Annotated in this window: 57 protein-coding genes and 1 riboswitch (2 of these 58 running past the window's edge); of the genes, 15 read left to right on the top strand and 42 right to left on the bottom strand. The window is 65.8% G+C overall.

All coding sequences use genetic code 11. The features are described from left to right. From panC to dacB, 13 genes are all read right to left on the bottom strand, one after another. Positions 1–389 carry the 5' end (the start) of a pantoate--beta-alanine ligase gene (gene panC / locus QM588_RS21475; RefSeq protein ID WP_283316405.1) on the bottom strand. 514 nt of this gene lie to the left of the window's left edge, so the window shows 389 of its 903 coding nt (coding positions 1–389); its start codon is at positions 387–389; its stop codon lies beyond the left edge, outside the window. After that, positions 386–1,300, bottom strand: coding sequence for a Rossmann-like and DUF2520 domain-containing protein (locus QM588_RS21470; protein WP_283316402.1), 915 nt, complete (start codon positions 1,298–1,300; stop codon positions 386–388). Before QM588_RS21470 ends, panC begins: the two co-directional genes overlap by 4 nt. Before the next feature lie 114 nt (positions 1,301–1,414). Further along, positions 1,415–2,665, bottom strand: a complete 1,251-nt coding sequence (locus tag QM588_RS21465) for a DUF6779 domain-containing protein (protein WP_283316400.1) — start codon at positions 2,663–2,665, stop codon at positions 1,415–1,417. Positions 2,666–2,755: 90 nt separating this feature from the next. Then, complete coding sequence (locus tag QM588_RS21460) at positions 2,756–3,226, bottom strand: DUF3180 domain-containing protein (RefSeq protein ID WP_032369421.1); 471 nt, start codon at positions 3,224–3,226, stop codon at positions 2,756–2,758. Then, on the bottom strand, positions 3,223–3,732 hold the full coding sequence (gene folK, locus QM588_RS21455; RefSeq protein ID WP_283316398.1) for a 2-amino-4-hydroxy-6-hydroxymethyldihydropteridine diphosphokinase: 510 nt from the start codon (positions 3,730–3,732) through the stop codon (positions 3,223–3,225). The genes QM588_RS21460 and folK overlap by 4 nt, the downstream gene beginning before the upstream one ends. After that, positions 3,729–4,130, bottom strand: a complete 402-nt coding sequence (gene folB / locus QM588_RS21450) for a dihydroneopterin aldolase (RefSeq protein WP_204846996.1) — start codon at positions 4,128–4,130, stop codon at positions 3,729–3,731. The genes folK and folB overlap by 4 nt, the downstream gene beginning before the upstream one ends. Continuing rightward, entirely contained in the window at positions 4,127–4,975 is an 849-nt protein-coding gene (gene folP / locus QM588_RS21445) for a dihydropteroate synthase (RefSeq protein ID WP_283316395.1), read from the bottom strand. Before folP ends, folB begins: the two co-directional genes overlap by 4 nt. Positions 4,976–4,994: 19 nt before the next feature. Next, positions 4,995–5,621 carry a GTP cyclohydrolase I FolE gene (gene folE / locus QM588_RS21440; RefSeq protein ID WP_371832575.1) on the bottom strand — a complete coding sequence of 209 codons (627 nt, stop codon included), beginning with the start codon at positions 5,619–5,621 and terminating at the stop codon, positions 4,995–4,997. Positions 5,622–5,825: 204 nt separating this feature from the next. Further along, positions 5,826–8,663: an ATP-dependent zinc metalloprotease FtsH gene (ftsH, locus tag QM588_RS21435; RefSeq protein WP_283316394.1), complete on the bottom strand. Its 2,838-nt coding sequence runs from the start codon at positions 8,661–8,663 to the stop codon at positions 5,826–5,828. A 307-nt stretch (positions 8,664–8,970) separates the two neighbouring features. After that, a complete protein-coding gene (gene hpt / locus QM588_RS21430) occupies positions 8,971–9,522 on the bottom strand; it encodes a hypoxanthine phosphoribosyltransferase (RefSeq protein ID WP_027494374.1) in 552 nt (183 codons plus the stop codon). Positions 9,523–9,533: 11 nt separating this feature from the next. Continuing rightward, positions 9,534–10,532, bottom strand: a complete 999-nt coding sequence (tilS, locus tag QM588_RS21425; RefSeq protein WP_442972958.1) for a tRNA lysidine(34) synthetase TilS — start codon at positions 10,530–10,532, stop codon at positions 9,534–9,536. Then, positions 10,504–11,580 carry a zinc-dependent metalloprotease gene (locus QM588_RS21420; RefSeq protein ID WP_283316391.1) on the bottom strand — a complete coding sequence of 359 codons (1,077 nt, stop codon included), beginning with the start codon at positions 11,578–11,580 and terminating at the stop codon, positions 10,504–10,506. The genes tilS and QM588_RS21420 overlap by 29 nt, the downstream gene beginning before the upstream one ends. Next, positions 11,577–12,947: a D-alanyl-D-alanine carboxypeptidase/D-alanyl-D-alanine endopeptidase gene (dacB, locus tag QM588_RS21415; RefSeq protein WP_283316417.1), complete on the bottom strand. Its 1,371-nt coding sequence runs from the start codon at positions 12,945–12,947 to the stop codon at positions 11,577–11,579. The genes QM588_RS21420 and dacB overlap by 4 nt, the downstream gene beginning before the upstream one ends. Positions 12,948–13,125: 178 nt before the next feature. Here dacB and QM588_RS21410 point away from each other — a divergent pair, with 178 nt between their 5' ends. Further along, positions 13,126–13,617, top strand: a complete 492-nt coding sequence (locus QM588_RS21410) for an inorganic diphosphatase (RefSeq protein ID WP_027494378.1) — start codon at positions 13,126–13,128, stop codon at positions 13,615–13,617. Between the two features lie 64 nt (positions 13,618–13,681). After that, positions 13,682–14,140 carry a PAS domain-containing protein gene (locus QM588_RS21405; RefSeq protein WP_027494379.1) on the top strand — a complete coding sequence of 153 codons (459 nt, stop codon included), beginning with the start codon at positions 13,682–13,684 and terminating at the stop codon, positions 14,138–14,140. 61 nt (positions 14,141–14,201) lie between these two features. Here the strand turns inward: QM588_RS21405 and QM588_RS21400 are convergent, their stop codons facing one another. From QM588_RS21400 to QM588_RS21390, 3 genes are read right to left on the bottom strand one after another with little or no spacing between them, the layout of a single operon-like run. After that, positions 14,202–15,278 (bottom strand): GGDEF domain-containing protein, encoded by a 1,077-nt coding sequence (locus tag QM588_RS21400; RefSeq protein WP_283316390.1) that lies wholly within the window; start codon positions 15,276–15,278, stop codon positions 14,202–14,204. Positions 15,279–15,313: 35 nt separating this feature from the next. Then, positions 15,314–15,778: a MarR family winged helix-turn-helix transcriptional regulator gene (locus tag QM588_RS21395; protein WP_283316389.1), complete on the bottom strand. Its 465-nt coding sequence runs from the start codon at positions 15,776–15,778 to the stop codon at positions 15,314–15,316. Between the two features lies 1 nt (position 15,779). After that, entirely contained in the window at positions 15,780–16,607 is an 828-nt protein-coding gene (locus QM588_RS21390; RefSeq protein ID WP_283316388.1) for a crotonase/enoyl-CoA hydratase family protein, read from the bottom strand. Positions 16,608–16,727: 120 nt separating this feature from the next. Between QM588_RS21390 and QM588_RS21385 the strand changes: the two genes are divergently transcribed. Further along, positions 16,728–17,225 (top strand): 2-oxo-4-hydroxy-4-carboxy-5-ureidoimidazoline decarboxylase, encoded by a 498-nt coding sequence (locus QM588_RS21385; protein WP_283316387.1) that lies wholly within the window; start codon positions 16,728–16,730, stop codon positions 17,223–17,225. Positions 17,226–17,237: 12 nt separating this feature from the next. Here the strand turns inward: QM588_RS21385 and QM588_RS21380 are convergent, their stop codons facing one another. Together QM588_RS21380 and QM588_RS21375 are read right to left on the bottom strand one after the other, a co-directional pair. Continuing rightward, a complete protein-coding gene (locus QM588_RS21380; protein WP_283316386.1) occupies positions 17,238–17,462 on the bottom strand; it encodes a DUF6480 family protein in 225 nt (74 codons plus the stop codon). 28 nt (positions 17,463–17,490) lie between these two features. Then, the gene (locus tag QM588_RS21375; RefSeq protein ID WP_442972957.1) at positions 17,491–18,135 is read right to left on the bottom strand and encodes a TetR/AcrR family transcriptional regulator; all 645 of its coding nucleotides are present in this window, start codon (positions 18,133–18,135) and stop codon (positions 17,491–17,493) included. 71 nt (positions 18,136–18,206) lie between these two features. Between QM588_RS21375 and QM588_RS21370 the strand changes: the two genes are divergently transcribed. From QM588_RS21370 to QM588_RS21360, 3 genes are all read left to right on the top strand, one after another. Continuing rightward, positions 18,207–19,202: a hypothetical protein gene (locus tag QM588_RS21370; protein WP_032373856.1), complete on the top strand. Its 996-nt coding sequence runs from the start codon at positions 18,207–18,209 to the stop codon at positions 19,200–19,202. 11 nt (positions 19,203–19,213) lie between these two features. Then, entirely contained in the window at positions 19,214–20,185 is a 972-nt protein-coding gene (gene alc, locus QM588_RS21365) for an allantoicase (protein WP_283316383.1), read from the top strand. A 152-nt stretch (positions 20,186–20,337) separates the two neighbouring features. Then, on the top strand, positions 20,338–20,811 hold the full coding sequence (locus QM588_RS21360; protein ID WP_032369378.1) for a YbaK/EbsC family protein: 474 nt from the start codon (positions 20,338–20,340) through the stop codon (positions 20,809–20,811). An 11-nt stretch (positions 20,812–20,822) separates the two neighbouring features. Here QM588_RS21360 and QM588_RS21355 read toward each other — a convergent pair whose 3' ends face one another. Then, positions 20,823–21,326 (bottom strand): hypothetical protein, encoded by a 504-nt coding sequence (locus tag QM588_RS21355; RefSeq protein ID WP_283316382.1) that lies wholly within the window; start codon positions 21,324–21,326, stop codon positions 20,823–20,825. Between the two features lie 154 nt (positions 21,327–21,480). After that, positions 21,481–22,812: an aminotransferase class V-fold PLP-dependent enzyme gene (locus QM588_RS21350; RefSeq protein ID WP_283316379.1), complete on the bottom strand. Its 1,332-nt coding sequence runs from the start codon at positions 22,810–22,812 to the stop codon at positions 21,481–21,483. A gap of 54 nt (positions 22,813–22,866) precedes the next feature. Next, positions 22,867–22,982: riboswitch (SAM riboswitch) on the bottom strand. A gap of 154 nt (positions 22,983–23,136) precedes the next feature. On the opposite strand from QM588_RS21350, the gene QM588_RS21345 reads away from it, so the two are divergent. Both QM588_RS21345 and QM588_RS21340 read left to right on the top strand, forming a co-directional pair. Then, positions 23,137–27,123, top strand: coding sequence for a Pls/PosA family non-ribosomal peptide synthetase (locus QM588_RS21345; RefSeq protein WP_283316378.1), 3,987 nt, complete (start codon positions 23,137–23,139; stop codon positions 27,121–27,123). A gap of 6 nt (positions 27,124–27,129) precedes the next feature. Further along, complete coding sequence (locus QM588_RS21340) at positions 27,130–28,467, top strand: M1 family metallopeptidase (protein ID WP_283316376.1); 1,338 nt, start codon at positions 27,130–27,132, stop codon at positions 28,465–28,467. A gap of 85 nt (positions 28,468–28,552) precedes the next feature. Here the strand turns inward: QM588_RS21340 and QM588_RS21335 are convergent, their stop codons facing one another. From QM588_RS21335 to QM588_RS21280, 12 genes are all read right to left on the bottom strand, one after another. Then, positions 28,553–29,173, bottom strand: a complete 621-nt coding sequence (locus tag QM588_RS21335) for a hypothetical protein (protein ID WP_283316374.1) — start codon at positions 29,171–29,173, stop codon at positions 28,553–28,555. Between the two features lie 70 nt (positions 29,174–29,243). After that, a complete protein-coding gene (locus QM588_RS21330) occupies positions 29,244–30,494 on the bottom strand; it encodes an MFS transporter (RefSeq protein ID WP_283316371.1) in 1,251 nt (416 codons plus the stop codon). Next, positions 30,491–31,147 carry a GntR family transcriptional regulator gene (locus QM588_RS21325; RefSeq protein ID WP_283316369.1) on the bottom strand — a complete coding sequence of 219 codons (657 nt, stop codon included), beginning with the start codon at positions 31,145–31,147 and terminating at the stop codon, positions 30,491–30,493. The genes QM588_RS21330 and QM588_RS21325 overlap by 4 nt, the downstream gene beginning before the upstream one ends. A 138-nt stretch (positions 31,148–31,285) precedes the next feature. Further along, a complete protein-coding gene (locus tag QM588_RS21320) occupies positions 31,286–31,483 on the bottom strand; it encodes a hypothetical protein (RefSeq protein ID WP_027494394.1) in 198 nt (65 codons plus the stop codon). Positions 31,484–31,596: 113 nt separating this feature from the next. After that, positions 31,597–32,001, bottom strand: a complete 405-nt coding sequence (locus QM588_RS21315; RefSeq protein WP_167328568.1) for a DUF2752 domain-containing protein — start codon at positions 31,999–32,001, stop codon at positions 31,597–31,599. Between the two features lie 13 nt (positions 32,002–32,014). Beyond that, positions 32,015–32,362: a cupredoxin domain-containing protein gene (locus QM588_RS21310; RefSeq protein WP_027494396.1), complete on the bottom strand. Its 348-nt coding sequence runs from the start codon at positions 32,360–32,362 to the stop codon at positions 32,015–32,017. Beyond that, positions 32,359–33,360: a HEAT repeat domain-containing protein gene (locus QM588_RS21305; RefSeq protein ID WP_283316365.1), complete on the bottom strand. Its 1,002-nt coding sequence runs from the start codon at positions 33,358–33,360 to the stop codon at positions 32,359–32,361. The genes QM588_RS21310 and QM588_RS21305 overlap by 4 nt, the downstream gene beginning before the upstream one ends. 9 nt (positions 33,361–33,369) lie before the next feature. After that, positions 33,370–34,020: a HEAT repeat domain-containing protein gene (locus tag QM588_RS21300; protein ID WP_283316363.1), complete on the bottom strand. Its 651-nt coding sequence runs from the start codon at positions 34,018–34,020 to the stop codon at positions 33,370–33,372. Positions 34,021–34,030: 10 nt separating this feature from the next. Continuing rightward, the gene (locus tag QM588_RS21295; protein ID WP_283316360.1) at positions 34,031–36,088 is read right to left on the bottom strand and encodes an FUSC family protein; all 2,058 of its coding nucleotides are present in this window, start codon (positions 36,086–36,088) and stop codon (positions 34,031–34,033) included. Positions 36,089–36,109: 21 nt separating this feature from the next. Beyond that, positions 36,110–37,438: a GAF domain-containing protein gene (locus QM588_RS21290; protein WP_283316358.1), complete on the bottom strand. Its 1,329-nt coding sequence runs from the start codon at positions 37,436–37,438 to the stop codon at positions 36,110–36,112. Positions 37,439–37,482: 44 nt separating this feature from the next. Then, on the bottom strand, positions 37,483–38,250 hold the full coding sequence (locus tag QM588_RS21285) for an acetoin reductase (protein ID WP_283316356.1): 768 nt from the start codon (positions 38,248–38,250) through the stop codon (positions 37,483–37,485). Next, positions 38,247–39,305 (bottom strand): 2,3-butanediol dehydrogenase, encoded by a 1,059-nt coding sequence (locus tag QM588_RS21280; protein ID WP_032364498.1) that lies wholly within the window; start codon positions 39,303–39,305, stop codon positions 38,247–38,249. The genes QM588_RS21285 and QM588_RS21280 overlap by 4 nt, the downstream gene beginning before the upstream one ends. 179 nt (positions 39,306–39,484) lie before the next feature. Between QM588_RS21280 and QM588_RS21275 the strand changes: the two genes are divergently transcribed. Next, on the top strand, positions 39,485–40,624 hold the full coding sequence (locus tag QM588_RS21275) for a hypothetical protein (protein WP_283316355.1): 1,140 nt from the start codon (positions 39,485–39,487) through the stop codon (positions 40,622–40,624). Here QM588_RS21275 and QM588_RS21270 read toward each other — a convergent pair. After that, positions 40,600–41,388: a hypothetical protein gene (locus tag QM588_RS21270; RefSeq protein WP_283316354.1), complete on the bottom strand. Its 789-nt coding sequence runs from the start codon at positions 41,386–41,388 to the stop codon at positions 40,600–40,602. The genes QM588_RS21275 and QM588_RS21270 overlap by 25 nt on opposite strands. A gap of 132 nt (positions 41,389–41,520) precedes the next feature. On the opposite strand from QM588_RS21270, the gene QM588_RS21265 reads away from it, so the two are divergent. Beyond that, positions 41,521–43,362 (top strand): flavin-containing monooxygenase, encoded by a 1,842-nt coding sequence (locus QM588_RS21265; RefSeq protein WP_032382166.1) that lies wholly within the window; start codon positions 41,521–41,523, stop codon positions 43,360–43,362. Between the two features lie 53 nt (positions 43,363–43,415). Here QM588_RS21265 and QM588_RS21260 read toward each other — a convergent pair whose 3' ends face one another. The 5 genes from QM588_RS21260 to QM588_RS21240 all read right to left on the bottom strand — a co-directional run bounded on the left by QM588_RS21260 (position 43,416) and on the right by QM588_RS21240 (position 48,175). Then, complete coding sequence (locus tag QM588_RS21260) at positions 43,416–44,777, bottom strand: NAD(P)/FAD-dependent oxidoreductase (RefSeq protein WP_283316353.1); 1,362 nt, start codon at positions 44,775–44,777, stop codon at positions 43,416–43,418. Between the two features lie 63 nt (positions 44,778–44,840). After that, positions 44,841–45,845: an aldo/keto reductase family protein gene (locus tag QM588_RS21255; RefSeq protein ID WP_283316350.1), complete on the bottom strand. Its 1,005-nt coding sequence runs from the start codon at positions 45,843–45,845 to the stop codon at positions 44,841–44,843. A gap of 23 nt (positions 45,846–45,868) precedes the next feature. After that, entirely contained in the window at positions 45,869–47,107 is a 1,239-nt protein-coding gene (locus tag QM588_RS21250; RefSeq protein ID WP_283316347.1) for a hypothetical protein, read from the bottom strand. Between the two features lie 7 nt (positions 47,108–47,114). Continuing rightward, complete coding sequence (locus QM588_RS21245) at positions 47,115–47,579, bottom strand: MarR family winged helix-turn-helix transcriptional regulator (RefSeq protein WP_283316345.1); 465 nt, start codon at positions 47,577–47,579, stop codon at positions 47,115–47,117. Beyond that, positions 47,576–48,175, bottom strand: a complete 600-nt coding sequence (locus QM588_RS21240; protein ID WP_283316344.1) for a DJ-1/PfpI family protein — start codon at positions 48,173–48,175, stop codon at positions 47,576–47,578. Before QM588_RS21240 ends, QM588_RS21245 begins: the two co-directional genes overlap by 4 nt. Positions 48,176–48,324: 149 nt before the next feature. Here QM588_RS21240 and QM588_RS21235 point away from each other — a divergent pair, with 149 nt between their 5' ends. Next, the gene (locus QM588_RS21235) at positions 48,325–48,681 is read left to right on the top strand and encodes an ArsR/SmtB family transcription factor (protein ID WP_283316343.1); all 357 of its coding nucleotides are present in this window, start codon (positions 48,325–48,327) and stop codon (positions 48,679–48,681) included. Then, the gene (locus tag QM588_RS25745) at positions 48,678–49,706 is read left to right on the top strand and encodes a TIGR03086 family metal-binding protein (RefSeq protein WP_336620090.1); all 1,029 of its coding nucleotides are present in this window, start codon (positions 48,678–48,680) and stop codon (positions 49,704–49,706) included. Before QM588_RS21235 ends, QM588_RS25745 begins: the two co-directional genes overlap by 4 nt. Positions 49,707–49,755: 49 nt before the next feature. Here the strand turns inward: QM588_RS25745 and QM588_RS21220 are convergent, their stop codons facing one another. From QM588_RS21220 to QM588_RS21210, 3 genes are all read right to left on the bottom strand, one after another. Then, on the bottom strand, positions 49,756–50,901 hold the full coding sequence (locus QM588_RS21220; RefSeq protein ID WP_442972959.1) for an acyl-CoA dehydrogenase family protein: 1,146 nt from the start codon (positions 50,899–50,901) through the stop codon (positions 49,756–49,758). A 62-nt stretch (positions 50,902–50,963) separates the two neighbouring features. Then, positions 50,964–51,791, bottom strand: a complete 828-nt coding sequence (locus QM588_RS21215; protein ID WP_283316339.1) for an SDR family oxidoreductase — start codon at positions 51,789–51,791, stop codon at positions 50,964–50,966. Between the two features lie 72 nt (positions 51,792–51,863). Next, a complete protein-coding gene (locus QM588_RS21210; RefSeq protein ID WP_283316337.1) occupies positions 51,864–52,718 on the bottom strand; it encodes a sulfurtransferase in 855 nt (284 codons plus the stop codon). Between the two features lie 65 nt (positions 52,719–52,783). On the opposite strand from QM588_RS21210, the gene QM588_RS21205 reads away from it, so the two are divergent. Further along, positions 52,784–53,929, top strand: a complete 1,146-nt coding sequence (locus QM588_RS21205) for an NADH:flavin oxidoreductase (protein ID WP_283316336.1) — start codon at positions 52,784–52,786, stop codon at positions 53,927–53,929. A 190-nt stretch (positions 53,930–54,119) separates the two neighbouring features. On the opposite strand, the gene QM588_RS21200 is transcribed toward QM588_RS21205, so the two are convergent. Continuing rightward, positions 54,120–54,635 (bottom strand): CGNR zinc finger domain-containing protein, encoded by a 516-nt coding sequence (locus QM588_RS21200; RefSeq protein WP_283316334.1) that lies wholly within the window; start codon positions 54,633–54,635, stop codon positions 54,120–54,122. Positions 54,636–54,721: 86 nt separating this feature from the next. Between QM588_RS21200 and QM588_RS21195 the strand changes: the two genes are divergently transcribed. Next, positions 54,722–55,603, top strand: a complete 882-nt coding sequence (locus QM588_RS21195; RefSeq protein ID WP_283316333.1) for an alpha/beta fold hydrolase — start codon at positions 54,722–54,724, stop codon at positions 55,601–55,603. A gap of 133 nt (positions 55,604–55,736) precedes the next feature. Then, positions 55,737–56,627 carry the 5' end (the start) of a pyridoxamine 5'-phosphate oxidase family protein gene (locus QM588_RS21190; protein ID WP_283316332.1) on the top strand. The gene runs 930 nt beyond the window's last position, so 891 of the gene's 1,821 nt are visible here — the first part of the coding sequence; the start codon lies at positions 55,737–55,739; its stop codon lies beyond the right edge, outside the window.

Raw genomic sequence — 56,627 nt, 5'->3', positions numbered from 1 at the left:
GCACCTTCGAGTTCACTACCGAGCGGCCCGGGGTGGACCGTGGTGCGCGGCCCCGACGGATACATATCCGACGCGGACGGCGCGAAGACCAGTTCCACGCCCTCACCGCGGAGCAGTTCGACATCGGCATCGAGTGTCCGCGGATAGGCGTCGAGGTCCTCCCCCACACCGAACTGCAGTGGATTGACGAAAATCGACACGATCACGACCGCGCCGGTGAGCTTCGCCTGACGCACCAACTGCAGGTGGCCGGCATGCAATGCGCCCATGGTCGGCACCAGAGCGACCTGCTTGCCGACGCCCCGTAGGGCCTTGGACACCGACGTGATCACCGCAGGATCGTGGTGAACCGTCAACTGTCCCTTCGTGTAGCTGCCCGCGAGGGTCATCGCTTCCCTTCCAGAATTTCGATCAGATCGGCTGCGGCACCGATGCGTTGGGCGGACCGCAACGACAGCGCACGGTACCCGGCGGCGATCCGTGGATCCACGGCCTCGAGCACTTCGAGGTGTTTGCCGACAGCCGCGGCATCGCCTCGGGCCACCGGGCCGGTCAACGCGGATTGCCCGTTGCGCAATGCGTTGTCCAGTGCAGCTTCGAGCAGCGGAGCCAGAACGCGCTCGGGCACACCACGTTCGGCGTCGGATCCAGGAAAACCAGGACCGGCCAACGCAACTCGTAGCGCCTCGACCGCGTCGACCACCAGCGTGACGAGGTGATTGCTGCCATGGGCCAATGCCGCGTGGTACAGCGCTCGGTTGTTCTCGGGCACGTGGACCGGCTCACCGCCGATCTCGAGGACGAGTGCTTGGGCCACCGCGTACCCGATCTCGTCGCCCGCAGTGATGCCGAAGCACGCCGCCGTCATCCGGTCGGTGTCCTCGGGTCCGCCGCTGAATGTCATCGCCGGATGTATCGCCAACGGCACCGCGCCCAGGGCAGCCAACGGCTCCAATACCGCAACGCCGTTCGCGCCGGAGGTGTGCGCCACCAACTTGCCCGGCGCGACCGCCCCGGTCGCCGCGAGACCGGCCACGATCGAGGCCAGTTCGTAGTCCGGCACCGCCAGAATCAGCAGTTCAGCGCGACGGGCAACCTCGTCGACAGGCAGAATCTGCGACTCGGGCAATCGATCACGTACTCGCGCGATGGATGCGTCCGATACCGCGGCGGCACCGACGACAACGTGTCCGACGCGTTCGAGCGCCTCACCGAATGCCGTTCCGACCCGACCGGCGGAGACGACACCGACGGTCAAGCGAGCCGGAGACAGACCACCAGTGAACCCTGATGAGGTCACCGAAATTTTCCTCTCGTTCGTTCCAGTCCCGCTCCGCGGGTACCAGACGTCCTGCAGGGAACACTAGCGACAGCGGCACCGAACGTGCCATGGGAAACCGGTGTGATCTGGTTCTCAGTCTGCGCGTCGGCGACGGCGACGCGTTCCCGCGTCGGTGGTCGTCGTATCGGCCGAATCGCCGCCTGCCAGCCCGGCCATGATCTCGGCCACGGAACGGCCGTTGGAGTGCGCGCCGGACGCCTCCTCGGTGGATTCGGCGCGCCTACGTCCACGTCGAGGTGCGTCCGCCGGCTCCTCGGCAGGCGTGTCGTCGATGCGGTCGGCGGCGAAGAACGCATCGGCCGAATCTCGCAGCGTGCGGCGAGACTCCGGATACGTGGCCGCATCCTCGGCCGATTCGGACTCGGGGGCCTGCTGAGGCTGCACCTCCTCGACAGGTACGGAGTCGACAGGCTCGGGATGGTCCACAGGTTCGGATTGGTCCACGGGTTCGGATTCGGCTGCGGGTCGACGCGTCTGCTCGAAGTTGTAGGCGGTGAACGGCGAGGTGGGCGGGCTCACCCGACCGGCAGGCCTGGGGGCACCGTAGGGGCGAGCCTGCGCGGCAGGCGGCTCGGCGCGGTCGTCCTGCCCGGCGTCGGTGACGTCGTCGTATCCCTCGGGCACAGAACCTTGCTCGGCGGACGCGTCCTGTGCGTACCCGGAATCGGTGTCCGGTGCCGCCGTCGCGCGGGGCATTCCGTCCGGATCCTCGGGATAGACCACCGACGTCTCGGCGGTGACCGGCTCGTCGTAGGGCGTACCCACGCCGTTGAAGCCGGGTCCGTTGCCGTTGCCGCCTCCTCGTACGTACAACCCGGACGGGGCGGGCTGGTAGCTGTCGTATCCGCGGCCACCGAGTTCCTGCATCCGCATCGCCTCGGCGCGCAGTGCGACCCGTTCGGTCGGCAGATTGCCCTCGAAGAGCACCTGCAGGTTCTGGCGCAGCGCGGCCAGTTCGTTACGCAGCGCGGCGACCTCGTCCGATTCCAACCGCGTCTCGTTGCGCACCCGGGCTTCGACGCTCATCTCGTACTCGCGTCGGGCCGAGATCTCGCGGGCGAGCTGTAGCTCGTAGACGGTCTGTAAATCCTTGGCCTTGGTCTGGTCCGCGGCCGCTTCCCTGCGGTACTTCGTCATCGCGAACGCACCGATCACCGCGGCCCACAGCGCCGAGAGCACCCCGACGCGCATCCATTGAACGCTCTCGCTGAACAACAACAGCACGCTGGCGACGATGCCGAACACGACGAGCGCCGCGAGGAACAGCTGGCTCGCACTACGCCGCTTTCGGCGTCCCTTCTTGGCGCGAGTCTGATCTGTCATGTTCTCAAGGGTAACCGGCATGTCGGTCGCATCCGGTCATCCCCGACCGATCACGTACACAACGAAGGTAACGATCGAGGGACGGATACGTTATCGGGAGCGCTCGTCGTCACGATCTTCCGGGGTGCGGCAGCACTGCTCGAGCCACACGGCGGCGGCGACGACGGCCAGGCCCGCGACGAGGGCCACGATTGCTCCGGCTCGGTCCGCGGACGCCGCTCGCACTGTCGCCGCTCGCGGCAGTACGTACACCAGAAAGCCGACGCACACCCCCACCAGAGCGGTTCCCACCAGCAGCGACGCCTTCGCCAACACCAGCGCCCGGAAGACCGTCAACGGATGCAGGTCGTGCAGACCGGTACCCACTCGATGCTCGGCAATGCGGTTGCGGACGATCACCGCGGTCACCACTTCGACCACGGCGACCAGATACAGCGACGCTCCGGCGTACACCGGAATCGGCGGAAACGAACCGTAGAAAACCCGCACCAGCAGCCACGTGCCCACTGCGGCGATCAGAAACAAACCCAAGACATCCCAGATCTTGGTGGGATTGGTCACCACAGTCGATCACCGTCGCCGTCGAGACGGATGACTCCCGCGCGCTCGTCCGCACTCAGACGCTCGAGCAGCTCGGATATCGGCACGTCCGCCCCGTCGACCCGAAGAGTGGCGTCGGGCTCGACGTCCAGCCACGGCAGCAGTACGAACGCGCGCTCGTGCGCACGGGGATGGGGAAGAATCAAGCGCGGGTCCTCACTGATGACGTCGTCGCACACGATCACGTCGACGTCGAGGCTGCGCGGTCCCCAACGCTGCACTCGAACGCGATCCGCTGCCTCCTCTAGCTGCTGCGCCAGACGCAACCAGTCCCACGGGTCGTAGGCGTCGTCGTCGGCCACCACGATCGCGTTGAGGAAGTCCTGCTGCTCGACGCCACCCCACGGAGCAGATCGATGGACGGCCGAGCACGCCACCACGCGTGAACCCAATTCCGTTGTGACAGAACGCAAGTGGCTCATCGAGTCGCCGATGTTGCTGCCGATCGACAGCACTGCACGGCTCACTTTCGCTCCCGATAGGCCACCACGGCAACGTCGCCGAACGTCAGGGGAATGGGAGCCGACGGCTTGTGCAGCACCACCTCCACCGCGTCGACTCGGGAGTCGTAACCGAGCACCACCTCGGCGATCTCGGCGGAGACCGTCTCGATCAGGTCCCGGGACGGGCCCGCTACGACCGCCGCGGCACGTTCGGCCAATTCGCCGTAGTGCAGCGTTCGAGTCAGATCGTCGGTCTCGGCCGCGGGCGAGAGATCCATCCAAACGGTGATGTCGACGACGAAATCCTGGCCGTCCCGCTTCTCGAAGTCGAAGACCCCGTGATTGCCGCGGACGGTGAGCCCGCGCAATTCGATGCGGTCGCCGCGTCGAGTCCCTGCGGCGGCACTGTTGATCTCGCTCATGCGCGACCACCCTGCCATGCCCGCACGACGGCCACCGCGTCGAGTGACGACCGAACGTCGTGCACCCGCACTCCCCATGCGCCGCCGGCGACGGCGAGAGCAGAGACGACGGCCGTCGCGATCTCCCGGCCGTCCGGTGGACGCGGCGAACCGTTCGGTTCGGCGAGGAGCGAGCCCAGAAAACGTTTGCGGGAGGCACCCACCAGAACCGGGAAACCGGACTCGACCAGGGTGGGCAGTCCGCGCAGCAGCTGCCAGTTGTGCTCTGCGTTCTTGGCGAATCCGAGGCCCGGGTCCAGCACGATCCGCGACGCGTCGACCCCCGCGCTCACTGCGTGGTCGACCTGCTCGAGCAGTTCTCGGCGGACGTCGGTGACCACGTCGTCGTAATGATCGGCCGGACCGGTGTGTCGGAACGTCGAGTCGGCGGCCCGCCAATGCATCAGGATCCACGGCAGCCCGCCTTGCGCGACCACGCCGGCCATCGCTGGGTCGGCTCGACCGCCCGAGACGTCGTTGACGATCGACACCCCGGCCTCGATCGCCGCAGCGGCGACGTGTGCGCGCATCGTGTCTACGCTGGTGCTCACGCCTTCCGCGGCCAACGCCGAGATGACCGGTACGACGCGCTGCACCTCGATCGACGGGTCGACGCGGTCCGCCCCGGGGCGCGTGGACTCCCCACCGACGTCGACGATGTCGACTCCGAGCCGATGCATCGCCAGACCGTGTTCGACGGCCGCGTCGACGTCGAGGTAGCGACCGCCGTCGGAGAACGAATCGGCCGTCACGTTGAGAACGCCCATGACGATGGGAGCAGGGGGAACGGAGCGCGCGAGAATCATCGCGAGGGGACCGGAACCGTCATTTCCGAAGGATCAGGTCCAAGGCTTCCGAACGCGATGCCGCGCTGGACTGCAGCAGACCCCGGACCGCCGAGGTGGTGGTGCTGGCACCGGGTTTGCGGATCCCGCGCATCGCCATGCACAGGTGCTCGGCCTCGATCACGACGATCGCACCGCGTGGATCGAGCTTGCGCATCAACGCGTCGGCGATCTGGCTGGTCAACCGCTCCTGCACCTGGGGACGCTTGGCGTACATGTCCACCACGCGGGCCAGCTTCGACAGACCGGTCACCTTGCCGCTCTTGCCGGGGATGTACCCCACGTGAGCGACGCCGTGGAACGAGACCAGGTGGTGCTCGCACGTGGAGTACATGGGGATGTCGCGAACCAGTACCAGTTCCTGATGGCCTTCGTCGAAGGTCGTGTTCAGCGCGGTGTCCGGATCGGTGTACAGGCCGGCGAAGATCTCCCGGTAGGACCGGGCGACACGAGCCGGGGTATCGAGCAGGCCCGGGCGATCGGGATCCTCACCGACAGCGATGAGCAACTCGCGTACCGCAGCCTCCGCGCGGGGCTGGTCGAACACCGCGCCCGTGGCATAGGCCACCGGCTCCGCGATTCCCTGCTGCGGGACGGCAGACTGCACGACTGCTGGGACTTCTGCCGAGTCGCCTGACTCGTCGGTCCGATTGACTGACACGAGAACGTACCTCCGGTTGGGATCCGAGAATGTGACAGCTGGGCGGGCGTGCTGCTCGGTGTGAACGGCTCGCCGACGGACAACAGCACAGGTTCGAAACGACGCACTGGGTCGACCGTCACGGTCGACCCAGTCAGCCTAATGATCGGACTAGCGGTGTGAGCCGCCCGGTCCTTCCCACCGTTGGGTGCGTGGGCCTGCGTCGTCGTTTCCGTGACCGTCGCTGCGCTCACCCTGCTGCGACTCCTCCGACGAACCATGAGCGGGTCGATCGTCTCCGGGCAGCGGGTAGTTGTGCGAGCTTTCCGGTACCTCCCACGTGGGAGTCGACTCCGGCGCGCCCTCGGAATTCTCGCCGTAGGGAGGCTCGTGCCGGGACGTGCGACCCTGCTCCCCGGCGTCCGGCCGGAACGGATCCGGCTGGTACTGCGGCGGCTGGTACGACTGCTGCGGCTGCTGCGGGTCGTACGACTGCTGCGGCTGGGGCGGCTGGTAGGACTGCGGCTGCTGGTACGTCGGATGCTGACGGTAGCCCTGATCCGAGTCCTGCTCACGCGGCGGCTGGTTCTGGGCCGGCGGCGTGGACGGGCCTTGGTAGCGCGGCACCTGTGGCTGATCGCGCGGCGGCCAGCCGGGTGCCGACCAGCCGGCGGGGGCGCCGTAATCGGGGCCCGAACCATTGGGACCCGGTCGGGGCTCGGGCCGGCGATAGCCCTCGGAGTATCCGCCGCCCGTGTTCGGCCCGTAGCTTCCGTTGGCAGGACCGCCATTGGCAGCGCCGTTGTAACCGCCGCCGTTGTAGCCGCCGCCGTTGTAACCGCCGCCGCCGTTGTTGCTACCGCCGTTGTAGTCGCCGGGGGGAGGCGCGCTGCGTCGACCGGCACCCGTGTTCGGTCCGAGCTCGCCGGTGCCGGGTGCGCCGTTGCTGGGCGCGCCGTTGTAGCCGTTGTTGCCGTTCTGCTGCCCACCCTTGGTCAGCTGCGGCGACCCGGCGTAGCTGGGCTGCGGAAACTGCTGCGGCGGAAGCTGTTTCGGTGCCGGCGGCACCGGAGGCCACGGCTCGCCGCGCTCGGCTGCGAGTTCGCGAGGAGTCTTGACCGGCGGCTTGTCCGACGGCTTGCGATCACCGAAGTCGTTGAACAGAGTGATGCGCGGGCGCTTGGTGACGCTGTGGAAGATCTTCTCGAGATCCTTGCGGGTGAGCGTCTCGCGTTCGAGCAGCTCCGAGGCAAGGGTGTCGAGCAGGTCGCGGTACTCGTTCAGGATGGCCCACGCCTCGGTGTGCGCGGCTTCGATGAGCTTGCGCACCTCCTCGTCGATTTCACGTGCGACCTCGTGCGAGAAGTCGGACTGCTGCCCCATCGAACGACCGAGGAAGGGGTCGCCCTGTTCCTGTCCGTAGCGAACGGCACCGAGCTTGCTGCTCATGCCGTACTCGGTGACCATCGCGCGGGCGATCTTCGTGGCCTGGTCGATGTCCGAGGACGCTCCGGTGGTCGGCTCGTGGAACACGAGCTCTTCCGCGGCACGTCCACCCATGGCCATCACCAGGCGCGCGATCATCTCCGACCGCGTCATCAGGCCCTTGTCGTCCTCCGGCACCGTCATCGCGTGGCCGCCGGTGCGGCCGCGCGCGAGGATGGTCACCTTGTAGACGGGCTCGATGTCCGGCATGGCCCACGCGGCGAGTGTGTGTCCACCCTCGTGGTACGCGGTGATCTTGCGTTCGTGCTCACTGATGATGCGGCTCTTGCGACGCGGGCCACCGACGACGCGGTCGACTGATTCTTCGAGCGACGCCTCGGTGATGACGGTGCCGTTCTCACGAGCAGTGAGCAGTGCCGCTTCGTTGATGACGTTGGCCAGGTCTGCACCCGACATTCCGACGGTGCGCTTGGCCAGACCTTCGAGGTCGGCATCCTGCGCGACGGGCTTGCCGGCCGAGTGCACCTTGAGGATGGCTCGACGGCCGGCCAGGTCGGGGGCACCGACCGGGATCTGACGGTCGAAGCGGCCCGGACGCAGCAGGGCCGGGTCGAGGATGTCGGGTCGGTTGGTGGCGGCGATGAGGATGACCCCGGTGCGCTCACCGAAGCCGTCCATCTCGACGAGCAGCTGGTTGAGCGTCTGCTCGCGCTCGTCGTGTCCGCCGCCCATGCCCGCACCGCGCTGGCGGCCGACGGCGTCGATCTCGTCGACGAAGATGATGCAGGGGCTGTTCTGCTTGGCCTGCTCGAACAGGTCGCGCACGCGGGATGCGCCGACGCCGACGAACATCTCGACGAAGTCGGAGCCGGAGATGGTGAAGAACGGGACGCCCGCCTCGCCTGCGACGGCGCGCGCCAGCAGGGTCTTGCCGGTTCCGGGAGGGCCGTACAGCAGGACGCCGCGCGGAATCTTGGCACCGAGGGCCTGGTAGCGAGCCGGATTCTGCAGGAAGTCCTTGATCTCGTAGAGCTCTTCGACAGCCTCGTCCGCGCCCGCGACATCGGCGAACGTGGTCTTCGGCATGTCTTTGGTCAGCTGTTTGGCCTTGGATTTGCCGAAGCCCATGACACCGCCGCGGCCGCCGCCCTGCATACGGCTCATCACGAAGATGATCACGCCGAGGATCAGCACCATCGGGAGGATGAGCAGCAGGAACGAGCTGAACCAGCTCTCCTGGGTGACGGTGGTGTTGTAGCTGTTCAAGCCCTGCGAGTCGACCTTGTCGAAGATCTGCTCGGACGCCGAGTCCGGATACTTCGCGATGATCTGCTTCTCGTTGTCCGTGGCGTCGGAGGCCTCTTTGAGGGTCAGCCGAATCTGCTGCTCACGGTCGTCGATCTGCGCGGACTCGACGTTGCGGTCGTCGAGCTGGGCGATCGCCACCGAGGTGTCGACCGACGTCCAGTTCCGCGTGTCGTTACCGAAGTAGCTGAAGGCATAGATCACCAACAGAATGCCGAAAACGATGGCGAGATTTCGTATTACTGTCTTCCGATTCATACAGCTTCAGCCGACTCGGCCGTGTCCTTTCAGTCCGCTCCCGCGCGCTGGCTGCTCCCTGCCCGCCGGATACTCCAGGCTACCGCGAGACTCGGACATCGGACTCGCTCTTACCTGGCGCTCTGCGTCCACGCGCCTGTCGGCGTCGACGCTTCTTCCCCTCCAACGACTGCACTCCCCCGGCAGTTCCCCGTATCTCGCCGCACACTATCCGCATCGATGGACCATTGCATACGTCTCGGCGCGGCAATGGTCCATTCACGGACGGTCAAGCGCAGCGACACGGGCGGAACCGAAGCAACTCCGATCAGCTGTACACCTTCGGGTCCAACAGACCGATGTAGGGCAGATCACGGTATCGCTCGTTGTAGTCGAGGCCGTAGCCGACGACGAATTCGTTGGGGATGTCGAAGCCCACGTTGGCGACCTCCACGTCGACCTTGATCGCGTCGGGCTTACGCAGCAACGTCACCACCGACAGCGAGGCGGGCGACCGGGTCGCCAGGTTGCGCTTGAGCCAGCTCAGTGTCAGGCCGGAGTCGATGATGTCCTCGACGATCAGCACGTGGCGTCCGGTGATGTCGCGATCGAGGTCCTTGAGAATTCGGACAACGCCGGAGGACGACGTCGACGAGCCGTACGAGCTCACCGCCATGAACTCGAGCTGCGCCGGGATGGGCAGGGCCCGCGCGAAGTCGGTCATGAACATGATCGCGCCCTTGAGAACGCCGACCAGCAACAAGTCGCCTTCGGGAGCACCCTCGGGATACCGCTTGGCAATTTCCTCTGCGAGTTCCGCGGTCCGTGTTTTGATCTGTTCCTCGGAAATGAGAACCGATTCGATGTCGCCCTCGTACACGGGGTTTCCCTTCATTCGTTCTCCAGGCCGACGCTCAGCCTGCCATGCCGACGCGAGCACACCAACCTCGCCTCCGGCGTTCCCCCAGGCAGCGCGACCCCGCCCTGCCCGGTCCAGCGGACCACGAGCGCGTCGACAGCGCGGATCTGCCGGTCCGACAACGACGTCACACCCCGGCCGAGGAGCCAGCGCCGCACCACTCGGCGGCGGATCGCAGGCTCGGACGATTCGATCGCCGAGACGTCCAACTCGCGGGTGTTCGTATCGACGACGGACGCGGCGATGGCGTCGAGCGCCCGGCCGTCGTCCTGCAGCTGCTCGGCCGTTCGGGCCAGAGCCGGAGCGACGCCCCCACCGAGCACGTCCTCGAGCAACGGCAGCACCTCGTGGCGTAGCCGCACCCGGGTGAAGTCCGGATCGAAGTTGTGCGGATCCTCGAACGGTTCGAGTCCCAGCTCCGAGCACGCGGCCCGCGTCACGGCGCGTCGCACCCCGAGGAGCGGTCGACCCCACGGGTCGTCGAACGCTGCCATTCCGGCGATGGACCGCGGCCCCGAGCCGCGACCGAGGCCCAGCAGCACCGTCTCCGCCTGGTCGTCGAGAGTGTGCGCCACCAGCACCGAGGCACCGCCGCGCGCGGCGTCCAATGCGTCGTATCGCGCTCGGCGAGCCGCGGCTTCCACCCCACCCGCACCCGCCACGGTCACCGTCAGCACCCGCGTATCGGCGACGCCCAGCAACCGGGCACGCTCGGCGGCGACGGCAGCCACCTCGGCCGATCCCGCCTGCAGCCCATGATCGACGATCAGTGCCGTCACGCTCGGGGCCTCGGCTGCCGTCGCCGCAGTGAGCGCCAGCGAATCCGCACCACCGGACAGCGCCACCGCTACCGGGCCGGGATGCGCCGCCAACCAACCCCGCACCGCACGCCGAACCTCCAGCAACGCCGGCGACTCGGGAAGTCCGGGTCGTCCTGCAGCCTCAGCCAAGGACTCGCGCGACCCACGCATCCGGGTCCTCGATCTCCGACAGCAACGGCAGGGTGTCGGGCCCTGTCCACACCGTGTTGAAGCGTTCCATTCCCACCGAGCCGACGACGTGGTCGACGAATGCCTTGCCGCGTACGTATTGCGCCATCTTCGCGTCCATCCCGAGCAGTGTGCGCACGACGCGTTGCACGGGGTTGACCTTGCGTTGGCGTCGCCGATCGAATGCGCGGCGGATCTGCACCACCGACGGCACGACGGCCGGTCCGACGGCGTCCATGACGTGGTCGGCGTGACCTTCGAGCAGTGTTCCGAGAACGAGAAGCCGGTCGATCGCCTGCCGCTGCGGCTCGGGCTGGGTCGCCCGGAGCAGACCGATGATGCCGGCGTCCTCGGCGGATCCGCCGGGGTTCTTCCTGGCTTTCAGAGCACCGCTCAATCGAGTGAGGACATCGGACATCGGCTCGTCGGTGCCGTCGGAGAGCAATCCGACGTTCTCCCGCATGTACTGCCCGAGCCACGGCGCGGAGGAGAACTGCACTCTGTGGGTCACCTCGTGCAGGCACACCCAGAGCCGAAAGTCACTGGGTGAGACGCGAAGTGCTCGTTCGACGGCGATCACGTTGGGTGCGACCAGTAACAGGGTGCCGCTCTCACCGGTGAACGGATCGTACTGTCCCAGAATGGCACTGGACAGGAACGCGAGCATGGCACCGGCCTGCAACCCGGCGGGCTTGCCACCGAGCAGACCGGACGGGGGTGCCTCGTTCTCGTCCCCGGTGAGGTGCTTCATCGACGCGGCCGCCGCTGCGATCCATCCTGCTCGATCGACCACCTGGGCGTCGGGCACCGGCAGACCGTCGGCCAGACCGGTCGTCTCCCGCACCGGCCCCTCGGCCCGAATCGATGCTGCGGCAAGCTCTTCCACGACTGCGTCGGCTGTGTATCGCGACGTGGCCGGGCCCGGGCGGGCCAATTTCGCCCCGGCCTTCGCGGCCACCGCCCAGTCGACTGCGCCGGCGAACCCGGACGTGGCGTCCTTGTCGTCGGCGGTTGCTGTTTCGGTGCTCATCGGCAACCACACATTCTCAGGGTCGATGCGACGGCATCGAGGGCGGGTCGACTGACATCGGGTGGCCGGTCGTTGGACATCAGGGCGAACGTCAGGATCCGACCGTCGACGTCGACGACGTATCCCGCCAGAGCGCTTGCAGCGGAGAGGGTTCCCGTCTTCGCGCGAACCCAGCCGGCACCGGTGCGATCACCCGAGGCGTACCGATCGGACAGCGTTCCGGTGGCACCGGCGACCGGTAGGTAGTCGAGCATCGGCCGCAGTGCCGGTTGACCGCTCCCGGCTGCCGACGTCAGCACCTGATCGAGCAGGCGCGCGGGAATCCTGCCGTCGACCGACAGTCCGCTCGCATCCTGCAACGCCAGACCGGCCATGTCGAAGCCGGCCGAGAACAGGGTCTGGCCGATGGACGCCACCGCCCCGGAAAAGCTTGCCGCCGTGTTCATCTCGAGCGAGAGTTCTCGGCCCACCGCTTCGGCGAGTACGTTGTCGGACCGATAGATCATCTGCTGCAGCCGATCTCGCAACGGGGCCGACTGCACCGATGCGATCTGATCGGCACCGTCCGCCGCCCTGCCCGTCGTCACCGCAGCGGGGTCGACGCCGAGTCCCGCGGCGAGAGCGCGGCCGGCATCGAGGGCAGGCGTGGTGCTGCGCGGCGATTCGTCGACGAGAGGGTTCGATCGGCCGCCGTCGAGCATGATCGGTTCGATCGGGGTGATGGATCCGGCAGCGATATCGGCCGGGAACCAGCCTTGGGCCATCGTGTCGCCGGAGTAGATGGACGTGTCGACGCTGATGCTGCGCACTGCGGTCCCGCTGCGGCGGATCTGCTCCACCAGGTCGTCGATGCGTGCCGCACCCGGATAGAACCCGGTCGTACCCACCGGCAGGGCGGTGAGCGTGGGGTCGCCGCCCGCGATCAGCACGATGTTGCCCTCCCCGCTGCCCTGGACCACCCGGGTCGCGACGCGATGGTCGGACGGAAGCGCGAGCATCGCGGCCGCTGCCGTGAGCACCTTGGTCGTCGATGCGGGAGTCATGGGCGTGTCGGGATTCTGCGACCACAGGATCTGGCCGGTCTGCGCGTCGGCCACGGTTCCGGTGAAGGTGCCGAGCGCGGCGTCGTCCACCACGGGTGCCAGCGCGCCTGCGAGACCGGCTGCGCTCGGTGCCGGGGCGGAGTCCGGGAACGCGGTGATCGACGGGTTGGGCAGCACCGTCTCGGGTGGGGGTGCGATCGCGGTGTCGGCACTCTTGGAGACCCTGGGCAGCACCAGCGCGGCGGTCGTGACGGCGAGGACCACGACGAACACCGCACACAGCGTCAGGATCAACCGCTTCTTCCTGCGTCTGCGCCCCGCCATGGGACCGAGGAATCGCCGTGTCAGCCCCGCCACCGTTCCTCCGTCATTGCCGTGGTCGTACCCATGATCATCGAGTCAACAGTATCCTCGGGTCCGGTAGCCTTGCGCCGCCACCATAGAGACATTCGCAAACCACTCGAGCCCGGTCGGGTTCGAACCAAGACAGTGAGGACTGCACGTGTCGTTCGACGTCACCATCGAGATCCCCAAGGGGCAGCGCAACAAGTACGAGGTCGACCACGTCACCGGACGTGTTCGCCTCGACCGCTACCTCTACACCGCGATGGCGTATCCGGCCGACTACGGCTTCATCGAGAACACCCTGGGCGAGGACGGCGATCCGCTCGACGCGCTGGTGCTGCTGCCCGAGTCGGTGTACCCCGGTGTGATCGTCGAGGCCCGCCCGGTGGCCATGTTCAAGATGGTCGACGAAGCAGGCGGCGACGACAAGGTGCTGTGTGTGCCGGCCGGCGACACCCGCTGGGATCACATCCAGGATCTGAGCGACGTCTCGACCTTCGAGCTCGACGCCATCAAGCATTTCTTCGTCCATTACAAGGATCTCGAACCCAACAAGCACGTCACCGGTGCAGACTGGGTGGGTCGCGCAGAAGCCGAGGCCGAAATCGCTGCGTCCTTCAAGCGTTTGACGGACAATCCGGGTCACTGATCCTTTCGGCATCACAACACCTCGTTTCGGCAGTGTGCCGACGAACCACAGTTTGGGGAGACGTATGACCGACAGCACTTCCAACGGCACCGCCGGTGATCGGCGCAATCTGGAGTCGCGGCCGATATCGGACCCGACCCAGTTCCCCGATCTGCCGGTGACCGTCGTTCTCGACCGGATCCCGGTACCGATTCTGGCTGTCGATCCCACCGGTGCCATCGTGTTCGCGAACGAGGCCTTCGACGATCTGTTCGGACTCGACCGCACAGAACGAGAGGACTTTCACCTGCACGACATCTTCCCGGATCGAGCTCCGGAGGGCGTGAACGTCGCGGAGATGTTCCTGACCACCGTCGCCACCCGTGCGGACTCCCTGTGGCGGATGACCGACAAGACCGGCGACATCGTTCAGGTGCGGGCCAGCAAGTCGATTCTTCGGCGCACCGAGGACACCATCGTGCTCGTCGCGTTGGAGGATTTCACCGACCAGTTGTGGAACGACCCGAAGAGCGCTCTGCGCTGACGGCTCGAATCGTTCTCCCCAGAACGTTTCCTTGGAACGAACAACGGTGTACACCGGCATGTCAGGTGCCGCTGTACACCGTTGCTCTGTTTCCACCCGCGTGTTTCGACTCGTACATCGCTGCGTCGGCGTCGAGCAGTCCGTTGTGCATCAACTCGGCGGACTCGTAGGACGAATCGGCCGCTCGCCACCGACCGGCATCGAGTACAGCGACCCCGATGCTGACCGTCACCGGCACGTCGTCGCCTGGATCGTGCACTGCCTCGCGGATGTCGTCGGCCAGGTGCTTCGCGGAGTCGGCGTCGACCGGGACGGCAATCGTGAACTCCTCACCTCCGGTCCGCGCCACGCACGGACGGGTACCGGTGACAGCGCTCAGCCGCCGCGCTGTTCGGCGAAGAACCCGATCACCCATCGCGTGACCGAAGGTGTCGTTGACCCGCTTGAACTGGTCCAGATCGACCACCATCAATGCCACGGATCGGTCGTCGTCCAATTTGCCCAGCATCCGCTCGAGCCGCAGCTCCAGACCACGCCGGTTGAGCAGGCCCGTCAACGAGTCGGTGTTGGCGAGGTCGAGCTGGCGTTGGATGACAGCGCGAAAAGCGAGCACCGAATTGACCACGAGCACTGTGATGAGGGCCCGCGCGATGATCGAGGCCGGATCGTCCGGCCGCTCGAAAACCGCCAGTACCGCGAGCAGCAGAATGACGGCGTTGACGAAAGCCGTGTGAAATTTCAATACGTTGCGTCGGGAGAAATACGCGATGTAGGTGCCGATCACCGAGAACAGGGCAGCACCGTACAGAGCCAGGTCCCGATCCGCGAAGGTCAGCAACAGCCCCGAAACGCCCACGTCCGCATAGATCACGAACCATCCGGGCATGTGCGAGGCGTCCACCGAACGTAGCCACCACCACGCTCCCACCGGCAGAGTGGAGAGCAGCACGATCGTGCAGATCAGCACGGCCGTCGTGCCGACCGGGCCGTCGTCCGAGATCATGACGATCGCGCCGATCACGCCGAACGACGGGACGAGGACTGCGATGCCCCTGGCCACGCGACGCTCGAGCCGGATCGAGCCCGATCGGGGTCCGATCTCGGACGATGGGGACGGTAGGTCGTGATCGGTTGGCACCGCGTTCCCTCCGTCCGTTCCGAGCAGTCCGAGGCTCAGACGTTACCCGGGCGTTGAGTGGGCAGGTCCGGTCTGATGGTCTCGTAATCGGTCAAGAATCGGTCGAGCAGACCGACCAGCGTCGCCCGATCCTCCTGAGCCCATCCTTCGATGACTCGTCCGAGGTTCTCGGTGCGGCGTTGCTGGATGGCTGCTGCGGCTTCCTCGCCGGACGGGGTGACGGCCAGAACGAATGCCCGCCCGTCCCGTTCGTCGGGTACCCGCGCGACGTGCCCTCGCTCGACCAGCTGGGCCACCTGTCTGCTGACCGTGGAAGGGTCCGAGTTCACCATCGCGGCGAGCTCGCTGGACCGCATCGGTCCGTCGCGCAGCAGGCGGAACAGGCACACGTAGGCAGCACCGTCGACGCCACCCGAGGACGAGATCTGCGCGATGTTCCGCTCTCGAATCCGCTGTAGCCGAAGCAGCTGCGTACCCAGCTCTTCGGCGTATTCGACCACGTCAGCTACCGGTGAATTGGGCCGGACGCTTCTCGAACACCGAGGTGATGGCCTCGGTGAGATCGTGCGAGGCGAGGAAGGCCGCGTTCCAGGCCGCAACGAATCTCAGCGAGTCGTCGACGCTCGCCGACCGGGAATGGTCGAGGACGGTCTTGATGCCCTGCACCACCAGGGGCGGGTTCGCGGCGATGGCGGCGGCGCACTCGCGGGCGGCCGCGAGAACGGCATCGTGGTCCTCGAACACGTCGTTGACCAGTCCGATCTTCTCCGCGCGCGCCGCGTCGATGTCCTTGCCGGTCAACGCGAGCTCACGCATGTGGCCGTCACCGATGATCGCGGGGAGCCGAGCGAGAGATCCCATGTCGGCGACGATCGCGACACGCACCTCGCGGACGCTGAACTTTGCATCGGCGCTGGCGTATCGCACGTCGGCGGCGGTGATGAGGTCGACGCCGCCACCGATGCACCAGCCCTGCACTGCGGCGACGACGGGTTTGCGGCAGTCCGCCACGGCGTTGACGGCCTTCTGCATCGTCTTGATGGTGTCGTGAAACGTCGTCCTGGGGCCCGCGAGTGCCTGATCGGCCATCAGCGGCCCGAACGTTCCGGCCATGGCCGGCAGGTCGAGACCGTAGGTGAAGTTCCTTCCGGAGCCCGCGAGAACCACGGCCCGCACCTCTGGATCGGCATCGAGTTGGGCGAACAGTTCTGGGCATTCGCTCCAGAAATCAGGGCCCATGGCGTTGCCCTTGTTCGGCCCGAGAAGTGTCACGTGCGCGATGTGGTCCGCGATGTCCACAGAGAATGCGGTCCAGTTCCGTTCGGTCATGCCTGCGAGCCTAGCGGCAGACGCAGCGGTACCCACAGGGCGTGTTACGCCGAGTAACGTCTGCGCTAAGAGCCTGCTCAGCTATGGCAATGGCTAACTCCGGTCCCCCATCATTCATGCATGTTGATGCATCAGGGGTTGGGGCTCGAGACATTCAACGATCTGCCGCGTCGCAAGGCAGTCCACGCGCTCTACGAGTGCTGCTGCTCGGTCGCCTGGGCCTCGCGTCTCGCCGACGGCCGCCCGTACCGATCGCGGGACGAGTTGTTCACCGCGGCGGCCGCCGAGCTGAACGAGTTGTCCGACAACGACATCGACGCCTTGGCCGCGACGCTGCCCGAGCCGAACAAGATGTGCACGGCCATGGACGCAGAATCGCGTAGCGCCCTGGGCACCGCGGCGCGCGCGTACGAATCGAAATTCGGCTGGCGCTACGTCTCGAGCCTGATGATGTCTCCCGACGGTTTCGAGCCCAGGGACGTGCTGATGGAGCTCGGCCATCGACTCGACAACGACGAATCGACCGAACGGATGGTCATGCGTAGGGAGTTGGTCGAGATCGATCACCGTCGTCTCGGCCGACTGCTGGGTCCCGAAGGCGGCTGGCCGCCGTACTGATAACCGCGCGGGTCAGCCGAAGAGGCCGACGACTCGGCCGATCAGGCCACCCGCGATCACGATCGCCAACAGTGCCACCAGCACGATGACGACGATCGGCATCACTCGGCTGCGCTGCGGCGGTTCATGGTTGGGCCCACCGACTCCTGTCTCGGCCGGAGGAGTATCGCCCGGCGTCACGCTACCGCCCGCTTCGAGGCCGGCAGTCTCGTCGGGTTCTGGATTCTGAGCACTCATGAACCCGGAGTACCCGGTCGCGCAGCCCTCAATCGAGATGTGCTCTGGCTATCGCTCCGGCGAACAGTTCCGACACGGCATCGGCGATGACGGACCGGTCGACCTCCTCAGGATCCACCGAATGTTCGACGGCCAATCCGGAGATCAACGCAGCCAATGACATCGCGAGGCGTCGAGCATCGAACGCCTCCCCCACACCCCATTGCACCGCTCGATCGGCGATGAGTCGCTCGAGCTCGGAGCGGAGGGCTCGGCGGTCGGTGCGGTAGCGCTCGGCAACCACCGGGTCTCGGCCCGCGAGAATCCCGAATTCGACGGTCAATAGTGGCCACCGCGGCTCGGCGACCACCCAGGACGCGATTTCGCCGCCGCCGGCTCCCGCAGCTGCCTGCGGGTCCAGGTCGGACACGTGAGCGAGTACGCGGGCGGCGAGATCGAGTGAGCGCTGTGCCAGCAGTTCGGCGAACAACCCTTGCTTGGAATCGAAGTTGGAGTACACGGCCCCCTTCGTGAAGCCGGCCCGATCGGCAATGTCGGTGAGCTTTGCCGCCGCGTATCCACGCTCGGTGAACTCGTCGGCGGCTGCGGCGAGCAGTCGTTCTCGCACATCGGTGCGCTGCGGCCTGCGCTGTGGCTGTGTCGATCGCCACTCTTCTTGCTGCTCGGCATTCACGATACCTAGAGTATTGAATACCTCGGGTATCGACAAGGTCTTCGGGTCTCGACATGTTCAGGAGCACTTTCATGCGCAAGATGTCACTACTCGCCGCCGCAGTGCTGGTGCTGCAACTCGGCTTCATCCTCAGCTACGTGTCGGCGTTCCATCAGCCGACTCCCCACGCAATTCCGATCGCCGTGGTGACCGAGGCCGGGCTTCCCGCCGGCCTGGACCAGCAGACCGCCGACCGCCTCGACGCCATCGACGGTGCGCCGCTCGACGCGCGTACGGCAGTCGATACCGCCGAGGTTCGCACTCTGCTCCGCGATCGGGACATCCTCGGTGCTTACGTCGTCGGCTCGAGCGGCACCGACACACTGATCACCGCCAGCGCCGCCGGCAGCTCGGTGGCGACGGCCCTCGAATCGATCTTCACCGAGGTCGATGCCGCTCAGGGACGCCAGTTCGTGGTGCGCGACGAGATCCCGGTCGGGGTGCACGACAACCGAGGATTGTCCGGCTTCTACCTGTCGGTGGGCTGGGTCGTCGGCGGCTACCTCCTCGCGGCCGCCTTCGGTCTGCTCATCGGGGCACCGACGACCCGACGCGAAACCTGTGTCCACGTCGGCATTCTCGCCGCGTACTCGATTGCCTCGGGCGCACTGGGAGCACTGCTGACCACCCACGTACTCGGAACCTTTGCCGGACACTGGTTTCCGCTCACCGTGCTGGGCACCGGGGTCGTCTTCGCCACCGGACTGTTCACGATGGGCCTGCGAGCCCTGATCGGAGTGGCTGCGGTACCGGCGGCGATCGTGCTGTTCGTCATCCTCGGAAATCCCAGCGCTGGAGGCGCTTTCGGGGCCAACGTACTGCCGCATGTGTACGCGTCGATCGGCCGGTGGATCACCCCGGGCATCGGCACCGAAGGAGTGCGCAGCATCGTGTACTTCTCGGGTGCGGGGGTCGGGCAGCCGGCACTCGGACTGGGTCTCTACATCCTGATCGGCGTGCTGCTGATGGCTGCGGCAGCGGTTCTGCGCCGTCGTCGCAGCGCCGGTGAATCGATGCCGAGCCAGTAAAGTGGCATCCCATGACTGCCACCTTCCCTCTGCCGATGCCCGATCTCGCTGTCCGCACACTCGGTGGCGCAGTGGTGTGGGCGAACGACGAGACGTTCGCCGAGAAGGAAAATCTGATCACACCGGGCAAAGCCGACTACTCGACCGCGACGTTCGGGCACAAGGGGCAGATCTACGACGGGTGGGAGACGCGCCGCCGACGCGAGGCCGGCTACGACGAGGCGATCGTGCGACTCGGAGCTGCCGGTGTCGTATCGGCCGTCATCGTCGACACGTCGTGGTTCACCGGCAACTACCCGCCGGAAATTTCGATCGAGGCCGCCGAGGTGACCGGATTCCCGTCACCGACCGAGCTGTACGACACGGAGTGGACGACCATCGTCGCCCGTAGTGCCGTCGACGGCGATAGCGAGAACCGATTCGAGGTCGCGTCCGACGCCCGGTGGACGCACGTCAAGCTGTCCATCTACCCGGACGGCGGCGTCGCTCGGCTGCGAGTACTCGGCCGCGGCGTCCCGGACCCGAAGTTCCTCGCCGTCGGGCCCGTCGACCTGGCCGCGCTCGAGAACGGCGCATACGTGTCGGCCTGCTCCAACATGTTCTACAGCTCCCCCAACAATCTGCTGTTCCCCGGCCCGCCGCGCTCGATGGGCGAAGGCTGGGAGACCTCGCGTCGACGCAACGACGCCAACGACTGGGTGCAGGTGCAGCTCGCCGGCACGGGCCGTATCCGGCTGGCCGAGCTGGACACCAGTTGCTTCCTGGGCAACGCCCCCGGCGCGGCGTCCCTGCAAGGGCGACTGGGCGACGGCGACTGGATCGAACTCCTGCCGCGAACGACACTGCAGCCCGACACTCGGCATCGCTTCGTTCTCGACCACGACATCCCGGTGTCGGAGGTGCGAATGGACATCTTCCCCGACGGCGGGATGGCGCGATTGAGACTGTTCGGTGATCTCGCGGGAGTGAAGCCTGCGGAATGACCCAAGGAGGCGGGAGTGGAGCCTGCGGAATGACCCAAGGAGGCGGGAGTGGAGCCTGCGGAATGACCCACTAAGGCGGGAGTGGAGCCTGCGGAATGACCCAGTTGGGCAAGCTCTCTGCGTAAACGGTCGTGTGGCAATAGGGTTGGGGCATGTCCCGGCTACTTCATCCGAATGCAGCCCATGTTGCCGACACCCTGATTTCTCGTGGTCATCACGGGGTGGTGGTGAACAGTCCCGAGGGCACCCACACCGCCGCCGATGCCGCAGCTGCATTGGGCGTCGAGGTGGGTGCGATCGTGAAGTCGATGGTGTTTCTGCTCGACGACGAGCCGGTGTTGCTCCTGGTGTCCGGGGCTCACAATGTTCATCTCGAGCACACCGGTGAGCGTCTCGGCGGCACACTCGCCCGAGCCGATCTGCGTACCGCCAAGCACGCCACCGGTCAGCCGATCGGCGGAATTGCTCCGGTCGGCCATCCGACGAACTTGGATACGTTCGTCGATCAGGACCTGGCGGCCCACCCGGAATTGTGGGCCGCAGCCGGGCACATCGACACGATCTTCCGCTCCTCGTACACCGAGTTGCTGCGCATCACCGCTGGTCTGGCGATCGACGTTACCTGAGCTCGAACGACCTACGAGGCGAGGGTCGGGGCGATTCGGGGTGCGCCGAGGATCGCGTCGACGACGTCGGTGTCGAGGCGGGTGCCGCGCGATTCGAGGAGCGGCAACACTCCTGCGACCAGGAACGTCGCCTGCCGCTCGATCTCGCCGTGTACCTGCAGCGTCACGCCGTCCGCGACGTCGGCCGCGGTGACGTCGGAGATCAAACTCGCCAGTCCCGACGGGGTACCGACGTAGCGGATCGACGACGGGCCCGCCGGCGCGTCGAGTGCGGCGAATTCCCGACGGGCTGTCCTGGCGTCGGCAGCGACGTAGATCTCGAGATCGAGGAAGACCGCGAGGTTCTCGGCCGATTCACCGCGGTCGACGGCTTCTGCGTGCAACCGGGCGCGTTGTTGCTGAGCTTCCCGCAGGTCCGAGGCGACGATCCTGACGGTGTTCACCTCGGGCCCAGCGGTCAGTTCGGTCCAGACGTCATCGGATTCGATGGCTATGCGGGTGTGATTGTGCGACATGAGTGGTGGTCCTGATTCGTCGGTCGGGATACGCATGCGGTCGGAGCGGAGCCGAACTCGAACACGACCCGGACGCAGTGCGGCACAGATCGACATACCTGTTGCACCAGTGGCGATTGCCACGAAAGACGACACTCACGGTCATGACGCCATGCTAACTGTCTGTGGGGCTGCACGGGGATCCAACCCCGGCGGCCCCGTCGGCCAGGGCGGGGAACGGCCGAGGGTCCGGAACGGGGTTCCACCACCCGGCCTCTTCGGCGTAATTCCAGTTCGGACCGGACTCGACGAACGCCGCCAACGCGCCGACGAGTCGGTCCACGTCGGCCGAGGAACTGCCGAGACCGATACTGGCCCGCACGGCACCGTCGGCATGACCGAGTCGGCGCAGCAGGGGGTGGGCGCAGAACTTTCCGTCGCGCACTCCGATGCCGTGTTCGGCCGACAGGTACGCCGCCACTTCACCGGGGTCGTAGCCGGCGACGGTGAACGTGACGATGCCGACGACGTCGGGCGCGTCTGCCCACACCTGCAGCAGTTCGACACCCTTCAGTGCGGCCAACCCGTCTCGCAATCGGGTGGACAATTCCCGCTCGTGTGCGGTCGCGGCGTCCTCGTCGAACGATGCGATGGCCTCGCACGCCGCCGCCAGCGCGACGACACCGAGCACATTGGGCGTTCCTGCCTCGTGTCGCTGCGGTGCGGGAGCCCAGTCGGTGTGCTCGATCGTCACACTGCGCACGGCACCACCGCCGGCCAGGTGGGGTTCGCCGGCGTCGAGCCAATCACGGCTTCCCACAAGCACACCCGCGCCGAACGGGGCGTAGAGCTTGTGTCCCGAGAACGCCAGATAGTCCACACCGAGTGCGGCAATGTCCACTCGACGGTGCGGAACGAGCTGTGCGCCGTCGACGACGATCCGAGCACCGTGCCGATGCGCGAGATCGGCCAGTTGCCCGATAGGGAGCACTTCGCCGGTGACGTTCGATGCCCCCGTGATGGCCAGTAGCGCAGCAGGTTTCGCAGCCAACTCCGCGTCGAGCCGGGCGAGCGTCTCGGCCAGCGTCGATGCTGCCACCACCACTCGGCGATTGCGCCACGGCAGCAGGTTCGCGTGGTGCTCGATATCGAGCACCACGGTCTCCCCCGGCACGCACGCGGCCAGCAGGTTGAGCGAATCGGTGGTGTTGCGTGTGAACACGACCACGGAATCCTGTTGTGCCCCAACGAACTCAGCGACGGTCTCGCGCGCCTTCTCGTATGCCGCGGTGCACACCCGAGACGCGTAGCCGGCACCGCGGTGCACGCTCGAGTAGAACGGCAGCAACTCCGCGATCCGATTCGTCACCGCCGACAGCGCGGGCGCGCTGGCCGCGTAGTCGAAGTTGGCGTAGGTGCACGTGCCACCGTGGACCAGCGGAACCTGCAACTCCGTGCCGGAAACAGGGGCAAAAGGAGCACAGGGACGGGAAAGTACAGACGTCATGACAGATCAAGCCCTCACGTTCGAGGGACCCGCAACGGAAGTGATTCGTGAACGAGTCCGCGCTTGCCGCGCCGGTTCTCCGGCGTCAGCCTGGTCGTCACCCGGAGCACCCCACCGCGAAGGAGGGTTGCCGACCAGCAAGCCGGGGCTCGATGCTGGTACTCGTGACCGTGGTCAAGACACTGGCAAACCCGCCACGGTTTTGTCAAGCCGGGGCTCACGCCGAGACAGCAGTAGGATCTCCGCGGTGGGAAGGCGCGCTCGTTCACCTGCTGGCAAACAGAACGTGAGATAACCAACGGCGCTGCTTTTCCTCAGCACCACATGAGTCATCTGCCAACGAACGAGAAGGACACCCGGTTGCCTGTGCACCAAGAGAACGATCTGCCGGGTTCGAGCACGGATATCGCACCTGCTCCGGCCGCGTTTCTCCGCTCGCCCCTTGCCCCGCCGGCCCGCACACTGATCGACGTACTGCAGGAGACAGCCGATCGTTTTCCGGATGCACCCGCGATCGACGACGGGACGGTGTCGGTCAGCTACGCCGAACTGCTGGACGACATCGCCGAGGGGGCCCAGTGGCTCGCCGACGCCGGTGTCCGACGCGGCGACCGCGTCGGCATCAGGATGCCGTCGGGGTCCTTCTCGCTCTATGTCGCGATTCTGTCGATCCTCGACGTCGGGGCTGCGTACGTACCCGTCGACGCCGACGATCCGGAAGAGCGCGCCGAATTGGTCTTCGGTGAGGCGCAGGTGACGGCCATCGTCACTGCGGGCGGTATCGCAGCCGGCACCGCGCCGAAACAGAATGCGCCTGAACTGGGTGGCGGTACTCCGGTGCCCGAGCCGCCCACACCCGAGGACGACGCGTGGGTGATCTTCACCTCGGGTTCGACCGGAACCCCCAAAGGTGTTGCAGTCAGCCACCGTAACGCCGCGGCGTTCGTCGACGCCGAGGCTCGCATGTTCCTGCAGAAGGATCCGCTGGGACCGGGTGACCGAGTGCTCGCCGGCCTGTCGGTCGCGTTCGACGCCTCCTGCGAGGAGATGTGGCTGGCGTGGCGGCACGGCGCCTGCCTGGTGCCCGCCCCGCGCTCCCTGGTGCGATCCGGCTTCGACCTCGGTCCGTGGCTCGTCTCCCGAGACATCAGCGTCGTCTCGACGGTGCCGACGCTGGCGTCACTGTGGCCCGCGGTGGCACTGGAAGCGGTGCGGCTGTTGATCTTCGGTGGCGAAGCATGCCCACCCGAGCTGGCCGAGCGGCTCGCCGTCGAAGGCCGGGAAGTCTGGAACACCTACGGCCCCACCGAGGCGACGGTCGTCGCGTGCGCGTCCATCATGGACGGGAAGGGCCCGGTCCGCATCGGATTACCGCTGGACGGTTGGGATCTGGCAGTCGTCGACGCCTCGGGCACTCCGGTGGCGGTCGGCGAAGTAGGCGAGCTCGTCATCGGCGGCGTCGGCCTCGCCCGGTATCTCGATCCGGCCAAGGACGCCGAGAAGTACGCGCCCATGCCCTCTCTCGGGTGGGACCGGGCGTATCGCAGCGGCGACCTGGTGAAGCTCGAGCTCGAGGGACTGTTGTTCCAGGGCCGCGCCGACGACCAGGTCAAGCTCGGTGGGCGACGCATAGAGCTGGGCGAGATAGACAATGCGCTGCAAGCACTTCCGGGCGTCGGCGGTGCGGCCGCGGCAGTCCGCAAGACCGCTGCGGGCAACTCGGTTCTGGTGGGCTATCTCGCCAGTACCAATCCCGACTTCGACCTGGAGGCCGCGCGCGCCTTGCTGGCCGAGCAGTTGCCGTCGGCGCTCGTACCGCGGCTCGCGCTGGTCGACGAGATGCCCACCCGTACCTCGGGCAAGGTCGACCGCAATGCGCTCCCGTGGCCGCTGCCCGGCATGGCAGGCGCGTCGGCGCTCGGTGGTACCGCCGGGTGGGTTGCCGAGTTGTGGACCAACATCCTCGGCGCGCAGGTCAACGACGAGAACGCCGACTTCTTCGCCAACGGCGGCGGTTCGCTGTCGGCCGCTCAGCTGGTGACGGCACTGCGCGAGCGGTTCCCCGAGATCACCGTCGCGCAGCTCTACGACCACCCGCGGTTGGGTTCTCTGGCACAGTATCTGGACGACCTGAAGCCTGTCGTGGAGGCAATCCCCCGCGATGTGGCACCGACGTCTCGTACCGCGCAATGGGCCCAGATTCTGGCGACCGTTCCGTTGACGACGCTGACCGGGTTGCAGTGGGTCACCTGGCTCGGCCTGCTGTTCAACGTCATGGCCTGGTTCGGCGACGTGCCGTGGGCTCCGACGCTGTCGTGGTGGTGGATTCTGCTCGCATTCGTCCTGTTCATCACCCCGGTCGGGCGCATGGCCATCTCGGTGATCGGTTCACGGATACTGCTGGCGGGGTTGAAACCCGGCGCATATCGACGCGGCGGCAGCATGCACATAAGACTTTGGGCGGCAACGCGATTGACCGATGCGAGTGGCGCGTCCAACCTCTCGGGTGCACCGTGGATGGTCTACTACGCGCGCGCTCTCGGTTCGAAGATCGGCAAGGGCGTCGACCTGCACACCCTGCCGCCCGTCACCGGCATGCTCGAACTCGGCGACGGCTGCTCCATCGAACCCGAGGTCGACCTGTCCGGCCATTGGATCGACGGCGACCTCGTCTACATCGGCGGCATCGAGATCGGTGCCGGTGCCACCGTCGGCGCGCGTTCCACGCTGCTGCCCGGCACCAAGGTCGGCAAGAACGCTGTCGTCACAGCCGGCTCGGCCGTCGTCGGACGAGTCAAGGCCGGCCAGATGTGGTCCGGCTCGCCCGCGCAGAAGGTGGGCAAGGCCGATCATCCGTGGCCGGCGGAAACACCTCCGCGCGCCACCAAGTGGGTGTTCGCGTACGGCGTCGCGTCGCTGTTCCTCTCCGGCATGGCCTTGTTCTCCATCGGCGTCAGCTTGGTGTTGATGGGCTGGTGGATTCACACCGCGGACTCCGTGCTCGACGCCTTCCAACGCGGCTTGGTGATGCTGCCCGTCGCCACTCTGGTGTCGTTGGCGGTGTTCGCGCTGATCACCGTCGTCGCGGTGCGGTTGCTCGGTATCGGACTCGTCGGCGGCTACCACCCGGTACGGAGCCGCATCGGCTGGCAGGTCTGGGCCACCGAACGCCTGATGGACTCGGCGCGCACCTTCCTGTTCCCGCTCTACGCGTCACTGTTGACACCGCATTGGCTCCGACTTCTGGGTGCGAAAATCGGTAAGGACGTCGAGGCGTCGACGGTGCTGATGATCCCCAAGTTCACCACGGTCGCCGACGGTGCGTTCCTCGCCGACGACACCATGGTCGCGAGCTACGAACTCGGCGGCGGCTGGATGCACCTCGGCGACGCCAAGGTGGGCAAGCGGGCGTTTCTCGGTAACTCCGGCATGACCGGTCCGGGGCGAACCGTGCCGAAGAACGGTCTGGTTGCGGTGCTGTCCGCCACGCCGGACAAGGCCAAGTCGGGCTCGTCGTGGCTCGGTAGCCCTCCGGTTCGGTTGCGCCGCGCGGCAGGCAGTGCCGACTCGTCGCGCACGTTCGACCCGCCCAGGAAGTTGAAGATTGCCCGTGCGCTCGTCGAGACGTGCCGCCTGATCCCCGTCGTCGTGACGTTCGGCATCGGGCTCGGCGTGTTGTTCGGACTGACCGCGATTGCCGACTCGATCGGCTACTGGCTTGCTGCCGCGCTTAGCGGTGTCGTGTTGCTCGTCGCCGGCTTCGTGGCTGCGGCTGTGTCGGCGGCCGCGAAGTGGCTGTGGGTCGGCCGGATCGGCAAGACCGACCATCCTCTGTGGAGTTCGTTCGTATGGCGCAACGAGGTGGCCGACACGTTCGTCGAGACCGTCGCCGCACCGTGGTTCGCGCGCGCTGCCGAGGGCACCGCGGTGCTCAACATGTGGCTGCGGTGGCTTGGGGCGGACATCGGGCGAGGTGTGTGGTGCGAGACGTACTGGCTCCCCGAGGCAGACCTCGTGACGTTGGCCGACGGTGCGACGGTCAACCGAGGGTGCGTTGTGCAGACGCACCTGTTCCATGATCGGATCATGTCCATGGACACCGTCGATCTCGGCAGAGGCGCAACCCTGGGACCGCACTGTGTCGCTTTGCCTGCATCGGGTATAGGTGATGGTGCGACGGTGGGGCCTGCCTCTCTGGTGATGCGCGGCGATACGGTTCCCGCGCATACTCGGTGGCAGGGCAATCCGATTGCGCCGTGGGCGAAGGGTGATCCCTTTCCGCGGATTCGCGACGACCGAAACGAGGGGTGATCTTCAATGCCGGACAGGCTCGTGGCACCGGTGTTCGATGTCGACTCCAGTGACAATCCGATCGATACGTATCTTCCGCAGAACGGCAACCGCGGCTATCGCGTCTCGCGCTACGAACTCGACCTGGAGTACAAGGTCGAGAGCAACCGGTTGACGGGCAAGGCGAAGATCACTGCGGTCACCACGGCGACGGTGTCGAAGTTCGCGTTCGATCTCGGACCGGTGATGAACGTGTCGAAGGTGTCGGTCAACGGTTCACGTTCGGTGAAGTTCAGCCACCAGCGCGGCAAGCTCAAGATCACACCGGCCAAGCCCATCGCGTCCGGAGCGGCACTGGTGGTGACGGTGGCGTACGGCGGAATTCCCAAGCCGATCAACGGTTTCTGGGGCGAGGTCGGCTGGGAAGAGCTCACCGAGGGATCGATCGTCGCGAGTCAGCCGAACGGTGCCGCGTCGTGGTTTCCGTGCGACGACCACCCGGTGTCCAAAGCCAGCTACGGCATCACCATCACCACCGACTCGCCGTACTACGCGGTGGCCAACGGCACGTTGGTACGCAAGCAAACTCGGGCCAGCCGGACCACGTGGGTGTACGAGCAGCCCGAGCCGATGGCCAGCTATCTCGCGACCATCCAGATCGGACCGTACGAGCATCGCGTCGTGAGCCCGGGGCCGGTGCCGATGAACGCGATCACGCCCCCGCGGCTACGAGCTCAGTTCGACCACGACTTCGGCCGTCAACCCCAGATGATGGACACCTTCGTACGGCTCTACGGCCCTTACCCTTTCGCGTCGTACACCGTGGTGGTGACCGACGACGATCTCGAAATCCCGGTCGAGGCGCAGGGCCTGTCCATCTTCGGTGCCAACCACTGTTCGGGTTCCCGGTACTACGAGCGCCTGGTTGCACACGAATTGGCGCACCAGTGGTTCGGCAATTCCCTCACCCTCGGCAAGTGGGCAGACATCTGGCTGCACGAAGGATTCGCCTGCTACTCGGAGTGGATCTGGGCCGAGAACTCGGGCGGCGCAACAGCTCACGACAAGGCCAAGCGAGCTCACACCATTCAGCGAGGGCTCGACATGGATCTGCAGCTCACCGATCCCGGGCCCGCCCGCATCTTCGACGACCGCGTCTACAAGCGGGGCGCTCTGGCCCTGCACGCACTGCGACGCACCATCGGCGACGAACGATTCTTCGGCCTGATCCAGGAATGGACCTCGAAATACCGCTACTCGACCGTGGCGACCGCAGACTTCACCGACCTCGCTTCTCGCTTCGGTTGCCCCCGAAGCCTGTGGGACGCATGGCTTGTGGACACGCAATTGCCGTCGTTGCCGTAGGCCCGGCGCTCGAATCGGCTCCCCGGTTTCGGAAAATGTGCCTCCGATCGGAAGCATATTTCCGAGTCTGGGGAGCCGATTGTCGTCAGCGATACCCGAGCGAGACCACCAACCCGGCAATCGCGTAGCCGTAGAGCGCGACCGTCACCGATGCCTGTCGCCAGAATCCTTGCGGGAACGTTGCCGCCCAGCATCCCGTGCCGTCCAGTTGCAGATCGCAGGGGAAGTCGCTGACGGCCATGGCAGACGACGGCTGCTTGGAGTGCGCAAGCACCACCCCGGTGGTGAACGGCAGACCCCGAGCGAACAGGTGACCGCGCGCATCGCCCGCTCGGTAGCGCACCGTGGATTCCGTCAACGGTCCTGTATACCAACGTCGTTGGACGTTCCACCCGGTGGCGTGTGCAAGCCGGAGGTTGTGATCGCCGCGCAGTGCGGTGTCCACGGTCTCGACGTGTGCGATCACTCCCCAGCGCAGCATCGACACCCACGAGGCGATCCGTCGGCAGCGAAACACCAGAGCCCCAAACAGAACGATCGCGAACATGTAGGGCACCAGCGCGGGATACCTGGACCAGCAGGCAGCAGGCACGATCACTGCGACGAGAAACCAGTAGGCTTCGCGTCGATTCCAGACCGTGGCAGCAGCGATCAAGACTGTCGGGGGCACCCGATACGGCGGGACCGTGCGCGAGGACTGCACCATGATGGCGCTGATCCTAGCCTCCCCTCGTGCGCGTTGTGCGTCCCTCCAGGTACGCAGAACGCGCACGACCCTAGGGCAGGTGAGCGGACGTCTTCGATCGCACCACCAGGCCACACAGTGCCGCCATCAACGCACCGAATCCGAAGATGATCGGATAGGTGACCACCCCTGGCCAGGTCTCGGTGAGCGCCGACAGAACGGCAGGCACCGCGAAGCCCAGGTACGTCAGCGAATAGAACACCGCAGTGAGGCCGGCGAGATCGTCGGGGCCCGCAATGCGTTGCACCTCTTGCAGGCCCGAGACGAGCGCCATGCCGTATCCGCAACCGAGCACCGCCGCAGCGATCAATGCCGCGGCGATGGTGAGCACCGACGCCGCCCACGCCGCGACAGCCATACCGACCACCAACAGAGACAGCGCAACCAGAGCGCCGCGCGCATTGGCGGGTGTGTCGATCCGACGCCCGACAGCCTGGATCGCGAATCCGGAGCCGAGGGCGATCACCGCCATCGCAGCGGACAGTGCGACGGGGTAACCGCCACCGGGCTCGTCGGCCAACGCGTCGGCCATCAGCGACGGCAGCACCGCATAGGCGACGCTGGCCGCTCCGAAAACCCATGGGGCCAAGGGCAACACGACGAACAGGAAGCGTCGATGCGACGCCGACGGAATTTTGAGATCGTCGACGAGGCTCTTCCTCCCCGATGAGGCTGCGGCGCTGCGTGTTTCCGGGACCGACAGCATGCCGACGAACGCGGCGATGCAGATCAGCACGTGCACGCTGTACGCGAGATGCGTAGGCCAGGGTGCCCACTGCGCCAGCACACCGGCGACGCCGGCTCCCAGGGCAAATCCCGCCGTCAACGACATCGCGGCGCGGCGCGCTCCGGCACCGGGCTTGGCGGTGGCGTCGCGACCGGAGAGTTCCTTGACCCAGCTGCCGCCGACGGCCATGCCGATTCCGAGCGCGATACCGCTGAGCACACGACCGCCGAAGAGCATGTAGGCGTTGTCGGGTCCGAGGGCGATAAGAATGGACCCGGCCGCGGCAATTGCGGGCGCGGGCAACATGATCGGGCGTCGTCCGAGTCGATCGGACAGTGGACCACAGATCAGCATCGCCGGAATGATGCCCAGAACGTACGCGAACAGGAACGTGTCGACCACCACGGCAGAGAAGCCGTGGTCGAGTCGATACATCACCAGCAGCGGTGTGAATTCGTTGCCGCCCCAGGCGACGGCGAACATGCCGACGGCAACCAACAGCCAGCGTTTGGCCGTCGTCTCTCGGACGTCGTCGTCGATCATTGCCTCGGTCATCGTGTTCCCCCTCTGTCTGTGCGCAAGCCGTGCACCCTGAGCATGTGTTGTTCGACGGCTCGCTCGAATTCGTCTGCGTCCCCGGCTTCGATCAGGTCGGCGAGTCTGCGGTGGTCGTCGACGATGCGGGAGATCTGACCCGGATCACGGGTCAGGGATGCCGCTGTCATCCGTCGCTGTCGCTCGCGAAGTCCGTCGTAGAACGCGTCGAGCAACGGGTTGTTGCCGGCGCGGACGACGGTGCGATGAAAATCTGCGTCGGCGGCACTGAACTCTGCTGCGGTGCCGTCGACTGCGAGCTTGTCCTGGATTCGCAGGTTGTCGCGTAGCTCCTCCACCACTCGTGCACGGGCACCCGCATCGCCGACGAAGGCGCGAACACTGCCGGCCTCGACCAGCCGCCTCGCGTCGACGACGCTTTCCGCCTCACCCACGGCAATCGGGACGACCAGCGCCCCACGCTTGGGATAGAGGCGCATCCATCCCTCGACCTGGAGGCGAAGGAATGCTTCGCGGACCGGTGTGCGGCTGATCTCGAGCCGCGTCGCGATCTCCCCTTCACTGACGAGCTCACCACCGGGAAGTTCCCCCGAGATGATGAGCTCCTTGACAGTCAGGTACGCCGTATCGGCTGCAGATCTCGTCTCGGACACAACATAGATACTAGATGCGCCTCAGCAGTACACCCAACTCGACCTCTCCAGACGGTCCACTCAACGTGACATTGACCCCCGAAAAGGCCACCACATGTCACATTGACTCACCGAGGGGGAGTCGCGACGAGCCAGCGGTCAGGGCACCCAGTGTCTGGCGGCGATGTCGTCGATCACCGGGTCTCCGTCGGGGGCTGCGTCCAGTGCTTCGAGGTCGTCGCGCAGTGCGTTCAGGCGGGGGTCGTCGCCCTCTGCCTGCTCGGCTGCCGTGCCTCCGTCGTCGGCGATCTGGGCGAGCAGTTTCGCTCGCACCCGATCTCGCAGTGAGTCGCTCATTCGTCGTCACCCTTCTTGAAGACGCGTCGGGCCGTGGGGATGAGCGCGATGAGCACGCCCAGCAGCACGATGATCGAGAAGATTTGCAGCAGCACAGCAGCCTCCTAGGGATGTCAGGTCGGGGCGAGGGCGGTGCCCCACGCAGTGTTGCGCACCACGGTGAACAAGACCAATAGGGCAACCCCGACGACGACGGTCGGGCGATTGGGACGAGGCAGCGTCAGTGGCGTCTGCGTCCATCGTGCTCGCAGCCACGCGGCCCAGACACCGATCGCGACGACACCGAGCACCACCGCCACGACGTTGCTCGACGCGGCAGCCACGATGTCTCCGCGAGTGAGGTCGCCGAAAGCCCTGGTCGCACCGCAACCCGGACACCACAGTCCGGTGAGGGCGTGGAACGGGCACGGCAGGTACGTCGAGGTTCGGGGATCGCGGACGTGCAGCAGCACAGCACCGCCGACTGCGGCCAGGCCGACGCCGAGAGGTGCGGCGATGCCGCGCGTCCGGGTTGCCATGACTAGCAGTCCATCACGGTTCGACGATGATCGTCGCGGTCATGTCGGGGTGCGGGGTGCAGTGGTAGGTGAAGGTGCCCGCCGTGTCGAAGGTATGGGTGAACTGCCCCGACTGCATCAGTTCACTGCGGAACGACTTGTCGTCGGCGACGACGTTGTGCGCCATCGCGCGGTCGGCGAACACCCAGGTCACGGTCTCGCCCGCGGTGATCGTCAAGGTCTGCGGTGTGAACATCCGATCGGCGACGGTGACCTGGTTCTCGGCAGCGGGCTCGGCGGGTGCGGCCGGGGTGGTCGAGGTGGAGCAGGCAGTCGCGGCCAATGTGATCGACAGTGCCGCGAGCAGTCCGAGTGCCTTCATGACTCCGACGGTACCGAAGCGGCCCGTTCTCTCCGGTCCAGGAGGTACGTCGCCGTCAGTGCGATCGAGCGGTCCTGGTCCTGAGCCAGGTCACGCAGAGCCTGCGTCGCGGCCGGACCCGGAATGCTGGCCAGCGCCTGGGTCACCCGTAGGCGCGCCGGAATCTCTCTCGGGCCGTCCATGAGGGCCGCGACCGTGGAGTCTGCATATCCGAGCTCACCGAGCACGTCTGCCGCGTCCACATCGTTCGTTCCCTCGTGGACCATCTCGATCAGCACCGCAATCGCGTCGACGATTCCTCGGGCACCCAGTTCCAGCGCCGCGAGTCGTCGCACCTGACCGTCCTCGTGACCCAGCGCCTCCCGCAGCACGTCGGTGGCGTCGGGATGCGGAATCTCGACGACGGTATCGACGGCGCGGCGACGCACCTCGGGATCCGGTGAGTCGAGGCCCTCCCGCAGCGCCGCGACGGCGTCGCTCCCGGTCTGCGCGAGTGCCCATCGCAGCGCGCCGGCGACGTTGGTGGCGGGCTCGCGCAGCACCGCCTCGGCCAGAGCCTCGGCCGGGATGGGGCGATCTCCGACGGATGCCAACGCCGCCGACTGCCGCTTCCCCGCGCTCACCGAGTCCAGGTCTCCGAGCATGCCGATGACACCGAGTACGTCCTCCCAATCCTCCGGCCGGGCGCTCCCGATCCGGCGCAACCGCGTCAGCAACTCGGTGTCTCGTGCGATGCGTTCCTCGGCTAGGGCCGCGAGCTCGTCGACGAGTCCCGACGCCGCGAAGCTCGGATCGTCCAGTGCACGCCCGACGTCGTTGAGCGACAACCCGAGCGATCGCAGGGATTCGACGTGGAACAGGCGACGAACGTCGGCCGGGGAGTACTCGCGGTAGCCGGTGCTACTCCGCGAGGTCGGCTGCACGAGCCCGAGCCGGTCGTAATGCCGCAGCATGCGCGCGCTGACTCCGGACCGCCGCGCCACCTCACCGATCAACATCTGCCTATCTCACCCCGTCGGGTCGGCTGCGCCAAGTGCATCGACGCGCCGGGCCTCGAACAGTGCCCATCCGCTGTCGGGGTCTCGGAGCAGCGACTCCGTCGCCAGTGCGTGCGCGCGAACAGCAACATCCTTGCTCGACGCGGCCTCGCGCACCATCGGCTCGATCACCGACCCGAGTACCACCAGTGCGCGGCTGAGACTGCGCTGCAACTCCCGCCCGCCTCGTCCCAGCTGAGTGGACAGCGTCGTCGCCAACCACTGCTCGCTGCCGCCGGGGACCAGGACGACCGCCGCCCGCCACGCGCTCCGGGCCACCTCGTCGTCGGAGTCGGAGATGAGCGGCTCGGTGATCACCGGCCAGGCCGCCCGGTCCTTGACCTTCGACAACGTGTGCAACGCCTGGCTACGAGCCTGCGCGCCGCCGGCACGCACTTCGTGCATCAGCCTGGGCACCGTCGATGCAGCGGGGAGACGAATCAGCGCCCACGTCAACATCTCTCGCACCTGAAAATCCGGTTCGACGGCGCAGCGCTCGAGCAGTGCGTCGAGGGATTCTGGGTCTTTCGATATTCCGATGTCGAGCGCGGCCCGAAGCCGCACGGAAGAGTTCTGGTGCCGAAGTAATTCGATCATGGCCGTCAGCCAAGACCTTGTCACCGTGTGAAGGTCAAGCTCGGGTCAGGACGTCCGCGAGCGTCCGATTCATGATGTTCAGCGCCCGCACCGCGACCCGCACCGGGCCGGGCGAGTTCGCGCTGGTGAGCAACACGTCCAACACCGTTGTGTCGGTGACCTTCTCGGGCTGATCCACCCGCTTGCCCGCGATCGCGGCCTCCACGTGCCGGGCGGTCTCACGCACCAGCGCCGCAGCGTCGCGCAGGGCGTGGGCAGTATCGGCCGAGGGAGCCGACTCCGGTTCGGCACGCGACGCCAGCACGCCGGCTCGTGCGAGTGCGTGTGCGGATCGGCCGCTGACGGTCAGCACCCGCAGTAATCGCTTCGCCCCTCGCCGGCTGCGGGTCGTCGGCCCGAGCACGAGCGGCTTCCCCGCCGTCACGACCTCCTTCAGCGCGTTGTCGAGCGTGCGCGTCGACGCCACGAGGTCGGTGGCGTTTCCTGGGGTGATCACCGATTCGACGCTGGTGTCGATCAGGGCGTCCAGTTGATCGAGATACGTATCGACTTTGTCCACCAATGTCTTTCGCGTCCCGGTCGAGAAGATGAAATAGGCGGACGCAATTCCGACGGCTCCACCGACTGCAGTTTCGATGATCCGTAGCTCGAGAACTTCGATGCTGAACGTGCCGAGCAGCCCGTAGAGCATCGCGAGCAGAATGGTGACGAAGAACGACAGCAGCGCATACGCCACGGTCACCAGGTAGAACGCGAAGAAGACACAGACGACGATGAGCACCAACTGAACGGATTGGTGATTGCCGACGAGTGCCGCAATCACCACTCCCGCAAGCACTCCCGCCATGGTGCCGAGGATGCGTTGGCCGGCTCTGGTCAGAATCTCGCCGCGCGTCGACGCCCCGGTGAATACCAGGAACGCCGTCAGCACGGCCCAGTACCAGCGGTCCGGCGAAACCAGTTCACCCAATACCGTTGCCGCACTGGTGGCGACGGCAACCTGGATTGCCGCCTTGGTGCTGGGGTTCAGCCCGGCAGGCGTGCCCTTGTCCGCCGGCTGCACACTGTCCGCCCGGGGACTCGACGCGACGGCCACGGCGTTGGTGGTGATGTGATGAATGGCGATGTGTGCCTGCACCGCTCGTTGGGCGGACACCGTCGCGATACCGGCGGGGGTCGACGGGTCGGCGCGCTCGGCCGCCGTGGCGGCCAACCGTCGGGCGGCCTTGAGTTGCTCGGCGGACGGGGCGTTCTGCAGGCACGATCCCAGCGCGGTGGTCGCTTGCCCCAGTGCTGTCGGCCACGGCTTGGCGGGATCGAGAGCCCACAGCGAGCTGACGAGTTGTTCGGTGGCGATCTGAGCGTCGAACACACGCAGCGACAGATCGGTACTCGTCACGCTGAGCAGTTGCCCCGCGTCGTGCCGATCGAGCCAGTCGTCGATCATCAGGGCGGTGTTTCCGAGCCGATCGAGCCTGCGCCGCAACAGTTCCAGATCACGGTCCTCACGCGCCGATGCCGCCGCGAGCACCGATACCGATACCGCTCGCATGGCGTAGAGCAGCCGCCGCACCTCCACGATCGGTCGGTCCGGAAAGACCACCACCCGTACGAACAGAGCGATGAGCACTCCGCCGAGGATCGCCGCGATCAGCATCGGCACTTGCCCCGGGGTCGCCTGAAGGAACAACGCGAAGAAGTACGAGATGAACGCGACCATGCCGAGCGCGGTGCCACGGGGCCCGAATCTGCGCACCCACACGGCCGCGAACAACACCGCGATGAATCCGACGTCGGCCACCGCGCCGAGCCGCGAGAGCAGCGCCGCGACCGTCACTGCCGCCGAGGCAGGCAGCACCATCAGGGCGGTCGTGACGAGCCGAGCGTGCTGGTCTTTGTCCTTGACCGACGCCGACGCCTGCATCGCCACCACGGTGCCGAGCATCGCCACGGTCACGGGCTGGCCGATGGCGCGGGTACCGAGCAGCAGGACCACCATCGCGAGCAGCACCGTCAGCGTCGTAGCCGACGCACCGCGGAGCCGTAACTGCCCGGGATCCGACGCGTCGAGGATGCGGGCGAGGCGGTTCATTCCCCGATTCTGCGCTACGGCTCAGCCCCGTGCGGCTCGGATAGCGGGGGCCGAGGAATGCGGTAGCAACCTGTTCATGTCCGCAGGCGTGATCACGTCGACCGTCGCCGACTCGTCCAGCCGATAGGGCTGGGTGGAGATGATGCCGGCGAGGTGCTTGCGCAGGCGCGACATCTCGGCCCGCACGGTGATCGCTCGGCCGTCGTCGCCGAAGAGATCGGCAGCCATCTGCGACGCCGTGCGTCCCTGCCGGTGGATGGCCAGCAGGTACAGAATTTCGGCGTGCCGGGGCGTCGGCTCGTGGGTCCACTCCCCCACCTCGCTGCGCACCTCGACACGGGGCTTCTGCGAGTCGCGCAGGTCGATGCGAATTGTCGTCGTGTTGCCGGAGTCCGCGACGAACGAGCCCGCCGAGTCGCCAGGAGTGGAGCCTGCGGAACGACCATGAGAAGTGGGTCGCACCAGCCATCCACCGGGCAGGGGCTCGAAGTCGCACACGCCGAGGCTCGGTAGCCAGAAGCGGCCTGTCGCAAGATCCTCGGGCAGCAGGATGCGGTTGCGCAAGGCCACCGATTCGACGGCCGCGACCCACCCGTTCGCGTCGACGGCCAGCGCCGGGGACTGCAGGCGCGCCAGCATCGGTGCGGCCACCGAACGCAGTCGATCCAGAGTGGTTCGGTGAATCTCGCGGAGTTGGGATTCCGCCAACCTCGCCACGGCGTCGACCAGGGCGATGGTGGTGGGGTGCACCGTCTTGGCCGGCCCGCTGACGTCGATGGCCCCGAGCACCTGGCCGGTACGCGGATCGCGAATGGGCGCTCCGGCGCAGGTCCACGAATGATGGCTGCGTACGTAGTGTTCGGCCGAGAAGATCTGGACAGCACGGCGTGAGACCAGTGCTGTCCCGATGGCATTGGTACCCACCGAGTCCTCGGCCCAGTTGGCCCCCTCGACGAATCCGAGGTTGTCGGCGCGGTCGAGCACGGCTGTCGATCCACTGCGCCACAGCACGCGGCCGTGCCGATCGGCGACGACGAGGATGTTGTCGCCGTCCTGCACCACCGATTCCAGGCCACGGGCGAGGTCGTCCAGAATGTCGAACAACCCCGATTCCCGTCGACTGAACTCGAGATCGGACGCGTCCATCTGTCTCTCGGCAGGATTGCCCAGTTCCGGGTCGATACCGAGGGTCTGCAACCGCCGCCAGGAGTCACCGATGACCTCGCGGGGACGCGCGGGAGACTTCCCGCCGGTCATGGTCGCGTCGTACACGGCAGTGAGAATCTGCGCGTAGCGGCGCGGGTCTTCGCCGGCCGCCAGCGCAGGTTCAGGGCCTGTCGACTGCGTCATCGCTGTCAATTGTGCTCCAGCTCACAAAGCGGATTCATGCGGGGTCACCGGTAGACCAAACCACCATCGATCAACGGTGCCTGTCCGGTCATGTAATCCGAGTCGGGTCCGGCGAGATACGAGACGAACGCGGCGACGTCCTCGGGAGTCTGCGCCCGACCGAGAGCGATACCGCCGACGAACTTGTCGTAGGTCTCCCCCTCGGCGGCACCGGTCAGCTCGGCGAAGCGCTTGTCGATGGTCACCCACATGTCGGTGCCGACAACGCCGGGGCAGTACGCGTTGACGGTGATGCCGTCCGAGGCGTACTCCTTGGCCGCAGCCTGGGTCAATGCCCGGACCGCGAATTTCGTTGCGCTGTAGACCCCGAGCATCGCGAACCCGTCGTGGCCTGCGATCGAGGAAGCGTTGATGATCTTGCCCTTCTGGCCGAGCGCCTTGAATGTGGCTGCCGCAGCTTGAATTCCCCAGAGCACACCGTCGACGTTGACGGCCCAGATCTTCTTCGTGTCTTCCGGGCGGACGTCGTCGAGCGGCGCGACCTGTGCGATACCGGCATTGTTGACGATGACGTCGAAGCCGCCGAGCGCTTGATGGGTATGTTCGACGGCCGCGAACACTTGATCGCGATCACTGACGTCGGCGACGAATGTCGTTGCCTTCGAGCCTGTTCGACGCACCTCGTCGGCCACGCCGGTGATCTTGTCCTCGGCCAGGTCGACCAACGCGATGTCGTGCCCGTCGTTGGCCAACCGCAACGCGATCGCCCGTCCGATGCCCTGACCGGCCCCTGTCACCAACACCGCGCTCATGCGGGTGCACCCGTCGAGGGGTCGACCAGAACTTTCATCTTCGTGCCTGCGTGCAGCGCCTCGAATCCGTCGTCGATGACGCCGTCGAGCGTGATCTTGTCCACCCAGCCCGTCGTGTCGTAGTGGCCCTGGCTCATCAGGTCGATGACGGCCTCGTAGTCGGCGGAGGTGTAGCAGAGCGATCCCTGGATGCGGGATTCGTTCATGACGAGCTTCTGCAGCGGTGTGGTGAGCGGCTTTTCGTAGATCGCGACGCTGACGAGCGGTTTGCGAGCACCGATGCAGCCCAGCGCGGTCTCGACGGCCGGTTGCACACCGGCCGCGTCGTAGATGGCGTCGGCCCCGTTGCCGTCGGTCAGATCGGCGATGAACGCGGGCACGTCCACTGCCGTCGGGTCAAGGGTCTTGGCACCGAGCGCTTCGATCGAGGCGCGACGCGTCGGCGACGGTTCGACGACGTAGACGTTGTCGAGTCCCTTGCCGCGCAACGCGAACCACAGGCCGATGCCGATGGGGCCGGCTCCGAACACCATCGCGGTGTCCTCGGGCTTCGGATCACCCAGTGTCGCAGCATGATAGGCAACCGACATCGGTTCGACGAGGGCACCGAGTTCGAGGGAGACGTTGTCGGGTAGGGCGTGAATCATGTCCGTGGGGACCACGGTGTATTCGGCCATTCCGCCGTCGGACATCAGTCCGTGGAAGCCGATCTGCGCGCAGATGTTGTAGTTACCTGCCCGGCAGGGTCCGCAGTGTCCACAGCGGTAGAGCGGTTCGATGGCAACGCGATCGCCGACCGAGATGCCGGTGACACCCGTGCCGAGCTCGGTGACCGTGCCCGAGAACTCGTGTCCGAGCACCAGGGGCATTTCCTGGCCGGTCAGCGGATGCGGCGAGGTGGGGATAAAGATGGGGCCGGCGTAGTACTCGTGTAGGTCGGTTCCGCAGATTCCGTTGAACCCGACCTTGACCTTGACCTGCCCCGCACCGGGATTCGGCTCGGGTACGTCGGTGATCTCCACCTTGTTCGGGCCGTAATACACAGCTGCACGCATCGGTTCTCACTCCTGACTGAATTGGATGCACACAGGTTTATGTGACGACGACCACTTCCGACAGGGTTGCAGTGCGTTGCATCGAATCGGCCGCACTGCAACCTCCCGCAACCCTGACGGTTGGCTGTGATTCAGCTCATAGTGACGGCGACCCTGTCGCCCCACCGAGAAGAGACCCCATGACCGCAACCGCAGACCGACCCCTCGACGAGCCGAAAACGGCGTCAACACAGGGCAACTGGCTCATATTCGGACTGGCCAACCTCGCCGTGGTCACGGCCGTGTCGCTGGCTACCTGGTATGTGCTCGCCGATCCCACCACCAGTCCCTGGAACTTCTATCCCCTGCCGTTCAACGCCGCGCTGTTCTGGGCCATTCTCTTCATCGTGTTCATCGGATTCGATTGTGAATTCGCCGGATTCGACTCTCTGAAGCAACCGATGCGCGGGCTCGCGATCCTGACTTCGACGGCGGTGTTCGCCGTTGCCGTCACCTGGATCCTCGGCAGCGGCCTCGGGGCGTTGTACCCGGACTTCGCCGGTTCTCGTGACGGCGGGCTCGGCTACTTCGCCGGAGCGCTGTTCGTGCTGTTCGGATTCGGCACCTGGGTCATGGTGGTCCTCAACTGGCAGCACTGGCCGTGGACCGTGCTGCGCATGAAGCAACCGCTGATCGGGCTGTGCGAGATCGCATTCGTCGCCGTCCCGACCCTCGCGTTGTACTTCGTGTTCGGACTGCCGTCGGTCTCGCTCTCGGCCACCGATCCCCTGATGTCCGTGGACACCGCACTCGGCTGGTTCTACTCGATCGTCGTCTCGGTGATCCTGACCGGCCAGACCCTCGACAACTGGCCCTGGAAATTGGCTGGCGGCGGCGGACGGACCGCACTGGCGGCCACCGTCGGCAACGCTGCGCTCGGCACGGCGATCTACTTCCTGATGGTTCCGCTCGCGAAGCTACTCGTCGGCTCGGAAGCCACCGCAGAACTCGGAACGGTGATCAACCAGTTCCCGGCACAGATCGGAGTCTGCTGGGCATTCTGGATGATCTTTTGGGCGAACGGCTTCGGCAATCGCTTCCCGGCGGCGGGACGCGCAGTACTGACTTTCGCGCTGGCCATCGGCACGTTCCTGGCCTACTACTACGTTCTTGCCGAGCACATGCTTCACGAGCCCGTCGTCGCTGCCGGGATCTCCGGTAACGCACTGGGCTTCGTCGACTGGCTGGTCCTGTGGACGTTGATCTACGTCGTCGGATTCCAGTCGTTGGGGTTGAACAAGCTCTCGCAGCCCGATCAGTCGCTCAGCGCAGGACACTGAAATGTCAGTGCGGCTCTGATGAATTCGACCCGATCCCGTTCGATCTGCAGCAGGTGTCCATCGGTTTCGCTCTCCAGTCGCGCAATGATGTCCCGTAGTTCGATGACGTCATGTCGGGCGATTCGTCGGTTCTCCGGCAGTTCGCCGGGTTCCTCGGGGGAGGCAAGGAAGTCGAGGCGGTCCTTCAGCGAGTTCTGGTGCATCGCCCTCATGAAGTCGACCTTGCCTGCAGCGTTGTCCTCGAATTCGGCCAGTTTCTCATCGGCCCTGGCGAGGTAGTCGGTGGTATTGCCCGACATCTCGATATCGGTGCAGAGTCGACGACCCAGGCCGCGCAAGAACCCTGGAGTCGACATCGCCGCCTCGAACTCTCCGGACGACAGGCCCGCCTTCCAGTCGAATTCGAGACTGCAGGTGGCTGCAGCGAAAGCTGCGTCTCCGCCGACAGGTGTGTTGGCGTAAAGCAACGCAGTCTTGCTGCCACCGGGAACGAACGCGCTCAGGCGGCGTGCGTCCATGGGGTCGTCGGGCTGCTTGTTACGCCAGTAGAACTCTTCCTCCAACGCCGTACGCACCTGTCCCCGCACACGCAGGTACGGCGTAAGGAGCAATGCGTCACCCATGACGGCCAGCGTCGAGTTCTCGCCGACGGAGTCGATGCACGGGACCGCCGGCGACCGGGTACCGGTGTCGACGGTAGGCGACGCCGACGAGCACCCGGTCACGACGACCAGCACCAGAGCAGCGGTAAGACGACGAATCATGTTTCCCCCCCGGAAATTTCTCGAACTATAGCGCTCACCGTGAAGTGCAACCCCCTGCAACTCTCGACCCGACCCCGTAACGAGAGTGTGCTGGGTCACATACACGACACCTCTTCATCGCAAGGAGTTTTCATGACCCAGACCATCGAGCCCGACTCGATCACCCGCACGCACACCCCGCAGGAACGGGTCGACGCCTGGTTGTCGAAGTTCGAGGACGCGCTGGTCGCGCGGGACATCCCTCGTGTTGCCGGCATGTTCGCCGTCAGCAGCTTCTGGCGTGATCTCGTCACCTTCACCTGGAACCTCAAGACCGTCGAAGGCCGGGACGGCGTAGCCGACATGCTCGGCGAAAGGCTCGCCGATACCGACCCGACGGGATTTCACACCACAGAGACCCCCGACGAAGCAGACGGCGTCGTCTCGGCGTGGATCGCATTCGAGACCGCAACCAGCCGCGGCAAGGGACACCTGCGTTTGACGACCGACGCCGAGACCGGTGACGACGTGGCGTGGACGCTGCTGACGACTATGCAGGAACTCAAGGGATACGAGGAGCGGCAGGGCAAGTCCCGTATCAAGGGTGCCGTGCACGGCTCGAATGCCGACACCCAGAACTGGGCCGAGAAGAAGGAGATGGAGGAGAAGGAGCTCGGCTACAGCGTGCAGCCGTACGTCCTCGTCGTCGGGGGCGGGCAGGGCGGCATCGCTCTCGGTGCCCGGTTCCGCCAACTGGGTGTTCCGGCCATCGTCGTCGACCGCGCCGAGCGCCCCGGAGATCAGTGGCGGGGACGCTACAAGTCACTGTGCCTGCACGACCCGGTCTGGTACGACCATCTCCCCTACCTGCCGTTCCCGCCGAACTGGCCGGTGTTCGCACCGAAGGACAAGATCGGCGACTGGCTCGAGATGTACACCAAGGTCATGGAGGTTCCGTACTGGAGCAAGACGACCGCCAAGTCCGCGACCTACGACGAGACCGCGAAGGAGTGGACCGTCGTCGTGGACCGCGACGGCGAGGAAGTGATCCTGCGGCCCAAGCAGTTGGTGATGGCCACCGGAATGTCGGGCAAGAAGAACGTTCCGAACTTCCCCGGCATGGACGAGTTCGAGGGCGAGCAGCACCATTCCAGCGAACACCCCGGTCCCGACGCCTATGTCGGCAAGCGCGTGGTGGTCGTCGGTTCCAACAACTCGGCGCACGACATCTGCAAGGCGCTGTACGAGACGGGCGTCGACGTCACGATGCTGCAGCGTTCGTCCACGCACATCGTCAAGTCGGATTCGCTGTGCGAGATCGCACTCGGCGATCTGTACTCCGAGCGCGCGGTGGAGTCAGGAATGACCACGGCCAAGGCCGATCTCACGTTCGCGTCGCTTCCGTACCGGATCATGCACGAGTTCCAGATCCCGGTCTATCAGCAGATCGCGGAGCAGGACAAGGACTTCTACGACCGCCTCGAGAAGGCAGGCTTCCAGCACGACTTCGGTGACGACGGTTCCGGTCTGTTCATGAAGTACCTGCGCCGCGGCTCGGGCTACTACATCGACGTCGGTGCCTCCGAGCTGGTTGCAGATGGCAAGATCAAACTCGTTGCCGGACAGGTGGAACGGATCAGCAAGACCGGCGTCGTACTCGAGGACGGGACCGAACTGCCGGCCGACCTGATCGTCTACGCCACCGGCTACGGCTCGATGAACGGCTGGGTCGCCGATCTCATCGACCAGGAGACCGCCGACAAGGTGGGCAAGTGCTGGGGCCTGGGCTCGGACACCACCAAGGATCCCGGTCCGTGGGAGGGCGAACAGCGGAACATGTGGAAGCCGACGCAGCAGGAGAACTTCTGGTTCCACGGCGGCAATCTGCATCAGTCACGCCACTATTCGCTGTACCTGGCGCTGCAGATCAAGGCGCGTTACGAGGGCATCGACACCCCGGTCTACGGGCTGCAGGAGGTGCATCACCTTCGGTGACGGTCGTGCGCGGAAACTCGTAGTGGGCTACGAGTTTCCGCGCACATGGGTGCCTAGTCGTACACGCCGGTCCCCTGCGCCTTGGCGATCAACGCATCCTCGGAGCGCACCTGGTCGAGGTTGACCACGCGGGTGGACAACACCGTCGAGTAGAGCCAGTCGGTGGCCACACGCACCCGGGCGGAGGCGGTGGGCAGGGCATACAGGTGATAACCGCGCGCGACGAACTTCGCAACGGCCCCGGTCAGCGGTACGCCCAAAGGCTTTGCCACACCGTCGAATCCGCCCAGGTCGGCGACCAGTCCCAGATCCTTGTGTCGATACGGTCGAGCAGTGCCGACACCGACGGACGCGGCGACGTTCTTGGCGACGGCTGTACCCTGCCGCTGCGCGTGCTGCGCGGTGGGCGGCGTCGGCTTCGACGGGTCGGCGGCGAGATCGGGCACCGCGGCGGCGTCGCCGATGGCCCAGACGTCGTCGACGCCGGGAACCGTGAGGTCGGGGTTGACCACCAGCCGCCCCTTCTCGGTCGGCAGGCCGAGTTGCGCGATGAGGGGGCTCGAAGCCACGCCCGCTCCCCACACCAGGGTGCGTGTCGGTACGACGTCGCCGTCCGTCAGCGTCACCGCGTTGGCCGTGGCCGATTCCACCGACACCCCGAGTCGAACCTCGACGCCGCGAGCGGCGAGGACGGCCATGGCTTCCTTGCCGAGTCGCTCGCCGAGTTCCGGTAGCACCGCGGGCGCGAGATCGATGAGCAACCACCGAATGTCCGACGGGTCGACCGTCGCCCACCGGGTAGCGATACCGCGAATCCAATTCTGCATCTGCGCAACGAATTCGGTGCCCGTGTATCCGGCCCCGACGGCGACGACGGTCAGCCGCTCCTTGCGTTCGGCTCGACCCGCCGGCGTGTCGGGCAGCTCGTCGGCTGCATCGAGTTGCTTCAACACGTGGTTGCGAATGAACACCGCTTCGCTCAGGGTCTTGAGACCGTGTGCGTGCTCGGCGACACCGGGGATGTCGAACTGCCTCGTCACCGAACCCGGGGCCAGAATCAGCTTGTCCCACTCCAGTTCCGAACTCCCATCGGACCCGGCGACGCGTACCCGACGATTCTCGAAGTCGACGGACGTGACGTGTCCCAGCACCAACTTGGTGCGCCGCAACGTCTGCCGCGTCGACACTGCGATGTCTCTGGGATCCAGCACACCGGTGGCGACTTCGGGCAGCAGCGGACTGTAGAGCAGGTAGTCGTTGGGCGCAACCAGGGTGAACGAGGCGCGGTCCGCGCCCAACAACTTCTGCATCTTGCGCAGTGCGTAGAAGCCGCCGAACCCGCCGCCGACCACCACCACCCGGGCTGGGGATGCGGGAGCCGGGGCGGTGCTGCGATTACGGAGTGGTGAGCGCATGGTCCACATTAACGCCGAGTACCGCAGCTCCGCCCCGTCAAACGTGGACCGGGCGACGAATTTCTAGACCAACCGGGCTTCCGGGGATCCGGTCTTGCCTGCATCACGCTCGACCGAGTCACCGAGAGCTTCGTCGATCTTGGTGAGCACATCGGCGTCCAGGGTGACCTCGGACGCCTTGATGTTCTCGCCGATCTGTTCCGGGCGCGATGCCCCGACCAGCGCTGCGGAAATGTTGTCGTTGGCCAGCACCCAGGCAACGGCCAACTGCGCCATGGTGATTCCGAGATCGTCGGCGATCGGCTTGAGTGCCTGCACCCGGGTGAGTGTCCGATCGTCGAGGTAGCGCGCGATCATCTTGTCGCCGCCCTTGTCGTCCTTGGCGCGAGAGCCATCGGGCAGGGGCTGTCCGGGGAGGTACTTGCCGGTGAGAACGCCCTGCGCGATGGGCGACCAGACGATCTGCGAAATGCCCAGTTCCTTCGACGTCGGGATCACCTGATCCTCGATGACGCGCCACAGCGCCGAGTACTGCGGCTGGTTCGAGATGATCGAGAACCCGTTCTGCCGGGCGAGTTCCTGGCCGGCGCGCAGCTGATCGGCCGTCCACTCGGATACGCCGATGTAGAGGGCCTTGCCCTGACGGACGACGTCGCCGAATGCGGCGATGGTCTCTTCGAGAGGAGTCTCGACGTCGTAGCGATGCGCCTGATAGAGGTCGACGTAGTCGGTACCGAGCCGGCGCAGCGACGCGTCGATGCCTTCGAGGATGTGTTTGCGGGACAGACCGGTGTCGTTGGGGCCCTTCGGTCCGACGGGGAAGTAGACCTTGGTGAAGATCTCCAGCGATTCCCGACGCTCGCCCTTCAACGCATCCCCGAGGACCGTTTCCGCAGCCCCGTTGGCGTAGACATCGGCGGTATCGAATGTGGTGATGCCTGCGTCGAGGGCCGCACGCACGCACTGGGTCGCGATGTCGTTCTCCACCTGCGATCCATGGGTCAACCAGTTGCCGTAGGTGATCTCCGAAATCTTCAGTCCACTGTTTCCGAGGTATCTGTAAGCCATGTGAGAAAACGGTACTCCGGTGTTCAATTCACAAGCGGCCGACGACCGAGAAACCGCGTCCCGACGCCTGCGAGGACCACCGTCGCCACTGCCGCGCCCGTCGAGAGCCACAGCTCGGCGCTGGGCCACGTCGAGTTGTGCAGGGCGGATGTGAGTGGCGTGTACGCAGTCCAACCGTAGGTGACGACCATCGGCACCGTGATCGCCACCGGTACCGCGAGGCCGATGGTCAAGGGCGTGGGGGTCGAGGGCGTGCACGCCACGTACAGATAGGCCGCAGCGGCCGGGAAGATCACCAGACTTGCCGCGTAGTGCACGTTGTCCCACGGGGGGCGCTCGAACAGCGCGGTCGTACACACCACCGCCAGGGTCGCGAAGCCGACGATCGGTCGACCCCAGCGCAGCCCGATTGCCGCGCCCACTGTCACCGCAACTGCCGTGATTGCCACGAGACCGAGCACCCGGATACCGTCCGACACATCGCTGCCCACCCCAGCGGTGGTGGTCGAGGTGAGCAACACGGCTGTCCCGGCGAGCACAAGAATGCCTCCGCGACCCGGTAGCAGAGCGGCGGCACCGAACAACACTGGTACGACGACGAGGCCGAAGTACCAGCTTCCACCGAAGCCGTCTTCAGCTCGAAACAGCATCTGCACGAACAACATGTTGAGCAGCAAGCCACCGATCGAGATCAGTAGTATCGCCCCGACCGGTCGGATGCTCCGTTCCGGTGGCGCATGGTCGTCGCTGCGGTCGACACGAGCTGCCGAGGCCACTGCAATTACGACCAGTACGCACAACACCGGAACGACAACCGGTGTGCCGATATCGGATTCGGTGAGGTAGTCGGCGTAGCGACGCGGGATGCTCGGATGCTGCAAGGCCTCGACCGCGCCTGAACCGAGTAGGCCGACAAGGAACGACCCGATCAGCAGTGCCTGCCGAGCTCGTGCGCCGTTCGCCCGTACTGCAGTGCATCCCAACAGAACTCCGCCTGCCACCACCTCGGCGAGGTCGGAGGGCATCATCAGGGCCGTCACCCCGGCACCAATGGCCGCAGCGATGGACAGGCCGGCCAGAATACTGCGCCGACGGACGAGCATAGCCAGACCCGACGCCAGAATCACTGCAACGGCGACTCCCCCTCCGCCGCTGGAGAACACCACGCCCCCGACGCTGGTGTCGCCGAAGATATCGACCCCGTCGGATTGCGAGAGCAAACCGGCCAGGAGTCCGGAAAGAACGATCGCGAGCGCTGACATCCCCGAATTATGCACGGCCACCACGGTAGGCGCGGGATGCCGCAACAATCTTCTCCAAAGTCTGTGCAAATGCACGCAATTCGTCCTCACCCACCGCGGCGCCCACCGCGTCCGACCACGCGTGTTGAGCATCTCGCAGAGCGGCTACGGTCTCGCGTCCCTTCGGGGTGGGCTCGAGGAGCTTCGCTCGCTTGTGGTTCGGGTTTTCGCTGTAGACGGCCCAGCCCCTGTCCACCAACAGGTTTGCGGTTCGTTGCACACTTTGCCGCGCCAAACCCAGACCGACGCGTCGCGCAATATCGGCCACCGAGAGCGGCTCGTCGAGAGTGGCCCCGAGAACCTGCCACCAGGCCGGCGTCAATCCTGTCGGTTCGGTGATGTCCTGTGCGGCAGCGAGGAATTCGCCGTTGAGCTCGAATACCGGCAGGACCACCTCGGTGAGTGCATACCCCTCCGGCGTTCGTCGGCTCATGCGCCCGTCAGCTGGTCGTAGAACCTGCGCTCCCCCGTCGTGTAGAGCCCGTACCATGCATCGATGATGTTCTGCGGGAACACGTTCAGGCGCTCGAACACCAGCTTGGCGAACTCGATCGGTGCGGTCGCCCCCGCGGTGATGACGGTGCCGTCGGACACTGCCTTCTCCTCGCGGTAATGCTCGGCTCCGCGGTATTCCGCAGCCTGAGTGAGGAATTCGGCCGCATTCGAGGTGTGCGGCCGGTCGTCGAGCAGGCCGATCCGAGCCAGCCCGTAGGTTGCCCCGCAGATTGCTGCGACCGGAGTGCCCGTTGCAACGAGTTCGGCGGCCAACTTCAACGCTGCCTCGTTGGCGGATTCCCACGTGCCGGCACCGGGCAGGATCAGCGCGTCGACGGGCGGAAGATCGGCCAACGCAACGTCGGGGGTAATCCTCAGGCCGCCCATCGTCGTCACCGCCTCCCCCGACTCCGATGCGACGAGCAACCGGTTGGCGTCGGGATTCTGCTCGCGGGCCATCGCGAGCCCGGCGATGAGGTAGCCGTACTCCCAATCGGCCATGGTGTCGGTGGCATACAGCGCAACGGTGATCATGGAACGGTCCTCACATCGATTGACAGGATGCTGTCAATACTGCGCGCATGACAGCAGGCTGTCAACCCTTCTGTGATCCTAGTAAACCAATTGGTTGACTACCCAGCTCGAGGGGCATATCTTGGCTGTATTCGAGGAGGTGGGTGACCATGGACGACCGTATCGAGCAGCTCAATCGAACCTTTGCAGCGTTGGCGGACCCCACTCGGCGTGACATGGTTGCTCGGCTTGCGGGTGCCGACGCCAACGTCAGCGAACTGGCCGAGCCGTACGACATGAGCCTGCAGGCAGTCTCCAAGCACGTGAAAGTGCTCGAGGACGCCGGGCTGGTGACGCGCAGCAAAGACGCCCAGCGCAGACCGGTGCATTTGGATGCAGAGGTGTTCGGACTGATGGCGAAGTGGATCGAGCGTTATCGCCAGGAGGCCGAGCAGCGCTACCGCCGACTCGACGACCTGCTGGATCACGTTGTAACACAAGAGGACTCTCAGAAGGACGTGTCATGACCGAGCACGAAACCGAGATAGTAGCGGACCACAAAGTACCCACAATCGAGATCATCCGGCAGTTCGACGCGTCGCCCGAGCAGGTGTTTCGCGCGCATGTCGACCCAGATCTGTATCGGCAGTGGGTAGGTCCACGGTCGGTGACGACGCGAATCATCGCCTGGGATGCGCGAACCGGCGGCGCATGGTCGTTCGCGAACGACCGCGACGGCGAAGAGATCGCGTCGTTCTTCGGCAGCTTTCACGAGGTTCGCGCGAACGAGCGGATCGTGTGGACCTTCACCTACGAAGGTGATCCGGATTCGGTCGCCCTCGAGACCATGGCTTTCGAGGCCCGCGACGACGGCGGCACGCGATTGAGGGTGCTGAGCGTCCTGTCCGACTTCGCAACCCGAGACGGGATGCTCTCCAGCGGAATGGATGTAGGAGTCAGGGAGGGCTACGAGAAACTCGATGCGCTGTTGACGGGACCGGCCGCGCAGCATGCACGGGACGCCGCCGCGTTCACGGCGTTGGTCGAATCCGCATCCGAGGACGCGTGGTCTCGGCCCAGTCCGGTACCGGAGTGGAACGCGCTGGGTGTCGTCGAACATCTCGTCGGTTGGTCACGCGGATTCCTCGGCGGCGTCGAGGGGGTCGACCTCACCGAACTCGACGTGGCGCGTGACCCCGCCGCCGCGTGGGCGCATCACGTCGCCGATATCCAAGCCATCCTCGACGCCCCCGCCGGCCGCATCCTGAGCAATCCGCACATCGGCGACATGCCGGTCGAAGACGCGATCGACCGGTTCTACACCGCCGATGTGTGGATGCACACCTGGGATCTGGCCAAAGCCCTGGGACGCGAACCCGACCTCGGCGAAAAGCGTTGCGCCGCAGCGCTGATCGCCATGGAACCGATGGATCGTGTGCTCCGCGAGAGCGGGCAGTTCGGCCCCGCCGTGAACGTCGACGACAATGCATCCGCTCAGGACAGGTTGATGGCCTTCATCGGACGCGACCCGTCCTGGTCACCAGAGAGCTAGCCGGCTACGGCTCCCAGACCGTCGCTGGCCTTCCTGAGGTGAGCTACGTTCACATGTACTTGCGCAGCTCCATCTTCGCGATGGACATCTTGTGCACCTCGTCGGGACCGTCGGCGAGCCGCAGCGTCCGCACGTGTGCGTACATCATCGCCAGCGGGAAGTCGTTGCTGACTCCGCCGCCGCCGTGCACCTGAATGGCGCGGTCGATGATCTTCAGCGCCATCTCGGGCGCAGCGACCTTGATCGCTGCGATCTCGGTGCGCGCTTCCTTGTTTCCGACGGTGTCCATCAGGTACGCCGCCTTGAACGTGAGCAGCCGCGTCTTCTCGATCTCGATCCGCGCCTCGGCGATCCAGTCCTGAATGTTCGCACGCATGGCGACCGGCTTGCCGAAGGTCACCCGCGAAACCGCACGGCGACAGAGCAATTCGAGCGCGCGCTCCGCGACGCCGATGGTCCGCATCGCGTGATGGATGCGGCCGGGCCCCAGTCGAGCCTGACTGATCGCAAACCCCTCACCCGGCCCCTTCAACACGTCCTTCGCCGGCACCCGCACGTCCTCGAACAGCACCTCGGCGTGGCCCTCTCGGTCGACGTAGCCGAAGACGGGCAGGTTGCGCAGCACGGTGACGCCGGGCGCATCGATGGGCACGACGAGCATGGACTGCTGGCGATGCGTTGCTGCCTCGGGATCGGTCTTGCCCATGACGATCAGAACCTTGCAGTTCTTGTGCATCGCGTTCGACGTCCACCATTTGCGCCCGTTCAGGATGAAGTCGTCGCCGTCGCGGTCCATCTTCATCGCGATGTTGGTGGCATCGGAACTGGCGACGTCCGGCTCGGTCATCGCGAAGGCCGAACGAATCTTGCCGTCCAGCAACGGCTTCAGGTACTTCTCTTTGTGCTCGTCGGTACCGAAGAGGGTGAACACCTCCATGTTGCCGGTATCGGGTGCGTTGCAGTTGCAGGCCTCCGGGGCGAGCAGGCTGCGGCCCATGATCTCGGCCAGCGGAGCATATTCGAGGTTGGTCAGGCCTGGGCCCCACTCGGGGTGCGGGTGAAACAGATTCCACAGTCCACGCGAGCGCGCTTCCTTCTTCAGGTCCTCGAGAATCGGGGGATGGAAGTGCGGGTCACCGGCTTCGAGCATCTGCTGCTCGTACACCGCCTCCGCCGGATAGACGTAAGAGTCCATGAACTCCAACAGATCCGACTCGTACTTCTTGGCGCGGTCGCTGGTCTCGAAAAATGCCACGTTCAGTTCCCCTGTTGGTTGTCGAGCAAGCTGTCCTGGTAGCGGCGCATGCCGCGCAACCACCGGTCGTAATCGGCACCTTTGTTGCGGTACATGTCCAGTACGTTCTTGTGGGGCAGGATCAGGAACTGCTCCCGGTCCATCGCGTCGAGCACAACGTCGGCGACGTCGAGCGGCTCGAGCACAGCGCCCGCGCTCAGTACGGCGGCAGTTGCGGCCGCTCCCAACGCATCTCCCGATTCACGGCCTTCGTAGAGCAGCTTGGTATTGACACCCATCGGGCACAGGCAGCTGACGCGAATGCCTCGATTGCCGTAGGTGACGTTGAGCCATTCGGCGAATCCCACCGCGGCATGCTTGGTCGTCGCGTATGTCGCGGAACCGATCTGGGTGAGCAAGCCGGCTGCGGAGGCCGTACTGACGAAGTAGCCCTCACCACGTTCGAGCCAACCCGGCACCAACAGCTGGGCAGCGCGGATGTGTGCGCGCACGTTGACGTCGAAAGACAGGTCCCAGTCCTGTTCGCTGGCGTCGAGCCCGGGGGCGCCGCTGATGCCGGCGTTGGCGAAATACAGATCGACCGGACCGAACGACTCTTCGGCGACCGCGATCAGCCGCTCGATATCTCCGATGTCCGACGCGTCGGCCGCGGCAGCGACGGCTGTGCCCGGCCGGTCTCGCTCGATGGCGTCGACCACGGATCGGGCGGTGGACTCGTCCACATCGGAGACGACGACGCGGGCGCCGTGTTCGGTGAGTCTGGCGGCGATGGCTCCGCCGATTCCGCCACCACCTCCGGTGACGATGGCGACCTTGCCTGCAACCTTCATTCCCCAGGTATAGTTGAAGTCAGATTCAAGTTCAACCCTGGTTGAATGAATAGCCAGCTCAGCGCCGGTGTGTCACGCCCTCGGCCGCGTCGGATCGGTGATCCAACCCGACCACGAGCCGGGATACAACGCGGCATCGATACCTACCAACTCCAGTGCGAGAATCTGATGCGCAGCGGTCACGCCCGAGCCGCAGTACACGGCGACGTCCTTTCCCTTCGGTACGAGTCCACCGAATGCGCCATCGAGTACCTCCGGGGGCAGGAAGCGCCCGTCGGAATCGACGTTGTCGGTGGTCGGCCTGTTGATCGCCCCGGGGATGTGGCCGGCCACGGGATCGACCGGCTCGACCTCGCCGCGGAATCGCCCGGGTGCGCGGGCGTCGAGCAGGACGTTCTCGCGTGCGAATTCCAGCACGTCCTCGACTTCGAGGACCCGAGCCAGCGGCGGCCGCGCCGTGAACGATCCGGCCGCCACGATCGAGGGCTCGGTGCCGACGGAATATCCCTGGTCGACCCATCGCGCGAACCCGCCGTCGAGGACGCGCACATCCCGGTGACCGAAGTAGCGGAGCAACCACCAGGCCCGCGCAGCCGCAGTTGCCGGCCCCGCGTCGTAGACCACCACCGCGGAATCGTTGCCGACTCCGGCTCCTCGCATCGCCGCGACGAACGTGTCCGCATCGGGCAGCGGATGGCGGCCACGATCATCTGGGTCGTTCCTGCTGGCTCCACTCCCGTCGTCCGGCGGTGCCGCCAGTTCCGTACCGAGGTCGACGAACTGCGCGGTCGGGATGTGCCCCGCCTCGTAACCTGCTCTGTCGCTGCCGTTCTGGAGCGTCCACCGAATGTCCAGGACCACTGGGCCGCGACCCATCTCGAACAGATCGTGTAATTCGGAAGCTGATATCAGCGGCGACTGGCTCATAGTGCTTCGACGCTAACAGTCCGGGAGGGGGAATAGCTCGGAGTCCGACCAGGTTGTGCGCAGGCGTGACCGAAACTGCAACGTCAACACCGCACCTGTCCACCGCCGGGCTCTTCGAGCCGTTCGAGGTCAAGTCGCTGAAGCTGCGTAACCGCTTCGCCATGGCCCCGATGACGAGGGCGTTCTCGCCCGACGGCATCCCCGGCCCGGACGTGGCTGAGTACTACCGCAAACGTGCGGCAGGCGGCACCGGCCTCATCATCACCGAGGGCACGTATATCCCCGACCCCGCCGCAGGACCGCACACCCGCGTACCGAGGATCTACGGCGACGCCAGCCTCGAAGGATGGAAGGGCGTCGTCGACGCGGTCCACGCCGAGGGCAGCGCGATCATCCCGCAGTTGTGGCACCTGGGTGTCGAGCGCGGCACCGAGCCACGCCTGTTCCCCGACGTCACCACCGTCAGCCCGTCCGGCATCGCTCTCGACGGCTCCTCGGTCGGTCGCGCCTTCACCGACGCCGACCTCGACGAACTGACCTCGCACTGGGTTCAGGCTGCCGTCAACGCGAAGAACACCGGCTTCGACGGCCTGGAACTGCACGGCGCTCACGGTTACCTCCTCGACGAATTCCTCTGGGCCACAACCAATCTTCGTGACGACGAATTCGGCGGATCGCTCGGGGCCCGCACCCGCTTCCCCGCGCAGGTGGTCGCTGCGATCCGCGCCGCGGTGGGTGAGGACTTTGCCATCGTGTACCGCTTCTCGCAGTGGAAGAGCAATCACTTCGACGCGCGCCTGGCCGAGAACCCGGCCGAGCTCGATCGCGTCCTCTCACCGCTGGTCGACGCAGGCGTCGACGTACTGCATGCTTCGACTCGTCGGCATTGGGACCCGGCATTCCCCGAACTGGACGGAGTGGACGGCAAACTCGGTCTGGCCGGTTGGACGCGCAAGCTCACCGGCGTTCCGACCATCACTGTCGGCTCCGTAGGACTCGATTCGGTGTTCACCTCGGCATGGTCGGAGGACGCGGCCTCCGGTGTGACGGGATTGGATGCGCTGGCCGGTCAGTTCCACGACGGCGAGTTCGATCTGGTCGCCGTCGGACGCGCGCTGCTCTCCGATCCGGAGTGGGTGAACAAGGTCGGCGACGGCCGCGTCGACGAGCGCATCGAATTCACGCGCGACCACATTCGGAACCTGGTCTGACACCCCCAGCCTCGGTCGCCCTCGGGTCCTAGCGCCCGAGGGCGACTCTCACCTCCTGTACGGCGAGCCCACGATCGGTCGGTCGTAAGCCAGCGTGTTGCGCCCGAGCAGGAGACGGCACACCCCGCGCCGGCCAGCACTGTGTTCACGACGGGGTGATCGCCCACTCGCCCACTGCTGCGCGCTGAATTCAGTCGCCTGCCGCGCGAGCACGGTGCCGCCGGGCCTTCATCTTGTTGCCACACGTGGCCATCGAACACCACCTCGCGGTGCCCGCACGCGAGCGATCCAGGAGAAACAGACGGCATTCGTCATTCGCACACGGACGCAGTGCGCCGGGAAGAGTCTCACGAATGTCCGCCCAGGCCAGCACTATTCGTCCGGCCAGTCGACGATCCTCGGACACCTGCAAATTCCACTCGAGCGCGTCATCGGTCAACACCGGCACGCGTGAGAGGCCCTCCAGGTACGCACTCAGCGACGACGGTGACATCTCCGCCCGCACCACCCGCTGAAGGTCATCACGCACAGCGCGACACACCCGAAGCTCCTCGGCGCTTCCGGTCCCGCCGCGTGCACTCAACCAGGCTCGACCGTCTGCATCGTCCGCCAGGAGATCTATCGGCTGATCATCCACCACCGGCGTGGTGTTGAGCAGGTCGATCAGCAGTGCTTCGTCGATCGCCCGTGCCTCCTCGGAATTCATGTAACCATCATAGACCGCTTGACAGGTTACGGCCACCGTGGTTCGGTCATGGGAGTAACCACATCAACTACCCATAGGGGTTATCCATGGTCGCCGTTCATCACCACACCACCACAGTCGACGGACTCGAAGTCTTCTACCGCGAGGCCGGCAATCCGGCCGATCCCACCATCGTGCTGCTGCACGGAACACCCTCTAGCTCGTTCATGTTCCGCCACCTCATCCCGTTGTTGAGCAAGCATTTTCACGTGATCGCACCCGACCTCATCGGCTTCGGATACTCGTCAGCTCCATCCGTCGACAACTTCGACTACACCTTCGACGCGCTCACCGCAGTGACCGATCACCTCCTCGAGCAGCTGGGTCTCGACCGGTACGCGATCTACACCCAGGACTACGGCGCACCCGTCGGATGGCGCCTCGCCCTGAGCCATCCCGATCGCATCACTGCCATCGTCACCCAGAACGGCAACGCGTACGAGGAGGGGTTCGTGGACTCGTTCTGGGCACCGCTGTGGACCTACGCGAACAACCGCACACCGGAGACCGCTGCGCCGCTGCGCAAAGCACTCGAACTCGACGCGGTCCGATGGCAATACGTCCACGGTGTCTCCGATCCGACGCTCCTGAGCCCCGACGCTTGGATCCACGACCACGCGCTGCTCACCCGCCCCGGCATCGACGAGATCCAACTGCGACTGTTCGCCGACTATCCGACGAACGTCCGCCTGTACCCCGCGGTGCAGCGCTACTTTCGCGATTCTCGTCCCCCGCTCCTTGCTGTCTGGGGCAAGAACGACGAAATCTTCGGACCCGACGGTGCGCGCGCGTTCCTGCGTGATCTTCCCGACGCGGAGATTCATCTACTGGACGGGGGCCATTTTCTCCTCGAAAGCCACCTCGACGACGTCGCCACCCTGATCACCACCTTCCTTCATCGATCTTCCGGGGCGCGACACGCAGCCTGATAGAGAACTCGTTCTCGATTCGCACCAGTTGTTCCCAATAGCCATGTATGCCAACAGCCTCCGAGAAGGGCCAGACGTCATGCGAACAGATGACGACCACGTGCCGAGCCAGTGGCATCCAGGGGAGGAGACGATGCACCGTCTTCTGCAGGTGCCGTACGAGGACAACCCCACTGTCCCAGGGCTGCCCGCCGCATACGGACCCTGGATGAGCCGGAGCCCACTCGTGGCGCTCGGAACGATCGGCATCGACGGCCGTGTGTGGACAACGCTGCTCGGAGGTGCTCCTGGAACAGCAACCGCGGCCGCGGACAGTGTTCTCCGAGTGAGGTTTCGGACCCGGCTCGAACCTCGCCCCGCAGAGCCGGGCGCTCAATGGACCGGTACCGACCCCGTGCTCGAGGGTCTCGTGGGCGACGAAGCCACGAACGGACGAGGAAAGCTGGTCTCGGGCCTCGTCGTCGATCTCGAGCACAGGGGCCGGGTCAAGATCGCAGGACGGCTGCACGACGGGATGACGATGGAAAGGCGAACGAACACAACGCCTTCGGAGTCCAGCGAACCTATCGACGTGCAGGTGAATATCGCAGTCGACGAAGCCCTCGGAAACTGCCCCAAATATCTGAACAAGCGGGCGATAACACCCCACGAATCATCTCCGCAGTTGATCACCGATTCACTCCCACTACCAGCCGACGCCCTCGCTCTCATCGGCAGATCCGACACGTTCCTCATCTCCAGCCGACACGGTGCCCACAGCATGGACACCAACATTCGCGGTGGGGCACCAGGATTCGTCCGGGTATTCAGCAACTCCGACACGGAGGGCGTGGCCCTGGTGTACCCGGAGTACTCGGGGAACCGCCTCTACCAGACGTTGGGGAATATCACTTCCGACCGGGCAGTGGGAGTCGCCTTTCCCGATTTCGATACAGGCGACATTCTCTTTCTAGCGGGACGTGCCGAGGTACTGATCGGCGAGGCCGCTGAAAGTGTTCTGCCACATAGCAGTATGGCTGTACGG

This window comes from Rhodococcus sp. IEGM 1354, from assembly GCF_030056855.1.
Classification (GTDB): Bacteria; Actinomycetota; Actinomycetes; order Mycobacteriales; family Mycobacteriaceae; genus Rhodococcoides.
Note: the sequence above shows the minus strand (reverse complement) of the source record. Positions and strands in the feature narration are given on the sequence as shown.

Coding starts and splice junctions, on each gene's coding strand:
- QM588_RS21465 (WP_283316400.1), bottom strand. CDS start 2,665: ATGACAGATCAGACTCGCGCCAAGAAGGGACGCCGAAAGCGGCGTAGT.
- folB (WP_204846996.1), bottom strand. CDS start 4,130: ATGAGCGAGATCAACAGTGCCGCCGCAGGGACTCGACGCGGCGACCGC.
- folP (WP_283316395.1), bottom strand. CDS start 4,975: ATGATTCTCGCGCGCTCCGTTCCCCCTGCTCCCATCGTCATGGGCGTT.
- ftsH (WP_283316394.1), bottom strand. CDS start 8,663: ATGAATCGGAAGACAGTAATACGAAATCTCGCCATCGTTTTCGGCATT.
- tilS (WP_442972958.1), bottom strand. CDS start 10,532: ATGCGTGGGTCGCGCGAGTCCTTGGCTGAGGCTGCAGGACGACCCGGA.
- QM588_RS21420 (WP_283316391.1), bottom strand. CDS start 11,580: ATGAGCACCGAAACAGCAACCGCCGACGACAAGGACGCCACGTCCGGG.
- dacB (WP_283316417.1), bottom strand. CDS start 12,947: ATGGCGGGGCGCAGACGCAGGAAGAAGCGGTTGATCCTGACGCTGTGT.
- QM588_RS21405 (WP_027494379.1), top strand. CDS start 13,682: ATGACCGACAGCACTTCCAACGGCACCGCCGGTGATCGGCGCAATCTG.
- QM588_RS21390 (WP_283316388.1), bottom strand. CDS start 16,607: ATGACCGAACGGAACTGGACCGCATTCTCTGTGGACATCGCGGACCAC.
- QM588_RS21385 (WP_283316387.1), top strand. CDS start 16,728: ATGTTGATGCATCAGGGGTTGGGGCTCGAGACATTCAACGATCTGCCG.
- QM588_RS21380 (WP_283316386.1), bottom strand. CDS start 17,462: ATGAGTGCTCAGAATCCAGAACCCGACGAGACTGCCGGCCTCGAAGCG.
- QM588_RS21370 (WP_032373856.1), top strand. CDS start 18,207: ATGCGCAAGATGTCACTACTCGCCGCCGCAGTGCTGGTGCTGCAACTC.
- alc (WP_283316383.1), top strand. CDS start 19,214: ATGACTGCCACCTTCCCTCTGCCGATGCCCGATCTCGCTGTCCGCACA.
- QM588_RS21360 (WP_032369378.1), top strand. CDS start 20,338: ATGTCCCGGCTACTTCATCCGAATGCAGCCCATGTTGCCGACACCCTG.
- QM588_RS21355 (WP_283316382.1), bottom strand. CDS start 21,326: ATGTCGCACAATCACACCCGCATAGCCATCGAATCCGATGACGTCTGG.
- QM588_RS21350 (WP_283316379.1), bottom strand. CDS start 22,812: ATGACGTCTGTACTTTCCCGTCCCTGTGCTCCTTTTGCCCCTGTTTCC.
- QM588_RS21345 (WP_283316378.1), top strand. CDS start 23,137: ATGAGTCATCTGCCAACGAACGAGAAGGACACCCGGTTGCCTGTGCAC.
- QM588_RS21340 (WP_283316376.1), top strand. CDS start 27,130: ATGCCGGACAGGCTCGTGGCACCGGTGTTCGATGTCGACTCCAGTGAC.
- QM588_RS21335 (WP_283316374.1), bottom strand. CDS start 29,173: ATGGTGCAGTCCTCGCGCACGGTCCCGCCGTATCGGGTGCCCCCGACA.
- QM588_RS21330 (WP_283316371.1), bottom strand. CDS start 30,494: ATGACCGAGGCAATGATCGACGACGACGTCCGAGAGACGACGGCCAAA.
- QM588_RS21320 (WP_027494394.1), bottom strand. CDS start 31,483: ATGAGCGACTCACTGCGAGATCGGGTGCGAGCGAAACTGCTCGCCCAG.
- QM588_RS21315 (WP_167328568.1), bottom strand. CDS start 32,001: ATGGCAACCCGGACGCGCGGCATCGCCGCACCTCTCGGCGTCGGCCTG.
- QM588_RS21310 (WP_027494396.1), bottom strand. CDS start 32,362: ATGAAGGCACTCGGACTGCTCGCGGCACTGTCGATCACATTGGCCGCG.
- QM588_RS21305 (WP_283316365.1), bottom strand. CDS start 33,360: ATGTTGATCGGTGAGGTGGCGCGGCGGTCCGGAGTCAGCGCGCGCATG.
- QM588_RS21295 (WP_283316360.1), bottom strand. CDS start 36,088: ATGAACCGCCTCGCCCGCATCCTCGACGCGTCGGATCCCGGGCAGTTA.
- QM588_RS21290 (WP_283316358.1), bottom strand. CDS start 37,438: ATGACGCAGTCGACAGGCCCTGAACCTGCGCTGGCGGCCGGCGAAGAC.
- QM588_RS21285 (WP_283316356.1), bottom strand. CDS start 38,250: ATGAGCGCGGTGTTGGTGACAGGGGCCGGTCAGGGCATCGGACGGGCG.
- QM588_RS21280 (WP_032364498.1), bottom strand. CDS start 39,305: ATGCGTGCAGCTGTGTATTACGGCCCGAACAAGGTGGAGATCACCGAC.
- QM588_RS21275 (WP_283316355.1), top strand. CDS start 39,485: ATGACCGCAACCGCAGACCGACCCCTCGACGAGCCGAAAACGGCGTCA.
- QM588_RS21270 (WP_283316354.1), bottom strand. CDS start 41,388: ATGATTCGTCGTCTTACCGCTGCTCTGGTGCTGGTCGTCGTGACCGGG.
- QM588_RS21265 (WP_032382166.1), top strand. CDS start 41,521: ATGACCCAGACCATCGAGCCCGACTCGATCACCCGCACGCACACCCCG.
- QM588_RS21260 (WP_283316353.1), bottom strand. CDS start 44,777: ATGCGCTCACCACTCCGTAATCGCAGCACCGCCCCGGCTCCCGCATCC.
- QM588_RS21255 (WP_283316350.1), bottom strand. CDS start 45,845: ATGGCTTACAGATACCTCGGAAACAGTGGACTGAAGATTTCGGAGATC.
- QM588_RS21250 (WP_283316347.1), bottom strand. CDS start 47,107: ATGTCAGCGCTCGCGATCGTTCTTTCCGGACTCCTGGCCGGTTTGCTC.
- QM588_RS21245 (WP_283316345.1), bottom strand. CDS start 47,579: ATGAGCCGACGAACGCCGGAGGGGTATGCACTCACCGAGGTGGTCCTG.
- QM588_RS21240 (WP_283316344.1), bottom strand. CDS start 48,175: ATGATCACCGTTGCGCTGTATGCCACCGACACCATGGCCGATTGGGAG.
- QM588_RS21235 (WP_283316343.1), top strand. CDS start 48,325: ATGGACGACCGTATCGAGCAGCTCAATCGAACCTTTGCAGCGTTGGCG.
- QM588_RS25745 (WP_336620090.1), top strand. CDS start 48,678: ATGACCGAGCACGAAACCGAGATAGTAGCGGACCACAAAGTACCCACA.
- QM588_RS21220 (WP_442972959.1), bottom strand. CDS start 50,901: ATGGACTCTTACGTCTATCCGGCGGAGGCGGTGTACGAGCAGCAGATG.
- QM588_RS21215 (WP_283316339.1), bottom strand. CDS start 51,791: ATGAAGGTTGCAGGCAAGGTCGCCATCGTCACCGGAGGTGGTGGCGGA.
- QM588_RS21210 (WP_283316337.1), bottom strand. CDS start 52,718: ATGAGCCAGTCGCCGCTGATATCAGCTTCCGAATTACACGATCTGTTC.
- QM588_RS21200 (WP_283316334.1), bottom strand. CDS start 54,635: ATGAATTCCGAGGAGGCACGGGCGATCGACGAAGCACTGCTGATCGAC.
- QM588_RS21195 (WP_283316333.1), top strand. CDS start 54,722: ATGGTCGCCGTTCATCACCACACCACCACAGTCGACGGACTCGAAGTC.